We start from the raw sequence: 54,715 nt of genomic DNA on the forward strand, positions 1-54,715 counted from the left end.
CGCGTATGGAGAGGGAGGTGGAATGAGTATTCGCGATTGGCCGGTGGCAGAGCGGCCCCGGGAAAAGCTTTTGGAAGGGGGCGCGGCGAGCCTGTCGGATGCCGAACTGCTCGCGATATTCCTGCGTACCGGGGTATCCGGTCGCAGCGCGGTGGACCTGGCGCGCCACCTGTTGGCGCAATTTGGTGGTTTGCGCCCGTTGCTGGAGGCCAGCCAGGCGCTGTTCAGCCAGCAATTGGGGTTGGGGCCGGCGAAGTTCGCCCAGTTGCAGGCGGTGCTGGAAATGGCCCGTCGCCACATGGCCGAGCGCCTGCGCAAAGACTCGGTGCTGGAAAGCCCGGTGGCCGTGCGTGATTACCTCAAGGCGTTGTTGCGCCATGAGCCTCATGAGACCTTCGGGTGTCTGTTTCTCGATTCAAAGCACCGGGTGCTGGGTTTCGAGGCGTTGTCCCAGGGCACCATCGATGCGGCGATGGTCTACCCCCGGCAAGTGGTCAAGCGCGCCCTGGCGTACAACGCGGCAGCACTGATCCTGTGCCACAACCATCCTTCGGGCAGCCTTGAACCGAGTGCGGCTGATCGAAAATTGACCAAGCTGCTGCAAAAAGCCTTGGAAGTGGTGGATGTGCGGGTGCTGGATCACATCATCGTGGGGGATGGCGACCCGTTGTCGATGGCGGAGTATGGGTGGATGTAAGCCCGCCCCATCGGGGCGGGCCGGGTGCTCAGGGCTTGACGCTGACCTTCGAAAAATCCTGGCGCCCGAATGGGCTCACTTGGTAGCCCTCGACACTCTTGCGGGCCAGGGCAAACGCGGTGGGGTGTGCGAGCGGCAACCACAGCGCCTGTTGTTGGATCTGCGCCTGGGCCTGCTGGTAGAGCTTGCTGCGCACGCCTTGCTCGCTGGTGGTCTTGCCGGCACTGATCAGCTTGTCCAGTGCGGGGTCGCAGTAGCGCGCGAAGTTGGTGCCGGATTTCACCGCTGCGCAGGAGAACTGCGGGGTCAGGAAGTTATCCGGGTCGCCGTTGTCGCCGGCCCAGCCCATGAACAGCAGGTCGTGCTCGCCGGCCTTGGCGCGGCGGATCAGCTCGCCCCATTCGATCACGCGGATCTCGGCCTGGATGCCGACCTTGGCCAGGTCAGCCTGTAACAGCTGTGCGCCAAGGTTCGGGTTAGGGTTCAGCAGGCTGCCGGTGGGACGGGTCCAGATAGTGGTCTTGAAACCGTCCTTGAGCCCGGCGCGGTCCAGCAGTGCCTTGGCCTTGGCGAGGTCCTGTGGATAACCCGGCAGGTCCTTGGCGTAGCTCCATGTGTTAGGCGGGTAGGGGCCGTTGGCGGCTTCGGCGGTGCCTTCAAATACGGCCTTGAGGTAGCTGTTCTTGTCGAACGCCAGATTGATCGCCTGGCGCACTTCCGGCTTGTCCAAGGGTGGGTGCTGGCTGTTGATAGCCACGAAGGCGGTCATGAAGGCCGCCGTTTTCTCCACTTTCAGCGCCGGGTCTTTTTCGGCTTCGCCCACATCCAGTGGCTTGGGTGACAGGGCAATCTGGCACTCGTCGCGATGCAATTTCTGCAGGCGCACGTTGGCGTCGGGAGTGATGGCGAAGATCAAGTTATCCACAGACGGTTTGCCGGCAAAGTAATCCGGGTTGGCCTTGTAGCGCACCACGGCATCTTTCTGGAACCGGCTGAAGATGAACGGCCCAGTGCCGATCGGCTGGCTGTTGAGCTTCTCCGGCGTGCCCGCCTTGAGCAATTTGTCGGCGTATTCCGCCGGGTAGATCGAGGCAAAACCCATGCTGAGGGCGGCGATGAAGGTGGAGTCGGCGTGATCCAGGGTGAAGCGCACGGTCAGCGGGTCGAGGGCGTCGATTTTCTTGACCAGCGTTGGCAGTTGCAACGATTGCGCATGGGGGAAGCCACTCTGGGCGATCTTGTGCCAGGGGTTGGCCGGGTCAAGCATGCGCTCGAAGCTGAAGCGCACGTCTTCGGCGGTCAGGGTGCGGCTGGGGGTGAAGTATTCGGTGCGGTGGAATTTCACATTCGGGTGCAGCTTGAAGGTATAGGTCAGGCCATCTGGCGAGACTTCCCAGCTGTCCGCCAGGCTGGGCACCAATTTGCCGCTGGCCGCGTCGTAGTCCACCAGGCGGTTCATCAGCACATCGGCCGAGGCGTTGGTGGTGGTCAGCGAGTTGTATTGCACCACATCGAACCCTTCGGGGCTGGCCTCGGTGCAGACGCTCAAGTTACTGGCGGCAGAGGCCAGCGGCGCGATAAAGAGAGGGGCGAGCAATAGCGGTAGGGCAGCGAGGCGCATGTTCGGTTTCCTTTGCAGATCGAAGGCCCATCTGCGAGTGCAGTCTGGAAAAGTCCTACCGTAGTGGTCTGATTGGTAAATGACTAGCCCATTTTTGCCTGTGCTTTTGCCCCAAATGCTGTTTTGATGGCACCTCAGCGCGTTTTGCCGAGCACTTCATCGTGCGCGCGGGCGCTGTAAATCATTCTGTGCGACGAGCGGTCGGCTGTGACAGCGGCCCCTCCTGGCAACGGTTCAGGCGTCTGCCGCCAAGATTTACGCCAGTAAAAACACTCGGGCTGTTGTTGCACCTGGGGCTTTCTGGTATAAAGCAGCGCTCTTTTCTAGGGGCCCGGTTCCTTCGCTTGTAGGTGTAGCCGGTAAGACCCTAAAGAAACGCGGCGCCTGGCGCCAAATGACTGAGAGATTAAGCGGCCAACCCATGCCGGGTTGGGCATGTGGTTTTAGAGGGCTGAGGCATGTCGAGAGTCTGTCAAGTTACCGGTAAGGGTCCGGTGACTGGGAATAACATTTCCCACGCAAATAACAAAACCCGTCGTCGTTTCCTGCCGAACCTGCAGCATCACCGCTTCTGGGTTGAAGAAGAGAAACGTTTCGTCCGTCTGCGCGTATCTGCTAAAGGCATGCGCATCATCGACAAGCGTGGCATCACTGTCGTGCTGGCTGAATTGCGCCGCGCTGGCACAATCTAAGGAGCTATATCATGCGTGAATTGATTCGAATGATCTCTAGCGCCGGTACTGGTCACTTCTACACTACCGACAAGAACAAGCGTACTACCCCGGACAAGCTCGAAAAGAAAATGTTCGACCCGCGCGTTCGCAAGCACGTGATCTACAAAGAAGGCAAAATCAAGTAATTGATTTTCCTCCTTGTGAAAAAAAGCCCGTATCTCACGATCCGGGCTTTTTTTTGCCTGCGATTTGCCGGTCAGGCTTTCTGTTCGAACACCACGTAGATCTTGCGGCACGGCTCCAGCACTTCCCAGGTGCCGCTGAACCCTGCGGGAATCACGAAGCGGTCACCGGCGCGCAAGGTCTTGGCGTTGCCATCGGCATCACGCAGTACTGAAACGCCTTGCACAATCTCGCAGTATTCATGCTCGGTGTAGTTGACTTTCCACTGCCCGACTTCACCTTCCCACACGCCCGCGCTCATCTGGCCGCAGGGACTGTTGTAGTGGTTGTAGATCGTTTGCTCGGGATCACCCTTGAGGATTTTTTCGGCGGCAGGGCGGTAGCGCTCGGCGGCGGTCTTGGCTTGGCTGAAGTCGACGATGTCCTGGATGCTCATGTGCGTGTCCCGTCTGGCCTGCGGTTGGAGAGCCCAAAGTCTATGTTTATTAAAATGAACATCGCAAGGGTGTTTACTGGCGTTATGTCAAATATATTGAAACATCCCCGGCCGCTGGTTTAGGGTGGCAGTTGCCTTGCGCCGAACCATTGGCTGGCGGGCAAGAATTCTTTGAGGCTGCCGTGGGACATCCCCTGGCCCTTGTATTCAATAAGAGGAGGACACTCGCATGACCACCCTGACCCGTGCCGACTGGGAACAACGCGCCAAGGATCTGAAGATCGAAGGCCGCGCCTACATCAATGGCGAGTACACCGCCGCCGTTTCCGGTGACACCTTCGAATGCATCAGCCCGGTCGACGGCCGCCTGCTGGCTACCGTTGCCAGTTGTGACGCCGCCGACGCCCAGCGCGCCGTCGAAAACGCCCGCGCCACCTTCAATTCCGGTGTGTGGTCGCGCCTGGCGCCGGCCAAACGCAAATCCGCCATGCTGCGTTTCGCAGCCTTGCTCAAGGCCAATGCCGAAGAGCTGGCGCTGCTCGAAACCCTGGATATGGGCAAGCCAATCAGCGACTCCCTGAACATCGACGTACCCGGCGCGGCGAATGCCCTGAGCTGGAGCGGCGAGGCCATCGACAAGATCTACGACGAAGTTGCCGCCACTCCGCACGACCAACTGGGTCTGGTGACTCGTGAGCCGGTTGGTGTGGTCGGCGCGATCGTGCCGTGGAACTTCCCGCTGATGATGGCCTGCTGGAAGCTTGGCCCGGCGCTGTCCACCGGTAACTCGGTGATCCTCAAGCCGTCCGAAAAGTCCCCGCTGACTGCCATCCGCATCGCGGCCCTGGCCGTTGAAGCCGGTATTCCAAAAGGTGTGTTCAACGTGCTGCCAGGTTATGGCCACACGGTCGGCAACGCGCTGGCGCTGCACATGGACGTCGACACCTTGGTGTTCACCGGTTCGACCAAGATCGCCAAGCAACTGTTGATCCGCTCCGGCGAATCGAACATGAAGCGCGTATGGCTGGAAGCCGGTGGCAAGAGCCCGAACATTGTGTTTGCCGATGCGCCCGACCTGCAAGCCGCCGCCGAATCCGCCGCCGGTGCCATCGCCTTCAACCAGGGCGAAGTCTGCACCGCCGGTTCGCGCCTGCTGGTCGAGCGCTCCATCAAGGACACATTCCTGCCGCTGGTGATCGAAGCCCTCAAGGGCTGGAAGCCTGGCAACCCACTGGACCCAGCCACCAACGTCGGCGCACTGGTGGACACCCAGCAGATGAACACCGTGCTGTCCTACATCGAAGCCGGCCATGCCGATGGCGCCAAGTTGGTCGCCGGTGGCAAGCGCACGCTGGAAGAAACCGGCGGCACTTATGTGGAACCGACGATTTTCGACGGCGTGACCAACGCCATGAAGATCGCTAAGGAAGAGATCTTCGGCCCGGTCCTGTCGGTGATCACCTTCGACAGCGCCGAAGAAGCGGTTGCCATCGCCAATGACACCATCTACGGCCTGGCCGCAGCCGTATGGACAGCCGATATCTCCAAGGCGCACCTCACCGCCAAAGCCCTGCGCGCCGGTAGTGTGTGGGTCAACCAGTACGATGGCGGCGACATGACCGCGCCGTTTGGTGGCTTCAAGCAATCGGGCAACGGTCGCGACAAGTCGCTGCATGCGTTCGACAAGTACACCGAGCTGAAGGCGACCTGGATCAAGCTCTAAGCAATACCGCTGATCCCTGTAGGAGCGAGCTTGCTCGCGAAGAACTAGAAGGCGCCGCGTTTATCCAGGATAGGCGCGTCATCGTTAACGTTTTTCGCGAGCAAGCTCGCTCCTACAGTTCGTTTTGCACTCCCTGAAAATTATCCACAGGAGCGTGGACATGCGTTGGGCGACTTATTTCGCCGTCCTGGCCTCGGTACTCAGCGTCGGCCTGGCCCTGGGCGTCAGCATGCCGCTGGTGTCCCTGCGCCTCGAAAGCTGGGGCTACGGCAGTTTCGCCATCGGCGTGATGGCAGCCATGCCGGCCTTTGGCGTACTGCTCGGCGCGAAGGTCTCCAGTCGCATGGCCTCATGGCTGGGCACCGCCAACCTCATGCGCCTGTGCCTGTGGGCGGGCGCGGTGTCCATCGGCTTGCTGGCGATCCTGCCCAGTTACCCGGTCTGGTTGGTGCTGCGCCTGATGATCGGAGTGATTCTGACCATCGTGTTTATCCTCGGCGAAAGCTGGATCAACCAGTTGGTTGTGGAGCAGTGGCGCGGCCGGCTGGTGGCGCTGTATGGCTGCAGTTATGCCTTGAGCCAACTGTCAGGCCCGTTGCTGCTGGGCTTGATCGGCACCGATCATGACTACGGTTTCTGGGTGGGCGTGGGCTTGTTGGTGGTGGCGCCATTGCTGTTGCTGGGGCGATCCGGCGCGCCCACCGCCGAGTCCTTCAGTGTGACTTTCGCCGACCTGTGGCGCTTCTGCCTGAGCCTGCCGGCGATTGCCTGGGCAGTGGCGTTATTCGCCGCCTTCGAGGCGATGATTCTGACGTTGTTGCCGGTGTATTGCCTGCAACAAGGCTTCACCGCCGAAATCGCCCTGGCCATGGTCAGCACAGTGGTGGTCGGCGATGCGCTGCTGCAGTTGCCCATCGGGGCATTGGCCGACTACCTGCCGCGACGCACGCTGTTCCTGAGCTGTGCGGTGTTGTTGCTGGTGTCGAGCCTGGCAATTCCACTGCTGATGCACACGCTGTTGATCTGGCCGATCTGGGTGTTGTTCGGCGCGAGTGCCGGAGGGTTGTTCACCCTGTCGTTGATCCTGATCGGCGAGCGTTACCGCGACGATGCGCTGGTGCGCGCCAATGCCCATGTGGCGCAGTTGTGGGGGATCGGTTGCCTGATCGGTCCGCTGGTGGCCGGCGCTGGGAGCCAGTGGATCAGCGGGCATGCGTTGCCGTTGCTGATGGCGGCTGGTGCGCTTGGGCTTGTGCTGTTGTTGCTGCGCCAGGGAGCATTCGGCGCAGCACAGCCGGTGTAGGAGCGAGCTTGCTCGCGAAGAACTCAAGGACGCCGCGGTAAACCAGACGGCAGGCGTTATCGTTAACGTTTTTCGCGAGCGAGCTCGCTCCTACAACATGCGCTCCAGGCCGACGCTGGTAGCGAACCAGGCATTGAATCGTCGCCACCAACTGCCCGGCTCACGGGTCAGGGTGTGCAGTTGGCCGTTGTCTTCGGTCACCCACACGACTTGGCCGTCCTGCAGTTTCGCTTCATAGCTCAAGGGCGGCGCCATGCCTTGCAGCGCCAGGTTGCGCACGTGCTCTGCCAGCTCGGGGCTGTCGACCAGCACACCCACTTCGGTGTTCCACAGCACCGAGCGCGGGTCGAAGTTGAATGAACCAATAAACGACTTCTCCCGATCAAAGATCATCGCCTTGCTGTGCAAGCTCGAATCTGAACCCCGGAAGGTGCCGCGACGAAACAGGTGTGGGCCGCTGCCACCACTGGGGTCGCCCGGTTGGCGGCGCAGCTCGTAGAGTTTCACGCCGTGCTCCAGCAGCGCTTTGCGATAGGGCGCATAACCGCCGTGCACGGCAGGCACGTCGGTGGCTTCCAGGGAATTGGTCAGCAGGCTCACCGACACACCGGCATCGGCGCGTCCGGTCAGGTACACCAGCCCCGGTTGCCCTGGCACGAAGTACGCCGAGATCATCATCAACTCGTGATTGACGCCTTCCAGCTCCGGCGCCAGTTGGGTGGTGAGCAGCAGTCGAGGATCCGGGTCGGCCTTGGCCAGCACCTTGCTCGGCGCGTCCCACAGCGCCTGGTTCCAGGCCCAGATCAGCTCACGGCGCCAGGTGTCCATGCGCGGCTGGGTCTGATAGGTGCGCAAGCGGTTGTACAGCGCGTGGTTCTGCTGGCGTGATTCGGCAAGGGACGCTTCCAGGCGCACGCGGGCGGCGGCCAGGTCGCCTTTGGAGGGCGTGTTGGAGACAAAGTCATCAATCGGCTTGCTCAGTGCGCTGTTCCAATACTGGTCGAAACTGTGGCCCAGCTGCTCGGCCACCGGGCCCACGCTGAGCATGTCGATGTCGGTGAAGTTCAGGTTGGGCTCGGCGTCGAAATACTCATCCCCCAGGTTGCGCCCGCCGACGATGGCCACGCTGTTGTCCGCCAGCCACAACTTGTTGTGCATGCGCCGATGTTGCAGCGACAGGTTGAACAGCCGGCCCATGGCCCGCGTAACGCCTGTGCTGCGCCCCAGGTGCAAGGGGTTGAACAGACGGATCTCGATCCTGGGATGGGCGGCAAGGGTGGCGATGATCTGGTCGAGGCCGTCGCTGGTGGTGTCGTCCAGCAGGATGCGCACGCGCACGCCGCGGTCGGCGGCCTTGAGCAGTTCGTCCACCAGCATGCGCGTGCTGATGCCGTCGTGCACGATGTAGTACTGCAGGTCGAGGCTGGTCTGGGCGTTGCGGATCAGCTCGGCGCGGGCCATGAACGCCTCGCTGCTGTTGGGCAGCAGGCGAAAGCCGGAGCGGCCTTGATACGGCGCGGCCTGCGCCTGGATCGAGCGGCCGAACGACGATTGCGCGGCGGGCAGGGCGTCGCTGGGGATGCGCGGAGTACTCACCGTCGTGCAGCCGCCCAGGGCCAGGGCTCCCAACAGGAAAAACGGTAATAGCCGTTGAATCATCAAGGGAGTTGCTTCCAGATCAGGGCGGTTGTCGGCATATGACGGCAAATTCCCGCGAAAGGTCAGTCGGCGGCCTCGGCCAGCATCTTGATGGCGGCAGCACCCACCTTGCGCACGGCTTCTTCAATCTGTGGCGTGGGCTTGGCACCGTAGTTCATGCGCAGGCAGTTCCGATACTTGCCCGACGCCGAAAAGATGCTGCCGACGGCCACCTGCACGCCTTGCTCAATCAGAATTCGGTTGAGTTTCAGCGTATCGAAGCCTTCCGGCAGTTCGACCCAGAGCATGAAACTGCCTTGGGGGCGACTGGCCCGGGTGCCTGCTGGGAAATAACGGCTGACCCAGTCGATCATCAAGTCACGATTGCGCTGGTATTGGGTGCGCATCCGCCGCAAATGCGGTTCGAAGTGGCCACCTTTTAGGAATTCGGCAATGGCGATCTGCGGTTGTGTCGCGGTGCAGCCGGTGCTGATGTATTTCATGTGCAGCACCCGCTCCAGATAGCGACCCGGCGCGACCCAACCGATGCGCAAGCCCGGCGCCAGGGTTTTCGAGAATGAGCTGCACAACAAGACACGGCCATCCTCATCGAAGGACTTGATGGTGCGCGGGCGTGGGTAGCTGTAGGCCAGCTCGCCATACACATCGTCCTCGATGATCGCCACGTCAAAGCGCTGGGCCAGGGTCAGCAGTGCCTTTTTACGTGCCTCGGGCATGATGTAGCCGAGGGGATTGTTGCAGTTGGGGGTCAGCTGGATGACCTTGATCGGCCACTGTTCCAGCGCCAATTCCAGGGCTTCGAGGCTGATGCCGGTGATGGGGTCGGTGGGGATTTCCAGGGCCTTCATGCCCAGGCCCTTGAGCGTCTGCATGGCGCCGTGGAAGCTCGGCGAGTCCACCGCAACGATGTCGCCAGGCTCGCAGATCGCATGGATGCTGGCGGACAGCGCCTCATGGCAGCCGGTGGTGATCACGATGTCCTCGGCCGTCAGTTGGCAGCCGGAATCCAGTGACAGTCGCGCGACCTGCTCGCGCAATTCCATACAGCCGAGAATATTGTCGTAATAAAGCCCCGGCAGATCCTGGCGGCGGCTCACGCGGGCCAGGCTGCGCAGTAGCGGCTTCAGAGTCGGCGACAAAACATCCGGCATGCCTCGCCCCATCTGTATGACATCTTTGCGCGGGACTGCGCGAACCAGCTCCAGTACCTGGTCCCACTGGGATATCTCCACGGGCCGCTGTGCCGGACGACCAACTTCGGGCAGGGCCGGCAACTCGCGGCCGACTGGCACGAAGTAGCCGGATTTCGGCTTCGGCATTGCCAGGCCGTTGTCTTCCAGCAAACGATAGGCCTGTTGCACGGTGCTCAGGCTGACCCCGTGTTCCACGCTTAAAGCCCGTACAGAAGGCAGCCGGTCTCCAGGGCGATAGAAGCCCTGTTCGATGCGGGTACCCAGCAATTCGGCGAGGTTCATGTACAGGGTCATGGCGGTCGCTCCCGAGAAACCATTACAGATAGCTCGAAAATACAGGATTCAGCCGCCGATAGGCAGTATCTGTATGGATTTAATAAAGTCGGGTTGAATCTGTAATGGTTTTCGCCCTGCGCCCATCCTTGTCACTCAAGGCAACAAGGCAAATGAGGGGCAGCAAAATGAACGGCATGAGCGATGTGCGGCTGGCGCTACACGGTCAGGAACTGCAGGCAGGGCAAGAGCGGGCGACGGCGCCGCGCGATATCAGCCGCTGGGGTCTGTTCTGGCACCGTCGTCACACGCGCAAGGCATTGCTGCATCTGACTCGCGAACAACTGCGCGATGTCGGGTTGACCGCCGAACAGGCGCGCCAGGAAGGTCTGAAACCCTTCTGGCGCGACTGAATCACACCAGCTCTTTGAGGCGATGCCACAGCATCCCCAACGCCAACAGCGGCGAGCGCAGGTGCTTGCCGCCGGGGAAGGTGATGTGCGGCACCTGGGCGAACAGGTCGAAGCGCCCCTGTTGCTGGCCACTGATGGCTTCGGCCAGCAACTTGCCCGCCAGGTGGGTGGCGTTGAGGCCATGGCCGGCGTAGGCCTGGGCGTAATACACGTTGGGTTGGTCGGCCAGGCGGCCAATCTGCGGCAAGCGGTTGGCGCCGATGCCGATCATGCCGCCCCATTGATAATCGATTTTAACGTCAGCCAATTGCGGGAAAACCTGGAGCATTTTCGGACGCATGTAGGCGCCGATGTCCTTCGGATCGCGCCCGGAGTAGTGACAGGCGCCACCGAACAGCAGGCGACGGTCGGCGGACAGCCGGAAGTAATCCACGGTGACGCGCTGGTCGCACACCGCCATGTTCTGCGGCAGCAGGTGGGCGGCCTGCACTTCGCTCAACGGCTCGGTGGCGATGATGTAGCTGCCAGCGGGCAACACTTTGCCGCTCAGGTGTGGGTTGAGGCCATTGAGGTAAGCATTGCACGCCAGCACCAGGGTCTTGGCGCGCACGTTGCCCTGGGCGGTGTGCACGTTGACTTCGGGGCCGTAGTCGATACGGGTGACTTCAGACTGCTCGAACAGCTTGACGCCCAGTTGTTGCGCGGAGGCGGCTTCGCCAAGGGCCAGGTTCAGCGGGTGCAGGTGACCGGAACCCATGTCGATCATGCCGCCCACGTAGCGGTCCGAACCGATTACGCTGCTCATCTCGTTGGCTTGCAACAGGCGTACTTCGTGGCGATAACCCAGGCCACGCAGCTCTTCGGCGTCTTCGGCCAGGCCTTGCAGGTCGCGAGGCTTGTTGGCGAGGTCGCAGTAACCCCAGGTCAGGTCGCAGGGAATCTGGAAGCGTTCGACGCGCTCACGCACGATCTCCACGGCTTCCAGGCCCATCAGCTTCATCTGGCGCACGCCATCGGTGCCGATCACATTGGTGAACTGGTCCAGTCCGTGGCCGACGCCACGGATCAGCTGACCGCCGTTACGTCCGCTGGCGCCCCAGGCGATCTTGCGTGCCTCCAGCAGCACCACGCTGAACCCCCGCTCGGCCAGCTCCAACGCCGTGTTCAGCCCGGAAAAACCGCCGCCCACCACGCACACATCGGCTGTCACTTCGCCTGTCAGCACCGGGTAATCGGGTTGCGGCACGCTGCTGGCGGCGTAATAGGAAGTGGTGTGCCGGGCGCTGGCAGTCATGGGGAGCCTCCCTGTTTGGAAAATTTGACGCAGGATACAGCGGTCGGATGAAGCTGTCTGCGCAGGGCGTTTTGCGGCAGAATCCACGCCTATTCGCCGTTCGGTATGTGTTTCGATGAGTTGCAACAGTCAGAAAATCAGCGCGCTGCGTCGGCAGATTCCTTCGTTCGAGTGCGTCCCGGGTTGCCACGATTGCTGTGGGCCGGTGACCACATCGCCCGAGGAAATGTCGCGCCTGCCGCGCAAGACCGCCGCCGAGCAAGATGCGGCCATGGATGAACTGAACTGTGTGCACCTGGGCCCCAACGGCTGCACGGTCTACGACGAGCGACCGTTGATCTGCCGGCTGTTCGGCACCACCAAGACCTTGCCGTGCCCGAATGGGCGGCGACCGGTGGAGCTGATTCATCCGCGGGTGGAGAAACAGATCCATGAGTACATGGCGAGCACGCGGCAGGTTTTGGTTTAGCCCGCCCTTCAGTCCGGAATCGGCAGGTTAAGGCTCTCCTTCACCTCTTCCATCACGATATAGCTCTTGGACTCCCTTACATGAGGCAGCTTGAGCAGGATATCCCCCAGCAGTTTGCGGTACGACGCCATCTCGGAAATCCGTGCCTTTACCAGGTAATCGAAGTCGCCTGAGACCAAGTGACATTCCAGTACATGGGGCAGTTTCAGCACCGCGCGGCGGAACTCCTCAAAGGTGTCGCCAGACTTGTAATCCAGGCTGATCTCGACAAATACCAGCAAACTACCCTTCAAATGCTGCGGGTTGAGCCGCGCGTTGTAACCCATGATGATCCCTTCACGCTCCAGCCGGCGCACACGCTCGGTGCAGGGCGTAGTCGACAACCCAACCTTTTCCCCCAGCTCCGTGAACGAAATACGCCCATCGGTTTGCAGGATGCGCAGGATGTTGCGGTCGATCTTGTCCAGCTCTCGCTTGGTCTGGGTGTTGGTACGCATAGGGGATACGCCTCTGTGAAAAGGGTTTTTGCCGAGAATTGTCGCCAAATATAGGCAGTTATATAGTGAAATGCACTGGCAATTGTTTTTTAAACTGCGCCCATCATTGCTCGAATAACACACGTCAGCGGCCATGCCCGCGATGAGGATATAAAAATGCGCGTTCTGGTCTTGGGTAGCGGCGTCATTGGTGTGACCAGTGCCTACTATTTGGCGCGGGCCGGCTTTGAAGTGGTGGTCGTCGACCGTCAGCCCGCCGCTGCCATGGAAACCAGTTTCGCCAACGCCGGCCAGGTGTCTCCAGGCTATGCCTCGCCATGGGCTGCGCCGGGCGTGCCGCTCAAGGCCATCAAGTGGCTGCTGCAACGCCACGCACCACTGGCCATCAAGGCCACCGCCGATATCGATCAATACCTGTGGATGGCGCAGATGCTGCGCAACTGCACCGCCAACCGTTATGCGGTGAACAAGGAGCGCATGGTGCGCCTGTCCGAGTACAGCCGCGACTGCCTCGACGAACTGCGCGCTGAAACCGGCATTGCCTACGAAGGCCGTAGCCTCGGCACGACCCAACTGTTCCGCACCCAGGCGCAACTGGATGGCGCGGCCAAGGACATCGCCGTGCTGAAGGAGTCCGGCGTGCCGTTTGAAGTGCTCGACCGCGCCGGTATTGCCCGCGTTGAGCCGGCCCTGGCCAGCGTCACCGATATCCTCGCCGGCGCCTTGCGCCTGCCGAACGACCAGACCGGTGACTGCCAGATGTTCACCACCCGCCTGGTCGACATGTGCAAGCAACTCGGTGTGGAGTTCCGCTTCGAACAAGACATCCAGCGCCTCGACTACGCCGGTGACCGCATCAACGGCGTGTGGATCGACGGCAAGCTGGAAACCGCCGACCGCTACGTACTGGCCCTCGGCAGCTACTCACCGAAATTGCTCAAGCCGCTGGGGATCAAGGCGCCGGTGTACCCGCTCAAGGGTTACTCGTTGACCGTGCCAATCACCAACCCGGCGATGGCGCCGACTTCGACCATTCTCGACGAGACCTACAAGGTCGCGATCACCCGTTTCGACAACCGCATCCGCGTCGGTGGCATGGCTGAAATAGCCGGTTTTGACCTGTCGCTGAATCCACGTCGGCGCGAAACCCTGGAGATGATCGTCAACGACCTTTATTCTCAGGGCGGCGATTTGACCGAAGCCAGTTTCTGGACCGGCCTGCGCCCGACCACGCCCGACGGCACGCCGATTGTCGGTGCCACCCCGTTCAAGAACCTGTTCCTGAATACCGGTCATGGCACCCTCGGTTGGACCATGGCCTGTGGTTCCGGTCGTTTGCTGGCCGACCTGATGGCGAAGAAAACTCCGCAGATCAGCGCCGAAGGCCTCGATATTTCCCGTTATGGCAACCACCAGGAGTCTGCAAAACATGTCAATCCAGCGCCAGCTCACCAATGAGCGCATGAGCCAGATCGTTGTCCACAGCGGTACCGTGTATCTGGCCGGGCAAGTCGGCGACGACATGAACGCCGGGATTGAACAGCAGACCCGTGAAACCCTGGCCAATATCGAGCGTTTGCTCGACCTGGCGGGCACTGACAAGAGCAAGCTGCTGTCGGTGACGATCTACCTGAAAGACATCGACGCGGATTTCGCCGGCATGAATTCAGTGTGGGACAAGTGGCTGCCCAAAGGTGTCGCGCCTGCCCGCGCCACCGTTGAAGCCAAGCTGTGCGAACCGGGAATCCTGGTGGAGCTGTCCGTCGTGGCGGCCCTGCCTTAAACAACGATCCCTCTCCCGGTGCCGATGTTGTTAGTCGGTGCCGGTTTTTCTTCACTCTGCCGCCTAGAAGCCTGCCGCCATGCGTCCTGCCCGTGCCCTGATCGACCTCCAAGCCCTGCGCCACAACTACCAATTGGCCCGTGAAGTCACGGGGGCCAAGGCCCTTGCCGTGATCAAGGCCGATGCCTACGGGCATGGCGCCGTGCGCGTGGCCCAGGCGCTGGAAGGCGAAGCCGATGGGTTTGCCGTGGCGTGCATCGAGGAAGCCCTGGAGCTGCGTGCCGCCGGGATTCGTGCGCCGGTGCTGTTGCTGGAAGGTTTTTTTGAGGCCGACGAGCTGCCGTTGATCATCGAGCATGACTTCTGGTGTGTGGTGCATTCGCTGTGGCAGTTGGATGCGATCGAACAGGCCACGCTGAGCAAACCGCTGACTATCTGGCTCAAACTCGATTCCGGCATGCACCGCGTTGGCCTGCATCCGAAGGATTATCACGAGGCGTACCAACGCCTGCTGGCCAGTGGCAAAGTCGCCAAAATAGTGTTGATGAGCCACTTCGCGCGCGCCGATGAACTCGACTGTGTGCGCAGCGATGAGCAGGTAGCGGTGTTCGAGGTGGCGCGCCAGGGCTTGTCGGCTGAAGTCAGCCTGCGGAACTCACCTTCGGTGATGGGCTGGCCAAATGTGTCCAGCGACTGGGTGCGCCCCGGCATCATGCTTTACGGTGCCACCCCGTTTGGCGAAGACCAGGCCGTGGCGGCCCGTTTGCAGCCGGTAATGACCCTGGAATCCAAGGTGATCTGCGTGCGTGAACTGCCAGCGGGTGAGCCGGTGGGTTACGGCGCCAAATTCATCACGCCCAAGCCGATGCGCATCGGCGTGGTTGCTATGGGTTATGCCGATGGCTACCCGCGCCACGCGCCGACCGGCACGCCGGTGCTGGTGGCGGGGCAGCGCAGCCAATTATTGGGGCGTGTGTCCATGGACATGCTGTGCATCGACCTGACGGACGTACCCCAGGCCGGGCTCGGTTCCACCGTGGAACTGTGGGGTAAAAACATCCTTGCCAGTGATGTCGCGGTGGCCGCCGAGACCATTCCCTACCAACTGTTCTGCAACCTGCGCCGCGTGCCAAGGCTCTATTCCGGTGCTTGATCGCCCGGTACGAACACAACCGCCCGGGATTTAGGCCCAAGTGTTGTAAATACTGAACGCTGTCGCCATGATAACGCTCAATTACAACAAAGCCTGAATCCTAGGAGGCTCCTGCATTGGACGTCGGCGAACGACTGCAATCCATCCGTAAACTGAAGGGTCTTTCCCAGCGCGAGCTCGCCAAGCGCGCGGGTGTCACCAACAGCACCATTTCGATGATCGAAAAAAACAGCGTCAGCCCCTCGATCAGCTCCTTGCGCAAGGTGCTGGGCGGCATCCCCATGTCCATGGTCGAGTTCTTTTCCGAGGAGATCCTCCAGGAAATACCGACGCAGATCGTCTATAAAGCCAATGAGCTGATCGACATCTCTGACGGCGCCGTCACCATGAAACTGGTAGGCCGGGCGCACCCCAGCCGGGCGATTGCATTTCTCAACGAAATCTACCCACCGGGCGCCGACACGGGCGAAGAAATGCTCACCCACGAAGGCGAAGAAACCGGGATTCTGGTGGAAGGTCGCCTGGAGTTGGTGGTCGGTCTTGAAACTTTTGTGCTCGAAGCCGGCGATAGCTACTACTTTGAAAGCACCAAGCCTCATCGTTTTCGCAATCCGTTCGACGTGCCGGCGCGACTAATCAGCGCAGCCACACCCGCGAACTTTTAAGAAAAGAGGCGTCCTGCCAGCGTTGCAGAGACTCCCGTAGCTGTATCCGTGAAGCCGAATCTCCCTTTATTTAATAGGGTTGTTTCGGCCGGGCGGGCTAACCGTTATACTTTCGCCGCCTGCGAAACCGTGGCCGCAGGCGTGAATAGCCACCATTGAGGGTGAACGCGTGAACCTAATTATGAAAATGCTGGCTGCACCAGCAACCGTACTGGCCCTATGGGCTGTCAGCGCTCAAGCTGCGACCAATGATGACATTGCCAAGCGCCTGGAGCCTGTCGGCCAGGTGTGTGTCCAGGGCCAGGAGTGCAAGGGCATGGAAGTGGCGGTTGCCGCAGGCGGTGGCGCTGCGAAGACGCCGGATGAGATCATCGCCAAGCACTGCAACGCTTGCCACGGCACCGGCCTGTTGGGCGCGCCGAAAATTGGCGACACCGCCGCCTGGAAAGAACGCGCCGATCATCAAGGCGGCCTGGATGGCATCCTGGCCAAGGCGATTACGGGCATCAATGCCATGCCACCCAAAGGCACCTGCTCCGACTGCTCGGATGACGACCTCAAAGGTGCGATCGAGAAGATGTCCGGGTTGAAATAAACCGATCTTCGTCAAAAAGCCGCTTACGAGCGGCTTTTTTGTATCTGTGATTTATGTTTCAGCGCTGTTCTTTGCAGCAAAGACCCGGCAAGCTCGGTCCAACCCCTAATCATGGAATGTTCAGGAGGGTCGGATGGTGCAGTTGTGTTCAATCGAGCAAGCAGTTGACGATGTGCTGGAGCGGTTGCCGGCGCATATCCACATGGGCATGCCGTTGGGCTTGGGCAAGCCGAACCTGTTTGCCAACGCGCTGTACCGGCGCGTCGCCAAGTTGCCGGAGCGGGCACTGACGATCTACACCGCGCTGAGCCTGGGCCGGCCGACGATGGGCAATGGTTTGCAGAAGCGCTTTCTCGAACCCTTTATCGAGCGGGTGTTTGGCGATTATCCCGAGCTGGATTTCCTGGCCGACCTGCACAAAGACAGCCTTCCAAAAAATATCCATGTGCAGCAGTTCTTCATGCAGCCCGGCAGCTTGCTGCACAGCGAGTCGGCGCAGCAGGACTACGTGAGCAGCAACTACAGCCACGCGGCCCGCGACATCAACGCCGCCGGCCTGAACCTGGTCGCGCAGCTGGTTGCCAGCAGCAGCGAACACCCGGATCGCCTGAGCCTGAGCTGCAACCCGGATATCACCCTCGACCTGTTGCCGATGATCGCCAAGCGCCGCGATGCCGGTGAAACCGTGCTGATCGTCGGGCAGGTCCACAGCGACTTGCCCTACATGCCCGGCGATGCCGAGCTGGGCATGGACGCCTTCGATTACCTGATCGATGAAAAAGACAGCACCACGCTGTTTTCCACACCGAACATGCCGGTGGGTTTTCAGGACCACTTTATCGGCCTGCATGCCAGCACCCTGGTGCGCGATGGCGGCACTTTGCAGATCGGTATCGGCTCCATGGGGGATGCGTTGACCGCCGCGCTGTTGGCGCGCCAGGCGGATAACGAAGCCTACCGGTTGTTGCTGACGGACCTGGACGTTTACCAATGGGCGCCGTTGATCAGCCATGAAGGCGGCGTCGATCCGTTCGCCCGTGGCCTCTATGGGTGCAGCGAAATGTTCGTCAACGGCCTGTTGGTGCTGGCGGATGCGGGGATTATCCGCCGCAAGGTCTACCCCGACGTGGCGACCCAGGAACAGGCTAACGCCGGCACGCTTGATGACGCTGCGCAGCCCGACGGCATATCGATCCATGGTGGTTTCTTCCTCGGCCCGAGAAGTTTCTATCAGCGCCTGCAGGAAATGACCCACGCCAAACGCCTCGAATTCAACATGACCCGCATCAGCTATATCAACGAACTGCACGGCCAGGAAGAACTCAAGCGCCTGCAACGCCAGGATGCGCGGTTTATCAACAGCTCGATCATGGTGACGTTGCTCGGTGCGGGCGTGGCCGATCAGTTGGAGGACGGTCGCGTGCTCAGCGGCGTGGGCGGACAGTACAACTTTGTTGCCCAAGGGCATGCGCTGGAAGGTGCGCGTTCGATCCTGATCCTGCGCAGCTGGCGGGAGTCGGCGGGGGAGGTGAGTTCCAATATCGTCTGGGATTATGGCCACTGCACGATTCCTCGGCATCTGCGGGATATCGTCATTACCGAGTACGGCATTGCTGACTTGCGCGGGCAGACAGATGCCAAGGTGATCGAGGCGTTGCTCAATATCTCCGACTCACGCTTCCAGGACAATTTGATCGAACAGGCACAGAAGGCCGGCAAGTTGCCGAAGGATTTCCGCTTGGATCCGCGTTTTGCCGATAACACGCCGGAACGGCTCAAAAGTATTCAGGCGCGGCATCGCCGGCTGTTCCCGGAGTACCCGCTGGGCAGCGACTTTACAGATGAAGAGCGCGATCTGTTGCGTGCGTTGAACTGGCTCAAGAGCAAATTCAAGCTGACGGAGATTCTGGAACTGGGCAAGGCGGCGTTGGATGCGCCGGAGCCGGAGGCGTTTCCCAAGCATCTGGAGCGGATGCGGTTGGATAAGCCGGAGGGGCTGAAAGAGGATCTGTATCAGCGGCTTTTGCTCGCAGGACTTCAAGCCTCTGCATTGTAGGAGCGAGCTTGCTCGCGAAGGACGTCAACGATGACGCGGGCATTCTGGATGAACGCGTCGTCTGGGCGTTTTTCGCGAGCAAGCTCGCTCCTACGAGTGCGGCGTTGATTATTCGATGAAGGTGACTACGCCGCCTTCCAACGACTTCACCCGCGCCAGCGACTCAACCCGGTAACCCTGTGCATCCAGCTCCGCACGGCCACCCTGGAACGACTTCTCGATCACAATCCCCAAGCCTGCCACGGTCGCGCCCGCCTGCTTGATGATCGAGATCAGCGCCTGGGACGCCTTGCCGTTGGCCAGGAAATCGTCGATCACCAGCACGCGGTCGCTGCTGGTCAGGTGGCGCGGGGAGATCGCCACGGTGCTTTCGACCTTCTTGGTGAAGGAATACACCGTCGCCGACAGCAGGTTTTCCGTGAGGGTCAGGGATTGCTGCTTGCGTGCAAAGATCACCGGTACGCCCAGGTTCAGGCCAGTCATGATCGCCGGGGCGATGCCGGAGGCTTCGATGGTGACGATCTTGGTGATGCCCGAATCCTTGAACAGTGCGGCGAATTCGTCGCCGATCAATTTCATCAGTGCCGGGTCGATCTGGTGGTTCAGAAAGGCGTCGACCTTGAGTACCTGATCGGAAAGCACGATGCCTTCTTCGCGAATTTTCTTGTGCAGTGCTTCCACGGAAAGCTTCCTCTAATGGCGCGGTGCGCGCCGAAAGTAGATTAAAAAGTAGTCGATTCTAGCGCTTTAACATCGCGCGTATATCCGCCAAGGCGGTATTGCCGCGAACGGCCTTCACCTCAGTCGGGGTGTCGTCATTGCCTTCCCAGGCCAGATCGTCCGGCGGCAGTTCATCCAGGAACCGGCTGGGGGCACAATCGATGATTTCGCCGTATTGCTTGCGCTTGGCGGCAAAGGTGAAGGCCAACGTCTGACGCGCGCGGGTAATGCCCACGTAGGCCAGGCGGCGTTCTTCTTCGATGGTGTCGGCTTCGATACTGGAGCGGTGCGGGAGGATTTCCTCTTCCATGCCCATGATGAACACGTAGGGGAATTCCAGGCCCTTGGACGCATGCAAGGTCATCATCTGCACGCCTTCGGCGCCGTCTTCCTCTTCCTGCTGGCGCTCGAGCATGTCGCGCAGCACCAACTTGCCGATGGCGTCTTCGACGGTCATTTCGCCGTCTTCGTCTTTTTCCAGGGTGTTCTTCAGCGCTTCGATCAGGAACCAGACGTTGCTCATGCGGTAATCCGCCGCCTTGTCGCTTGAACTGTTGGTGCGCAGCCAGTTCTCGTAGTCGATGTCCATGACCATGCTGCGCAGGGCGCTGATCGGGTCTTCGCCAGCGCATTGCTCGCGCACCTTGTCCATGAAACGCTTGAAGCGTGACAGGCGATCGGTGAAGCGCGAGTCCAGGTGTTCGCCCAGGCCGATTTCATCGGTGGCGGCGTACATCGAGATCTTGCGTTCGGTGGCGTAGTTACCGAGCTTTTCCAGGGTGGTGGAACCGATTTCGCGTCGCGGCACGTTGATCACGCGCAGAAAGGCGTTGTCGTCGTCCGGATTCACGATCAGGCGGAAGTAGGCCATCAGGTCTTTCACTTCCTGGCGTCCGAAAAAGCTGTTGCCACCCGACAGGCGATACGGCACTTGGTGGTGCTGCAATTTCAGCTCGATCAGCTTGGCCTGATAGTTGCCGCGATAGAGGATCGCGAAATCGCTGTAGGGCCGGTCGGTGCGCAAGTGCAGGCTGAGGATTTCGACGGCCACGCGTTCGGCTTCGGCGTCTTCGTTGCGGCAGCGGATCACGCGGATCTCGTCGCCGTGGCCCATTTCACTCCACAGCTGTTTTTCAAACTCGTGGGGGTTGTTCGAGATCAACACGTTGGCGCAGCGCAGGATGCGGCTGGTGGAGCGGTAGTTCTGCTCCAGCATCACCACTTTCAGGGACGGGTAGTCGTCCTTGAGCAACATCAGGTTTTCCGGGCGGGCGCCGCGCCAGGCGTAGATCGACTGGTCATCGTCGCCGACCACGGTGAACTGGTTGCGCTTGCCGATCAGCATTTTTACCAGCAGGTATTGGCTGGCGTTGGTGTCCTGGTATTCGTCCACCAGCAGGTAGCGCACCTTGTTCTGCCATTTTTCGAGGATGTCGGCGTGTTCTTCGAACAGCTTCACCGGCAGCAGGATCAGGTCGTCGAAGTCCACCGCGTTGAACGCCTTGAGCGTGCGCTGGTAGTGGGTGTAGACGATGGCGGCGGTCTGTTCCTTGGGATTGCGTGCGTTTTCCAGGGCTTGGGCGGGCAGGATCAGGTCGTTTTTCCAGGCGCCGATCATGTTCTTGATCTCGTCCACGCCGTCGTCGCCTGCGTACTCTTTTTGCATGATGTCGGTCATCAGCGACTTCACGTCGGTCTCGTCAAAGATCGAGAAGCCCGGCTTGTAGCCCAGCCGCACATGCTCCTTGCGGATGATGTTCAGACCCAGGTTGTGGAAGGTGCACACGGTGAGGCCGCGGCCTTCGCCACCCTTGAGCAGGGTGCCGACGCGCTCCTTCATTTCCCGCGCCGCCTTGTTGGTAAAGGTCATGGCGACGATGTACTGGGCGCGGATGCCGCACTGCTGGATCAAATGCGCGATCTTGCGGGTGATCACGCTGGTCTTGCCGGAGCCTGCACCGGCGAGCACCAATAGAGGGCCGCCGACGTAGTTCACGGCTTCTTGCTGCCGGGGATTGAGTCGGGACATACAGAATTTCAGGAGTCGTTGTTCAAAAGGGCGGGCATTTTAACAGGCTCGCAGGATTCTGCTCTGTCAGAACGACAGTGTGACGTACCACTCGATCTAAATTTGCCGGTTTTGATACTTTGCCGCAGGATGTCGGGGTTATTTGCGACTAATGTTTACAGTTCGCGTGTTTGATAACCCCTATCATTGGTGATTATCTGGCCGCACGTCATAATGCCCGCCGCCACGAAATTTTGCAGAGTCTAGGGAGCTAGCTTGTCTACGCCTGTCGAACCCTTGCGTTTGCTGCTGCTGGCCGATGAGCCCGCGTGGGCAGCGTTGTTGCGCGAGTGCCTGGCGCCGATGGGCGATGGGGCTGTGCTGATCAGCGCGCCAAATTGGGAGTCCGTGAGCCGTCTGTTCGATGACGACCACAGCGCCGTGCTGTTGACCACGCCCAGCCTGCAACCCGGTCCTGGCCGCTGCAGCCTGCCGTGTGTATTGCTGCTGGAGCAGGAACCGTTGGTTTCGCCGCTTGGCGTCAGCGATTGGCTGGTACGGGATGTATTGGATGCTGACACAGTGCGCCGCTGCCTGCGCCACGTCCGCGAGCGCGGTGTATTGGAAAACACCCTGCAACGCCTGGCCGAACAGGACCCGCTCACCGGGATCGCCAACCGCCAGGGTTTCCAGACCCTGCTGACCGCGCGCCTGGCCGAGAATGAAGGCCGTGGCCTGGCCCTCGGCCATTTGGACCTCGACAATTTTCGTCACGCCAACGATGCCCTCGGCCACCAGGCCGGCGACCGGCTGATCCTGCAAGTGGTTTCGCGGCTCAAGAGCCAGCTTGAGGTTGGAGACCAACTGGCGCGCCTGGGCAGTGACGAATTCGCGCTATTGATCGACACCCGTCGCGCACCTCAGCGTGCCGAGTGGATGGCCGAGCGCATCACCGAAGTCATGGCCGAACCCTACTGGGTGGATGGCGAAAGCCTGCTGATCGGCTGCAGCCTGGGCGTGGCCCATGCCCGCGCACGTGCTGGCGCCGACCCGCTGATGTGGCATGCGCATATCGCCATGCAACAGGCGAAGAGCACCCAGGGCTGCACCTTTCATATTTTCAACGAACGCATCAACCGCAACGCACGCAGCCTGGCCGACCTGGAAAGTGAGCTGCGCCGTGCCCTGCGTCGTGACGAACTGGAGCTGCATTACCAGCCGCGCCTGGACCTGGACGACGGGCACATCGTCGGCCTTGAAGCCCTGGTGCGCTGGCGGCATGGCGAGCGGGGGCTGTTGCCGCCGAGTGAGTTCGTGCCCCTGGCCGAGCAAAGCGGGCTGATCGTGCCGTTGGGCTACTGGGTGATCTCCCGCGCCCTGCGCGACATGCAGGACCTGCGCGAACGCGGCCTGCCGCCGCTGCACATGGCGGTCAACCTGTCGTTCCGCCAGTTCCAGGACAGCCAGTTGCTCTCCACCCTCAGTCGGCTGATTGCCGAGCGGGGCGTGGAGGCGCAGTGGCTGGAGTTTGAACTCACCGAAACCGCCGTGATGCGCCGCAGCGACCTGGTCAAGCAGACCATGGACGCCCTCGGCCGCCTGGGTGTGCGGTTTTCCCTGGATGACTTTGGCACCGGCTTCTCATCGTTCGTGCACCTCAACAGCCTGCCGATTGCTTTGTTGAAGATCGACAAGAGCTTTGTCGGCGGCATGGAAGAGCGCGAAGAGAACCGCAAGCTGGTGCACGCCATGATCAACCTGGCGCACAACCTCAATCTCGAAGTGGTCGCTGAAGGCGTGGAAACGCCGGAGCAGCTTGCGCTGTTGAGGCTGTTTGGCTGCGACCAGGCTCAGGGATACCTGATCAGCAAGCCGCTGCCGTTGCCGGAGTTGGTGGAATACCTGACCTTCGGCAATGGCCAGCAAGCCCGCGTGGGCGAGGGGCTTTAATCTGGCTGTGCAGCCTGGAACCCACCACGGGTTTCGGGCTCGGCGCCTTCCTGCCGAATCATCCGCTTCATCTTCGCTTCAAACGCCCAGGTCAGGCTGACTGCCGCGCACGCCAGGCCCAGCGCCAAGCCCCACCATACGCCGGTCGGCCCCCAGCCCAGGGTGAAGGCCATCAGCCAGGCCGACGGTGCCCCAATCAGCCAATAGCAGCCCGCCCCGATCAGGAAGGTGGTCTTGGCGTCCTTGAGTCCGCGAATGCAGCCCATGGCGATGGTTTGCACGCCGTCGAACAACTCGAACCACGCCGCCACGGCCAGCAGGCTGACGGCCAGGACGATCACGTCGTGGAACGCCGGGTCGTTATGGTCGATGAGCAGCCCGATCAACGGGTCGGAATAAAGCCACAGCACGGCGGCAAATCCCAACATCACCGCTGCGCCAAATCCTATGCCGACACGCCCGGCCAGGCGTGCCTGCAGCAACTGCCCGGCGCCGTAATGCTGGCCGATGCGCATGGTCACCGCGTAGGACATCCCCGCCGGCACCATGAACGCCACCGACACAATCTGCAACGCGATCTGGTGCGCCGCCAACTGCGTGCTGCCCATGGTGCCCATGCACAGCGCCGCGAACGCAAACAGCCCGACTTCCACCGCATAGGTGCCGCCAATCGGCAGGCCCAGGCGCCACAACTCGCGCAGGTACTGGGTATTGAGGCGCATCAGGCCGGGGGCCAGTGGGTAGGCGGCATAGGCGCGGTTGCTGCGGATGTACCACATCAGCGCCAGTGCCATGCCGTTGGCGACGATGGCGGTGACCAATCCGATGCCCATCAGGCCGAGCTTGGGCAGGCCGAACATGCCCTCGATCAGTGCGTGGTTGAGCAGATAGTTCAGTACTGTGCCGCTGAGGCTGATGACCATCACCGGAGTGGCTTTGCCGATAGCGCTGGTAAAGCCGCGCAAGGCCATGAAGCTCAAGTAACCGGGTAGCGCGAACGGCAGGATCGTCAGGAATTGCCCGGCCGACTGCACGTTGGTTTCCGTCTGGCCGAACATCAGCAGCAGCGGCTTGAGGTTCCACAGCAGTAAGCCAGCCGCCAAGGCCATCAGCCAGGCGAGCCACAGCCCGGCCTGGGTCAGGCGGGTGGCGCCTTCGATATCACCGGCGCCGTGACGGATGGCGACAAGCGTGCCTACGGCGGCAATCACGCCGATACAGAAGATCGACACGAACGAATAGCTTGCCGCGCCCAGGCCGCCACCGGCCAGGGCTTCGGGACTCAGGCGCGCCATCATCAGGGTGTCGGTCAGCACCATCAGCATGTGCGCCAACTGTGAGGCAATCAACGGCCCTGACAGCCGCAGAATGGCCCAGAGTTCGGTACGTGCTGGATGTTGCATGATCATCACACTCGAGAAGTCGGAGAGTTGGGGAAGGGTTGATTCTCGGCGCTCTCAGCTGATTGCACAAAGGGATAAATGCGATCATTCACATGATAAAAACTCATGCCTGTTCGATTCTGGTAGGGTTTGCGCATTGCGCTGCCGGAGCTTTCCCAATGTCCCGTCGTCTTCCTCCTCTTTACGCTTTGCGGGCCTTTGAGGCCGCTTCCCGGCACAACTCCTTCACCCGTGCGGCGGAGGAGTTGTCGATTACGCAAAGTGCGGTGAGCCGACATATCCGCACGTTGGAAGAGCACTTCGCCTGCCGCCTGTTCCAGCGCAGTGGCCGCACTTTGCAGCTCACCGAAGCGGCGCGCCTGCTATTGCCCGGCGTACGCGAGGGTTTCGCCGCGCTGGAGCGGGCCTGCCATACCTTGAATGCAGAAGACGACATCCTGCGCATGAAGGCGCCGTCGACCCTGACCATGCGTTGGCTGTTGGCGCGGCTCAGCCGCTTCCGGGCGTTGCAGCCAGGCAACGAAGTGCAATTGACCAGCGCCTGGATGAGCGTGGACGAGGTGGACTTCAACCAGGAGCCGTTCGACTGTGCGGTACTGCTGAGCTACGGGCATTTTCCGGCGGATTGGGAGGCCAGTTATCTATTCCCGGAATTGCTGATCCCGGTAGGTGCGCCAAATCTGCTGGAGGATGGGCCCTGGGATGCGGCGCGCCTGGCCACCGCCGAACTGCTGCACCCCACGCCCGACCGTCGCGACTGGCGCAATTGGCTGGAGCGCATGGGCTTGTCATCCCAGGTATCGCTCAAGGGCGGACAGGTGTTCGACACCCTCGAACTGGGCATGATCGCCGCCGCGCGAGGTTACGGCGTCTCCATGGGCGACTTGCTGATGGTGGCCGAAGATGTGGCCCAAGGGCGGCTGAGCCTGCCCTGGCCGACGGCGGTCGCCAGTCGCGAAAATTATTACCTGGTGTGGCCGAAAACCCGCCCCGGCGGCGAGCGATTACGGCGTTTGGCGGAGTTTCTGCAGGCAGAGGTCAAGGCCATGGAATTGCCCCAGGTCGAACGTCTCGACTGAGCGGCGACAGACCGTTCGTGCAATCGTTTGCGCGATACCCCTGTGATTCGCTCAAGTATTGCCTCGGCCCGCCGAAGTAGGTGTGTTGGAACCATCGTGCACCAACGCTTCCCACTAGATAATTTGCCGAGCAGCGCTATGAGATCAGGATGATCCTGGCCTCGGCCAGGAGCTGTCATGTCTCAACCTCGTGCTCGGATTGCCTCCCAGTTAGGCCTCGCGTTAGCCGTGATTCTGGCTGTCGTCATCAGCGGCAGTACGGTGTTTGCCTTGCGTTCTCTCGACTCCGCCAACCTCGCGACCCGTGAGGAACACCTGGCCAGTGAGGCGCGCTTGCTCGCCGACCAACTCAATACCTTCCACAGCACCTTGCGCGAAAGTACCCAGCGTTTGAGCGGGCTGTTTGAAAAGCGCTTCGGCGCGGGCTTGAGTGTGCATGCAGACCAGCCGGTGACTGTGGCTGGGGTACAGACCCCTAGCCTGTACCTGGGCAGTGAAGTGCTGAACAACAACTTCGATGAAGTGGATGAGTTCAAGCAAATGTCCGGCGGCGTGGCCACGGTGTTTGTGCGCAGCGGCGAAGACTTCATCCGTATCAGCACCTCCTTGACCAAGCAGGACGGCAACCGTGCCATCGGTACGGTGCTGGATCGTCAGGGGCCAGCCTATCAGCGCGTGCTCAGCGGTCAGACCTACATCGGCCGTGCGGTGTTGTTTGACCGCTCCTACATGACCCAGTACAGCCCGGTGCGTGACAGCAGCGGACAGGTCATCGCCGTGTTGTTCATCGGGTTTGACTACACCGATGCGCAGAATGCCCAGTTCGAGAACCTCAAGCGCTTCCGTATCGGCCAGACCGGCTCCCTGGCGTTGCTGGACGAGCAGAAGCGCTGGCTGGTGCCGCCGGCGGGTGTGCAGGCGCTGGACCAGGCGATCCCAGTGATGCTGGACCTGGCCAAAACGCCAGGTGCGGGCCGCTTCTGGGCGGACAAGAACGAAGACTTCTACAGCGTCTCGGTGCCCTTCGAAGGCGGGCCATGGGCAGTCGTTGCGAGCATGCCCAAGGCTGAGATTCGCTCGGTGACGTGGGACGTCGGCATCCGCCTGGTGATCGGTAGCGTCCTGGCCATGTTGCTGGCGGTCGGCGCAACGGTTTGGCTGCTGCGTAGCAAATTAGCGCCGTTGGGCGACCTGGTGCGCCAGGCCGAAGCCTTGGGTGCGGGTGATTTGAGCGCACGCCTGAATGTGTCCAGCCATGACGAAATCGGCCAACTGGCGCGCAGCTTCAACCAGATGGGTGAAGCGCTGTCGACCATGGTCTCGCATATCCGCAAGGCGGCCGAAGAGGTCAACAGCCGCGCCCAGGCGTTGTCCGGGTTGTCCGGTGGCGCGTATGAAGGCATGGAGCAGCAGTCCGGCGAGATCACCAGCATGGCCGGCGCCGTGGAAGAGTTCAGCGCCACCTCGCTGAACATCGCCGACAATATGGGCAGCACCGAACGGCTGGCCCAGGAAAACGCCCAGCAAACCCGTATCGGGCGCAACTCGATGCAAGAGGCTTCGTCGTCCCTGGAACACATCGCCACTGCTCTGAACAGCACGGCCACGGTGATCAACACGCTCGGCCAGCGCTCCCAGGAAATCGGCGGGATCGTCGGTGTGATCACCTCGATTGCTGAGCAAACCAACCTGCTGGCACTCAACGCCGCCATCGAAGCCGCACGTGCGGGTGAGCAAGGCCGAGGCTTTGCCGTGGTCGCCGATGAGGTACGCAACCTGGCGTCGCGTACCCGAGAGGCCACTGACGAGATCTCCGGGATGATCCAGAGTATCCAGCAGGAAACCGGCAACGCCATCAGCACCATGGAGCGCGGCAATGTGTTGATGCAGGAAGGCCTGTCGCGTAACGCCGACGTGGCGTCGGCCCTGGCGCGCATCGACGAGCAAAGCCGCTCGGCCGGTCAGCAGTTCGCGGCGATTACCACTGCCACCCAGGAGCAGAGCAGCACCGCAACCTTGCTCAGCAGCAACCTGCAGAGCATCGCGCTGGCCAACAGCGAGCAGCGCGAAGTGGTGTCGAACCTGGCGATCACCGCCAAGGAACTGGAGACCCTGGCGGCAGGCTTGCGGCATGAGGTGGATCGGTTTCGTTAAGACCTAGCGGTCGCCCAGCCCTGGGTCCACGCGCTTGCCGATGTCCTTGAGGCGCGCCAGTTGGTCGACCATGCCTGGGGCTTCGTCCATGCTGGTGACGAAGGTCCACAGGTAAGTCATGACCGCGTACACGTGGCCGGCCTTGACGGCGGGGGACAAGGCCAACTGGCTGATGGCGACCACAAAGAGCAAGGCGGCCAGCGTACCGAGAAACAGGTACGCAGCCGCCTCGCGGTCTGACAGCCAGATCCGCAGGCGCGACAGCACCTGGTAGTGGCGTCGCAAGGTCGGTGCACCGACTTTCTCCACCAGACCGATTTCCTTTTCCAAGCGATTGTTCAGGCGCTCATGCAGCGCTTGGTTACGTTGGGCAAAGCGCGGCAACAGCGTGATGCACAGCAGCAGTGCGCCCAGGCACGCGAGGCCGACCCAGGGCTCGATCACGATCAGCATCACCGCCGCGCCAATAATCGATACCAGCGCCGTGGCGATGATCGGCACGTGCTTCTCAAAGAAGTCGACAAATTCCCGTGCGAGCACCACCCGTGCCGCTGACTTGGAGGTGCTGTGGTTCTGCAGGCGCTGGTTCAGAATCACCGGCACCGCCAGGTCGGCGTAGATCCGGGTGAAGGTTCGGGTGTCCAGCGCCCGGCGTGCCGCGCCGACAACCCAGAACGCCAGGACCACGGCGGCATAGAACAGAGCGTTGCTGGCATCGCCACGAATGATTGCATCCACCGCAAACCCGGCAAACAACGGGTATGCCAGCAGCAGGGCATTTTCCAGTGCGACCAATGACAGCGTGCCTAACAGCTTGCCGGGATAGGCTTTGGCGATCGCCTTGAGGGTCTGGCCGGCGGATTGCTGGCCGATTTTCTTGCTTTCTTCGATCAGGATTTGAGGGGTGACGGATGTCATGGGTGCACCAAAGGGATGATAGACGCTATTATTGAGCGACTGCTCAAGTATCCTTGAGCGATCGCTCAAAAAGCAAGCGCCGCTTATCTGCTGGCGCCGAAAGGAATTGCCTATGTCGCGTATCGACCGCAAAGACCAGATCATCGCCGCCGCCCTGGAGCTGTTTCGCAGCAGGGGGTTTGCCGATGTGTCCACCCGCGACTTGGCCGAACATGCCGGGCTGTCCCGTAGCCACGTCTATCACTACTTCAGCGACTGGAAAGAGCTGCGCCGCGAAGCCTTTGTGCGGTTTGCCAACGAACAGTTGGACGAAGTGCGGGCGCCTCTGGCAGAAGCACCACCTCTGGAAGCCTTCGTGGGTTTTCTGCGTGACTGCCTTCCGAGCACTGCCGATGCAGGCTGGGCGCTGTGGCTGGATGCCTGGGACGAAGCGATGCAAGACCCGCAAATGGCCCAGGCTTACCTGGTAATCAATGCTCAATGGCAAGGTATGCTCGCCGAAGTGATCGAGCGAGGTGTCGCTGCCAATGTCCTGCGTTGTGACTCGCCACAACGTGCTGCCCGCCAGATCTTTGCCGTGGCGATGGGCTACGCCGACGACTTGATGCTCAAACCCTCCACGGAATCGGCCGAAGCGGCCTTGGATGAAGTGATGGAAGTGGCGCGATTGCTGCTGGACTTCCCCGAATCACCCTAGCCAACGGCCGCGGGCCGATACTGCAACGCTTCCGCCAGATGCGCCCGGGTGATGCTATCGGCGTGCTCAAGGTCGGCTAGGGTGCGTGCCACTTTGAGCAGCCGATGGGCTGCGCGCAGGGAAAGCGTCAGCCGTTCACAGGCGTTTTCCAGCCAGCATTCGTCGACCTTCGCCAGCGTGCAGTGCTTGCGTAGCCCCGGCAGATCAAGGAAAGCATTCGCACAGCCTTGGCGTTGCTGTTGGCGATCGCGGGCCTGGGCGACCCGTGCCGATGCCTCGGCCGTGTTATCGCCCGACTGCCGGGCAGGATTCAACGCGGTGGTTTCTCGCGCCACAGTGAGGTGCAAGTCGATACGGTCCAACAAGGGCCCAGAGAGCTTGTTGCGGTAACGCTGGATCTGCTCCGGTGTACAGCGACAACGCCCGCTGGGTTCACCCAGGTACCCGCACGGGCAGGGGTTCATGGCGGCCACCAGTTGGAAGCGCGCCGGGAAACTTACGCGGTCGCGGGCGCGGGAGATTACGATATGCCCTGATTCCAGTGGTTCGCGCAGTACCTCCAACACTTTGCGGTCGAACTCTGGCAATTCATCCAGGAACAACACGCCGTGGTGGGCGAGGGTAATTTCTCCCGGTTGCGGCTTTGACCCGCCCCCTACTAACGCCGGGCCCGACGCTGAATGGTGCGGCTGGCGAAACGGCCTGTGGGGCCAGTGGCTCAAGGGCGCCAGGCTGACAACCGACTGAATCGCAGCCACTTCCAAGGCTTCCTGCTCACTCAACGGTGGCAATAAACCCGGCAGCCGACTGGCGAGCAAGGTCTTGCCGGTGCCGGGCGGGCCGCTGAACAGCAGGTTATGCGCCCCCGCCGCGGCAATCAGCAGTGCGCGCTTGGCAGCGAGCTGGCCCTGTACTTCGCTCAAGTCCGGGTAAGGCTTGTTCAGATACAGCAAACCATCGGATTTGTAGGGCTCGATAGGCTGATGTCCATTCAGGTGAGCCACCACCTGCAGCAAATGATCCACCGCGATCACTTTCAACCCCGACGCCAGGCAAGCTTCCTCGGCATTCGCGCGCGGCACTATCACGGTGCGCCCGGCCTTGCGTGCCGCCAAGGCCGCCGGCAACACGCCTTTCACTGCCCGCACTTCGCCGGACAGTGCCAGTTCTCCCAGGCATTCCACGTCGTCGAGCATCAACGCCGGCACCTGCACGCTGGCCGCCAGGATTCCCAGGGCAATCGCCAGGTCAAAACGCCCGCCGTCCTTGGGCAGGTCGGCGGGCGCCAGGTTCAGCGTGATGCGGCGGGCAGGGTATTGCAGCGCAGAATTGAGAATGGCGCTGCGCACCCGGTCCTTGCTTTCCTTGACCGCCGTTTCCGGCAAACCCACCAGTGTCAGCGACGGCAGACCATTAGCCATGTGCACTTCGACGGTGACGGCGGGGGCTTCCACGCCAATCTGGGCGCGGCTGTGGACGATGGCGAGGGACATGCTCGTTCCTTGAAAAGAGGGCCGCTTCCTGCGGTTTTTCAAGGGTAGACGAGGTGGGGAAAAGCGAAGCAGGGGAGGTTTTACAGAACGTATCCACAGCTATGGAGAACCAACTGTAGGAGCGAGCTTGCTCGCGAAGATCGTCAACGATAACGCAGCGAATCTGGTTTGATGCGGCGCTCTCGGGTTCTTCGCGAGCAAGGGAGTTTTTATTCGGCGGGTGGGTTTAAACGCGCTTCCAGCTCAGCGACTTTTGCTTCCAAGCTTTCCAACCGCGCACGCGTGCGGGCGAGCACCACCATCTGGCTATCAAACTCTTCCCGGCTCACCAGGTCGAGTTTGCTGAACCCGCTTTGCAGCAATGCCTTGAATTGGCTTTCGATTTCATTGCGGGGCAACGGCGTGTCACCGCTGAACAGGCGAGAGGCGTGGCCGCTCAGGGCGTCGAGGAGGTCTTTGGGCGCGAGCATGGGAAATATTCCGGAAAACTGTTGGCCAGCAGTGTATCACGCAGCGTCTATAGTCTTTTTCACGACGGCGGGCGCACGCTTTTCGCGCAGAGGGTCGGGCGGCGGCGCACTGTTTTTGTGCGCATTGCCACCCTCCAAATGCCCGGCAGGTGGGCATAAGTGGGCAAAGGACTGATTTCAGTGGTTTTTACGGAGCTGGCAAGGTTTCTGCTTAGACGATCATGACCCATGCACTGATGCAGTCGCTGTGACGAATGCAGTGCGCCGACGGATCAGGGGTACAGGTTTCGTCACCAGTGGTTCGCGGGCGTCGCAAAGGCAAATGCCGAGGCGACGACGCGTTACAAAGCCAGGCACTGCGCTTAGACTTGAGACGGGTTTGTTTTCCTGGGGCAAGTCCACCAATTCGGGAGAGAGTTTTCATGAAGCTAGTCACTGCCATCATCAAGCCGTTCAAGTTGGACGATGTGCGCGAGTCGTTGTCCGAGATCGGCGTGCAGGGCATTACCGTTACTGAGGTCAAAGGCTTCGGTCGGCAGAAGGGTCATACAGAGCTGTATCGCGGCGCGGAATACGTGGTCGATTTCCTGCCGAAGGTGAAGATTGATGTCGCCATTGACGACAAGGATCTTGATCGGGTTATCGAGGCGATAACCAAGGCCGCCAACACCGGCAAGATCGGTGACGGCAAGATCTTCGTGGTCAATCTGGAACAGGCTATTCGCATCCGTACCGGCGAAACCGATACCGACGCAATCTAAGCCGCCAAACCCCAACGCCCCAGGAGAAAACAATATGACTCTGCGTAAATTCGCAGGGCTCGGAGCCCTGTTGTCCATCGTAATGCCAAGCCTGGCCATGGCGGCAGACGAAGTGGCTGCTCCAGTCCTCAATTCCGGCGACACCGCCTGGATGCTGACCGCCACCGCTTTGGTGCTGTTCATGACCATCCCTGGCCTGGCGCTGTTCTACGGCGGCATGGTCCGCTCAAAGAATATTCTGTCGGTGATGATGCAGTGTTTCGCGATCACCGGCCTGATCAGCATCCTCTGGGTCGTCTACGGCTACAGCATCGCGTTCGATACCACCGGTATGGAACAGGGTGTGGTCAACTTCAATTCCTTCTTCGGCGGCATGGGCAAGGCGTTCCTGGCGGGCGTGACTCCGGCCAGCATCACCGGCCCTGCGGCATTGTTTCCGGAAGCCGTGTTCATCACCTTCCAGATGACGTTCGCCATCATCACCCCGGCGCTGATCGTCGGTGCCTTCGCTGAGCGTATGAAGTTCTCTGCGATGCTGATCTTCATGGCGATCTGGTTCACCCTGGTCTACGCGCCGATCGCGCACATGGTGTGGAGCGGCAACGGTGGCCTGATGTGGGACTGGGGCGTGCTGGACTTCGCCGGCGGCACCGTGGTGCATATCAACGCCGGTGTGGCTGGCCTGGTGGCGTGCATCGTGCTCGGCAAGCGCAAAGGCTTCCCGACCACCCCGATGGCTCCGCATAACCTGGGTTACACCCTGATCGGCGCGGCGATGCTGTGGATCGGCTGGTTTGGCTTCAACGCAGGCTCCGCGGCTGCGGCCAACGGCACTGCCGGCATGGCGATGCTGGTCACCCAGATCGCTACCGCTGCTGCGGCGCTGGGCTGGATGTTCGCCGAGTGGATCACCCACGGTAAGCCAAGCGCACTGGGCATTGCCTCGGGCGTAGTCGCTGGCCTGGTTGCTATCACCCCAGCCGCAGGCACCGTGGGCCCGATGGGCGCCCTGGTGATCGGCCTGGTTGCCGGTGTGATCTGCTTCTTCTGCGCCACCAGCCTCAAGCGCAAGCTGGGCTATGACGACTCCCTGGACGCCTTCGGCGTGCACGGTATCGGCGGTATCGTCGGTGCGATCCTCACCGGTGTGTTCGCAGCCCCTGCGCTGGGCGGCTTCGGCACGGTGACTGACATCGCTGCGCAAGTCTGGATCCAGTGCAAAGGCGTTGGCTTTACTGTTATCTACACGGCGATCGTGACCTACATCATCCTCAAGGTGCTGGACATGGTCATGGGCCTGCGGGTGACCGAAGAGGAAGAGGCGGTCGGCCTCGACCTGGCGCAACACAACGAACGCGGCTACAACTTGTAATAGCGTGAAAAAAAGATGCCCGGCTTGCCGGGCATTTTTTTGCCTGGCGTTTGTCAGTCATACCAATGTGTAACGGTTTTTACGCCGGGTTTGTGATGGGATGCACACGGCACTTTTCTGCGTGCGAATGTCTTACAGGCATGTAGGCGTATTCGACACTTTGTTTTTTCCCAGAGCGCGCTAGAATGCGCGCCGATGGGCGCAGAACTGTATTTATCTGGGCGAGCACCGTGATCATGGCGGTGCTCGTAAAGTCCTCGTCGCCTTGCACGGTGATGGGGCATAAGCCACTGGTTACCCAGTGGATGTTGATTTTCTTCCGGCTGCCTCGACAGAGGGTGAAGCTGGGCTATAACTAATCTGCTTTTCGCAAGTCATGAGGTAGAACATGAGCGACGATGATCTGGAAAACGACGAACTCGAAGTGGGTGACGAAGACGACACCGAAGAAGGTCTGGAAGCGGCGGCGGAAGACGTTGCTGACGACGACGGTGGCGATGACGCACCTGCCCCGGCTGCCAAAGGCAAAGCCAAGGCTGCTGTGTCGGTAGATGAATTGCCAAGCGTTGAAGCCAAGAACAAAGAGCGTGATGCCCTGGCCCGTGCGATGGAAGAGTTCCTCGCTAAAGGCGGCAAAGTGCAGGAAGTCGAGGCCAACGTGGTGGCAGACCCACCGAAGAAGCCGGATAACAAGTACGGCAGCCGACCTATCTGAGGTCAGGACCCGCTTGTAAGAAAAAGCCCGCCGTCGCTGCGGGCTTTTTCATGGGTTTCTGTAGGAGCGAGTTTGCTCGCGAAAAACGTCGACGATAACGCGGGCATTCTGAATGAACGCAGTGCCTGGGCGTTCTTCGCGAGCAAGCTCGCTCCTACAGGTTTATGTGTTCCAGCTTGCGAGCAGCGGCGGCAGTTCTGTCAGGCTGCGAATCTCCGCATCCGGGCGCTTGTCGGCTTCCCACACCTTACCCGTCGGGTTGAACCACACCGCCCGAAGCCCCGCCTGTTGTGCCCCGGCAATGTCATCCCCCGGATGATCGCCAATATGCACCGCCGCGCTGGCGTCCACGCCACCGCGTTGCAAGGCTTCCTGAAACAATCGCGCATCCGGCTTGGCGATGCCGATGTCTTCAGCGCGCAGGGCAAAGTGGAAGTAGTCTGCCAGGCCCACGCGCTGCACGTCGGCGTTGCCGTTGGTGATCACCCCCAGCAGGAAGTGCTGGCGCAGCGCCCGGAGCATGGGCTCCGCTTCGGGGAAGGGGGTGAGTTGGTGCCGCGCGTGAATGAACGCTTCGAAGCACACATCCGCCATTTCCGTAGCTTCAGGCTGTGGATAGCCGGCTTCTTCAAATGCATGCATCAACACCCGGTGGCGCAGGATGCTGATCCGGTGTTTCAGCTCGGGATAACGCTCCAGCACCTGCAGGCGAAGACTGGCGAAGTGCTCCAGCGGCAAGTCACCAACCTTGGCGGCGTTGATCGCCAGCCATTCACGCATCGACGCTTCGGCGCTGATGATGACGGGTACGTTGTCCCAGAGTGTGTCGTCCAGGTCGAAGGTGATCAGCTTGATACTCATGAGTCGCCGCCCTTGATTCGTTTAGCCCGTGGATGGGCGCTGTCGTACACCGTTGCCAGGTGCTGGAAATCCAGATGGGTGTAGATCTGTGTGGTCTTGATGTCTGAGTGGCCGAGCAGCTCCTGAACCGCGCGCAGGTCCTGGGACGATTCCAGCATATGGCTGGCAAAGGAGTGTCGCAGCATGTGTGGGTGCAGGTTCTGCCCCAGCTCGCGTTCACCGGCGGCCTTGACGCGCACCTGAATCGCCCGTGGCCCCAGGCGTCGGCCTTGCTGGCTGACAAACACTGCGTCGTCCGCCGGGTTGGTCAAAAGGCGCAGCGGCAGCCACAGTTGCAAGGCTTCTCGTGCTTTGCGGCCTACCGGCAGGACGCGGGTTTTGCTGCCCTTGCCGAGCACTTGCACCAGGCCGTCCGCCAGGTCCAATTGGTCGAGATTCAGGCCGGTCAGCTCCGACAGGCGCAGGCCCGATGAATAGAACAGCTCAAGGATGGCCTGGTCGCGATGGGCCAGGAAGTCATCCTCGACGGCGCCATCTAGCAATTGCAGGGCGCGGTCGGTATCCAGGGTCTTGGGCAGGCGCCGTTCGCCCTTGGGCGGTGACAGGCCGTTGGCCGGGTCGTGGTCGCACAGGCCTTCGCGGTTCAAATAGTGATAGAGCCCGCGCACCGCCGAGAGCAGGCGCGACAGGCTGCGCGAGGATTGACCCGCCTGGTGCAGGCGTGCGATCAGGCTGCGCAGGCTCTGGATATCCAGAGCCTTCCAACTGTTGATCTGTTGTTTCGCGCAGTAGGCCAGGACCTTGTTCAAGTCCCGCCGGTAGGCTTCCAGGGTATGGGGCGACACCTGGCGCTCGTTGCGCAGGTGAGCGCAATAAGCGTCCAGTTGCCGTTCCATGGCTAGCGCACCGCGCGCAGGGCGGTAGTGAAGCGCGGCAGGACGCGGCCCAGTACTTCGGCGATGTAGGTCAAGAACAGCGTGCCGACTGAACTCTTGTAGTGCTGAGGGTCACGGCTGGCGATGGCCAACACGCCGTGCAGGCCTTGATGGCTGAGCGCGACCACCGCCGTGGAGCCGATCTGCAGGCGCTGTTCGGCACCAAACAGGAAGTCCAGCTCATGCTCGCGCAAGGTGCCGCTGATGGTCTTGCCTTCGGATAGCAGGCCGCCGATAGCGGTTTGTGCGTCGCTGCCGCTGACCCAGCGACCCACCGGCATCGGGTTGTCGCTGAACAGGATCAGGCTCACGAACGGCACCTGGAAGTCCTGGCGCAGGCTGTCTTCCACGGCGATCACCGTTTCTTCCAGGCTGGTGGCGTCCAGCAGGGTCAGGATCAGGCGACGGGTTTTCTCGAACAGGCGGTCGTTATCGCGGGCGACGTCCATCAGGTGCGAGAGCTTGTGGCGCATCTCGATGTTGCGCTCGCGCAGGATCTTCATCTGCCGCTCCACCAACGACACGGTATCGCCGCGCTGGTGGGGGATGCGCAGGGCCGGCAGCAGTTCTTCGTGCTCGACGAAGAAGTCCGGATTAGCCTCAAGGTACGCCGCGACGGCAGCGGCCTCCAGACTTTCGCTCGGGGATGCTTGTGCGGGTACTTGAGGCTTATCGGTCATTGGATTGGCTCACTCATAGACGGACCTGTCCTTCGTATACGCGCGAGGCCGGCCCGGTCATCATCACCGGGTGGCCAGGGCCTGCCCACTCGATGGACAAGCGTCCGCCGGGCAGGTCGATCAACAGCGGCGAATCCATCCACCCCTGGCTGATCGCGGCCACGGCAGCGGCGCAAGCACCGGTGCCGCAGGCCTGGGTTTCGCCAGCGCCGCGTTCCCACACGCGCAATTGCGCGCGGGTACGGTCGATCACCTGCAGGAAGCCCACGTTGACCCGCGCCGGAAAGCGCGGGTGGTGTTCGATTTTCGGCCCCAATTCATGCACGGGGGCGTTGTTGATGTCGTTGACCCGCAGCACGGCATGGGGGTTGCCCATGGACACGGCAGCGATGTCGACGGCCTTGCCATCAACGTCCAGGGCGTAGCTGACAGCTTGCTCGTTAGCCTGGAACGGAATGTCCGCCGGCACCAGGCGTGGCGCGCCCATGTTGACGCTGATCTGGCCGTCGCTGCGGATATCCAGCTCGATCACGCCGCTCTTGGTCTCGACGCGGATCTGCCGCTTGGCGGTCAGGCGTTTGTCCAGCACAAAGCGCGCAAAGCAGCGCGCACCGTTGCCGCACTGTTCCACTTCGGAACCGTCGGAGTTGAAGATCCGGTAACGGAAATCCACTTCCGGGTTGTTTGGCGCTTCGACGATCAGCAACTGGTCGAAACCAATACCGGTGTGACGGTCGCCCCACTGTTTCGCGTGTTTGGGCAGGATATGCGCGTGCTGGCTGACCAGGTCGAGGACCATGAAATCATTGCCCAGCCCGTGCATCTTGGTAAAACGCAGCAGCATGGCTTACTCCGGCAGCAGGCTTTCGCCAGCATACAACTCGGCTACCGTCTCGCGGCGACGCACTTCAAACGCTTGATCACCGTCCACCAACACCTCGGCGGTACGGCCGCGGGTGTTGTAGTTGGAACTCATGACAAACCCGTAGGCACCGGCCGAATGCACGGCCAGCAGATCGCCTTCTTCCAGGGCCAACTGACGGTCCTTGGCCAGGAAGTCGCCGGTCTCGCAGATCGGACCTACGATGTCGTAGGCGCGGGCTTCGCTGGCGCGCGGTGTCACGGCGGTGACATTCATCCAGGCCTGGTACAGCGCCGGGCGGATCAGGTCGTTCATCGCCGCATCGACGATGGCGAAATCCTTGTGCTCCGTGTGCTTGAGGTACTCGACCTGGGTCAGCAGCACGCCGGCATTGGCGACGATATAGCGGCCAGGCTCGAACATCAGCGTCAGGTCACGGCCTTCGATGCGCTCGCGCACCGCCTGGATATAGTCGGCAATCAGCGGCGGCTCTTCGTCGCGATAACGCACGCCCACGCCACCACCGAGGTCGATGTGGTGCAGGTAGATGCCGCATTCACCGAGACGGTCGATCAACGCCAGCAGGCGGTCGAGCGCATCCAGGAACGGCGGCAATGTGGTCAGTTGCGAGCCGATATGGCAGTCGACACCCAGCACTTCCAGGTTCGGCAGTTGCGCGGCGCGGATGTATACGTCCTCGGCGTCGGCAATGGCGATGCCGAACTTGTTCTCTTTGAGACCGGTGGAAATATACGGGTGGGTGCCGGCATCGACGTCGGGGTTGACGCGCAGGGAGATCGGCGCGCGAACGCCCATCTCGGCGGCCACGACCTGCAGGCGCTCCAGCTCGTCGGTGGATTCGATGTTGAAGCAATGCACGCCAACTTCCAGGGCACGGCGCATGTCTTCGCGAGTCTTGCCGACGCCGGAGAACACGATCTTGTCAGCCTTGCCGCCAGCGGCCAGTACGCGTTCCAGCTCGCCACGGGACACGATGTCGAAACCAGCGCCGAGGCGCGCCAGGACATTCAGTACGCCGAGGTTGGAGTTGGCCTTGACCGCGTAGCACACCAGGTGCGGCACGCCGTCGAGGGCGTCGGTGAAGGAGCGGTATTGGGCTTCGATATGCGCACGGGAATACACATAAGTCGGGGTGCCAAAGCGCTGGGCAATCGCGGACAACGCCACGCCTTCCGCGAACAGCTCGCCGTCCCGGTAGTTAAAAGCGTCCATGGGATTCCCTTATTCGTAGGTGTCGTGCTTATGCGCTTTGGAAGGCTTTTGCGACGATTGCGCCTGTTCATTCGGGTCTTTACTGTCATCGGGCAGGTACAGCGGGCCTTTTTGACCACAGGCACTAACGAGGCAAGCGACCGCGACGAGCGCAGCAAGGGAAGAGATCAGGCGCTTCATGGCGAAATCCTTGAATATGCATTAATTGCGCCCGAGTATACCGACCACCCGCCAGCTTGCCTATGCGCTGGAATACCCGTCCGGCGGGGGTTTGCCGACACAGCCGGGAAGCGTACTACGCTGCGTGAGGATTTTTCACACCGTCAATCGTGTTGAAATCGGTATCCTTTGCAATCGGCGGGGCTCGCCCGTATCGTGCGGCGCTTGAGCAAAACCAGACACTTTTGAGGTTGCCACAATGAGTTTGACCGAAGCCCGTTTTCACGACCTGGTGGATTCGACCCAGCAGGCGCTGGAAGATATTTTCGACGACAGCGGCCTGGACGTGGACCTGGAAAACTCGGCCGGCGTGCTGACCGTCAAGTTCGAAAGCGGCCAGCAACTGATCTTCAGCCGCCAGGAGCCGTTGCGTCAGCTGTGGCTGGCGGCGCGCTCCGGTGGTGTGCACTTCGACTACGACGAAGAAAGCGGCAAATGGCAGTGCGACAAAAGTGAGGAGCTGTTGGGTGAAATGCTCGCGCGCCTGGTCGAGGAATATACCGGCGAAGCGCTGGACTTTGATGAGTTGGGGCAGGACGAGAACTGACTGTGACCCAGCCTGCACCTGTCCGTCCGCCGAAGCCGCTGTTCAGTAATGTCAGCCCGGCGGTGCCGTCACCTTGTATCAGTTTGTGTCGCCTGGATGAGCAAAAAGTCTGCCTCGGTTGCTTCCGCCACGTGGAAGACATCCGTGAATGGCGCTCTGCCGACGATGCCCGCCGCCGGGTGATCTGCGCCGAGGCCGAGCAGCGCAGGGCGCGCGCCTGAGGTCGTCTTGTTTATTTGTGACGCTGTGGTAGTGTCCGGATACGCCTCAACTCATCGAGGCCCGTGAGAACCCCGCCTTTTCCTGGCGGGGTTTTGCTTTTTTGTGCAGAAAAAAGGAGTCTGCCTGAATCATGACCACCGCACCGTCCATCATCCTCACCCGTCTTGACGTGCAGCGTCTGGAGCAACTGATCGACCGCTTGGGCGACGAATCTCCCGGCGTCGAAGCGTTGCAAGCCGAACTCGACCGCGCCGAAGACGTGGTTGGCCACGATGAAGTGCCTGCGGGTGTCGTGACCATGAACTCCAGCGTGCATTGCCGTGAGCAAAGCAGCGGCAAGGACTACCACCTGACGCTGGTCTACCCGAAAGATGCCAATGCGGACGAAGGCAAGATCTCGATCCTGGCGCCGGTGGGCAGCGCCTTGCTGGGCCTGCAGGTTGGCCAGCATATTGACTGGCCTGCGCCGGGCGGAAAGACGCTCAAGCTGGAACTGCTCAGTGTTGAAGGCCAGCCCAAAGACGGTGGCGCATTCTCCATGTAACAGGAGCCGCTCTAAATCTGGCTCAGCGCCACATTGAGCGACAGCTCCAGCTCGGCCTTGTAGCGCAGATACAGGTTACTCGGGCTTTGCACATCGCCGAGCAGGCCGGACAGGTCCAGGTCGGTGATGTAGCAGCGGTAGCGTTCGGTTTCCCGGCGTTGCCCGACGATTTCCTGGGCGACCACTGCAAACAGTTGGTCGCCAAATTCCAGTTCGGAAAACTCCCGCTGATTGCAGTACAAGGTAATGCCAACCTGGCCCGGCGCGGCCTTGCCGATAATCGCCTGCACGTCGTAAAACGGTTTGTTCGCCGGGTTCAGCGGTGCGGGCCGAGGTTCGATGCCGCGCGCGCGACCGCTGCCTGACGGCAATAGCTGGTAATACAAGACCTGCACCGCGCCCAGCGGCTCTTGCGGGTCCAGCGGCGACAGCGCGTCCCGGCGATAAATGATCGACTGCAAGAAACGCTGCAACGGCGCCAACAGACTCTGTTCATCGTGAAACGGCAGGCGCTGCTGCCAGAGCGCGTTGAACTCATCCAATACATACAGTTCGGCGAAGCCTTCGTTGACCCGGAAAAATACCTGCACGCAATCGGCCATGCCCATCGGCAGCAGCAACGCCAGGTCGTGGTCTTCCAGGGCCATGGCGTCCAGGTGCAACGGGCTGTAGCTGGCCAATTCTTCGCTGAGATAGGCGATCAGCGCCTCTTGGGTCGGCAGGGATACGTGGTTGGCCTGGCCCGGCATCAACTCCATGACGTGATAGTGCTGCTGCACCTGGAGCAAATAGCGGTGATTGCCCTGGCCGAGCAGCAGGTTCTGCGCGGTGTCGAAGATTTCTTCCACGCGCTGGGCAATGAATTGCGCACGGTTGTGACAGAAACAGCGCACCCGCAGGCGTGGCAGGTGGTCCGACGGCAACTGGTTGAGGTAATCGCGCAGGCAGTCGAGCAGCGCGTGGGGGCCGTCGTAGCGGCTGACCATCACCTCGTTCCAGCTATTGAGCGTGACTTGGTCCAGGGTCAGCACCAGGTTGTCGCGTACACCGGCGTAACTCAGGGAGTCGGTGCGCTCGGTGGTCATCAGGATATTCAGGTCGCGGTGATGCTTGAGTGGGTCGACACCGACGTTGATCAGCAGCAACACTTCCTCGGGCACTGCCGAGCGCAGCAGGCGCTCTTCGTCCACGCTGGCCAGGGGCAGGGCGATGGTCTGTTGCAGGCTGCCCAGCAGGTTGAACAGCTCGAATTCGGTCATGTCGCTGGTGCCGGGGTGCAGCGCCAGGCGCGTGCTGCTGTCGATCACGCCGTTTCGATGGCACCAGGTCAGCATTTCCAGCAGGTCGCGGCTGCGCTTGATCGGCGCAAAGTGTTCCCATTCCAGCGCCGTAAGATTGCCGTTGTACAGGCCCCAGTGGTGCTGGCCCGGCTCCTTGCGGTTGGGCGATTGCACCAGGGTCAGGGTGTCTTCGGCCAAGTCCGGGGCAATGCCGGGGTTGATGAACTCCACTTTGCCGGCCTTGCGTTCAAAGGCGGCGTACAGGCGCCGACCCAGCACATTGAGGTCGCGCTTGTTGATCAGGCTGACGGTCTGTTCGGTGCGGGCGAATTGGGTCAGGAAGCGGTAACTGTAATTGAGTTCGTTCACCAAGGCGCGGCGCTCGGAAGCGACCTGGCGCACTTTCCATTGACTGCGGCTGTCGAGCAACGCCAATTGGCGCTGGTCCCAGCCCCATTCATGGGCCAGGCGCTCCAGCAGTAGGCGCTGCCAGCTGGTGGTACGCTGGCCGGCGCTGAGCTTGCGGTTGACCTTCAGGTACAGCGCGCGCCGTACCAGTTCCAGGCGCTCGGGCTCGTTGCGGGCCTTGAGGTATTCCTCGATGCGGCGGTACACCACGATGTACGGGTCCAGCTCATCCAGATCCATCTGGTTGGCGAACACCGCTCGCTTGAAGCGCAGGCTCAGGCAATGCACGTTCGGGTGTTCGCTGGCGTAGACCTCGGTCAGCAACAGCTTGAGCACGGATTTGTAGGGCGACTCGATGCCCTTGAACAGTTGCCACAGCCCGGCACCAATGAATTCGCCTGGGGGAATGCGCGCCAAGTGACCCAGGTCGAGGGTTTCGTCGGCACGGATAAAACGCTTGGAAATCAGCGTGTGGGTGAACTCGGCATAACGGGTTTCTTCATACACCGGCACCAGCCACCAGATCGGCGTGCGTCCGGCCAGCCAGATGGCAGTGCGGTAGAACTCATCCAGCAACAGGTAATGCTGGGTGGTGCCGCAGTCGTCGGAGCTCAGTTGCGTGTCGCGTTCACCGAGCACAAAGCGTGTCGGCTCGATCAGGAAGAAGTGGGCCTCGGCGCCCATGGTCAGGGCCCAGGCTTCCAGCAACTGGCATTTCTTGCGCAGTTCGGCCAGCTCAGTCTCGCTCAGGTCGGCGGCGTGACACACCCACACATCCATATCGCTCTGGTCGGCCTGGGCCAGGGTGCCCAGGCTGCCCATCAGGAACAGGCCATGGATCGGTCGCGGCGGGTTGCCGTGGCGTGTCTTGTAGGAGAACGATCGAGTCAGGCGCTGGGCTTCGGTGAGGGCTTGGGCGTCCGGTTCGTAATTCGACAGACCCGCCGGCGTACTGCCTGACACATAGCCCGGCAGCAGCGGATGGTTGACGTGGAAAAACAGCGGCAACAGGTTCAGCACGCTTTGCTGGCGCGGCGTCAGCCCCTCGATGGCCCGGGCCATACGGCCTTCATTGAGGGCCATGAACCGCGCGCGCAACTGGGCCAGCACCTTGCGGTCGATGCCTTCGTCCAGGTCGGGGCGGATTTCATGGGTGCGGGTCATGTCGAACTCGGTGGCTCGCAGGGCCCGACGTGGGCGGCCGTGTAGGAGTTTACAGCCAGTAGCGTAGGAGGTTTAGAGGGAAATGGTTTTTGACGTCAGAATTTTTGCACGGGCACAGCAACGCCCTCGGAATCCGCAAAGGGCGGACTCCATGGGCGGTATCCGGTATCAGGCGGCTTCTTTGGTGGTGGCAGTGGTCAAGATAGTCAGCAGGGTCTGGGCCTGCTCTGCGGCGTCCCGGCCAAGGCTGGTCAGGTAGCCCCCGTCCGGCTGGTCGATAAGTCCTTTCGCGTGGAGGCGTTTGGCAGCGGCGATGGCAGTAGGCGCAGCGGTCTGGTGGACTTTCAGACCTTCTTTGGTGCTGTCCAGGGGGAAGAGTACAAGGATTTCCAGTTCGGCAACCAACTCAGGGGTATACGACATAAGGACTCCAGACTTTCTAAGAATTTATTAGAGGCTAGCAGGCCATAAGGTGAACGCACTTTGCCGAACTGTCCAGTGTGTTGCCGCGTGTTGGATTTATTGCTTTTCGGGCGGCAATTCCGGCAGGGCGCGCAGTGCAGTTTCATACCATTCGGTATTGAAGGCGCGGTCCTCTTCCAGCAGCGCGTCGATCTCGACCGCGAGCACGTGGGCCATCAGTTGCAGGATCTCTTCACGCTCGTAGCCCACCAAGGTCAGCTTGTTGAACGTGGCCTTGGCGGCCGGTGGGTTTTCGCTCTCGATCTGGTTCTCGATCGCTTCAATCAGCGTGGTTTCGGCGAATTCTTCTTCGTCGTTGTCGATATCGGTCGGCTCGCTCATGGCAGGCTCCTCAAGGAAAGGGCGCCAGTCTACCCCCATTCAGGTGGGTGATGCTGCTGGTCAGGGCGGGCGCCGGGATCTATAACAGTTGCAGCCAACCCCATTCCCGGCCTGGAGGCACAGACATGCTCAAGCTTTATGGATTTTCGGTCAGCAACTACTACAACATGGTCAAGCTGGCGCTGCTGGAGAAAGGGCTGCCTTTCGAAGAGGTGCCTTTTTACGCTGGTCAAACCCCCGAAGCCCTGGCCGTGAGCCCGCGGGGCAAGGTGCCGGTGCTGGGCGTGAAACAGGGTTTTATCAACGAAACCAGCGTGATCCTCGAATACATCGAACACACCCAGGAAGGGCCCGCGCTGTTGCCGGCCGAGCCGTTCCAGCGTGCGCAGGTGCTGGCGCTGTGCCGGGAAATCGAGTTGTACATCGAGTTGCCTGCTCGCGCGTGTTTTGCAGAAGCGTTTTTTGGCATGCCGGTGCCGGAGGCGATCAAGGAGAAGTCCAAGGCCGAGTTGCTGTTGGGTTTTGGTTCGTTGGGCAGGCACGGCAAGTTCGCGCCTTATGTCGCTGGGGAGAGCTTCACGATTGCCGATTTGTATTTCATGTACAGCGTGAACCTCGCCTGCGCGGTGGGCGAGAAGTTGTTTGGGCTGGATTGGCTGGCTGAGATGCCAAAGGCCAAGGCGTTGTTGGACAGGCTGCATGCAATGCCCAACGCTCAGAAAGTGGCGGCGGACAGAGAGGCGGCGATGCCGGCGTTTATGGCGATGATCGCGGCCAAGAAATAGATTTTTGGCGTCTGGCAGGACGCTATCGCGGGCAAGCCCGGCTCCCACATTGGAATGCGATTTCCTGTGGGAGCTGGCTTGCCTGCGATGCTTTTAGCGGCTGGCGAGCAATTCCTGGCCGCGCAACACAGCTGCCTTCACCTGCGTCGGCGCAGTCCCGCCCACGTGGTTACGGGCATTCACCGAGCCTTCCAGGGTCAGCACGGCAAACACGTCCTGCTCGATCTGGTCGCTGAACTGACGCAGTTCTTCCAGGCTCATTTCCGCCAGGTCCTTGCCGGTGTCCACGCCGTACTTCACAGCGTGGCCGACGATTTCGTGGCAGTCACGGAACGGCAGGCCGCGGCGCACCAGATAGTCCGCCAGGTCGGTTGCGGTAGAGAACCCACGCAGCGCCGCTTCACGCATGATTGCGTGCTTGGGTTTGATCGCCGGGATCATGTCGGCAAACGCGCGCAAGGAGTCGCGCAGGGTGTCGGCGGCGTCGAACAACGGCTCTTTGTCTTCCTGGTTGTCCTTGTTGTAGGCCAGAGGCTGGCCTTTCATCAGGGTCAGCAGGCCCATCAAGGCGCCGAACACGCGGCCGCTCTTGCCACGCACCAACTCGGGCACGTCGGGGTTTTTCTTTTGCGGCATGATCGAGCTGCCGGTGCAGAAACGGTCCGGCAGGTCGATGAACTGGAATTGCGCGCTGGTCCACAGCACCAGCTCCTCGGAGAAACGCGACAGGTGCATCATCGCGATGCTCGCGGCGGCGCAGAATTCGATGGCGAAGTCACGGTCCGACACGCCATCCAGGGAGTTGCCGCCGACGGCGTCGAAGCCCAGCAATTGCGCGGTGTACTCGCGGTCGATCGGGTAGGTGGTGCCGGCCAGCGCGGCGCTGCCCAATGGCATGCGGTTGGCGCGCTTGCGGCAATCCACCAGGCGCTCGTAGTCGCGGCTGAGCATTTCGAACCAGGCCAGCAGGTGGTGGCCGAAGGTCACAGGCTGCGCGGTCTGCAGGTGAGTGAAGCCCGGCATGATGGTGTCCGACTCGCGCTCGGCCTGTTCCAGAAGACCTTTTTGCAGGCGGGTGATCTCGGACAGGATCAGGTCGATTTCGTCACGCAGCCACAGGCGGATATCGGTGGCCACCTGGTCATTACGGCTACGGCCGGTGTGCAGCTTCTTGCCGGTCACACCGATGCGGTCGGTAAGGCGCGCCTCGATGTTCATGTGCACGTCTTCCAGGTCGACGCGCCAGTCGAACGTGCCGGCTTCGATCTCGCCACGGATGGTGGTCAGGCCGTCGATGATGCTGTCGCGCTCGGCGTCGGTCAGCACGCCGACCTTGGCCAGCATCGTCGCGTGGGCGATGGAGCCCATGATGTCGTGGCGGTACAGGCGCTGGTCGAAGGTGACGGAGGCGGTGAAGCGGGCGACGAAGGCGTCGACGGGTTCACTGAAGCGGCCGCCCCAGGACTGGTTGGTCTTGTCGGTGCTCATGGATTCGCTCGTGATCTGCTTAATAAAGAGGCATGGAAGTGTGCCGGCGATAATAACAGGGTTGCCAGTAGGCGCGGTGCTGCGGGTCGTCGGCATTTTTATTTGCGCAAAGGATGGCTAAGTGCCTTGCCGCCGACCGCGTCCAGGACGAGACTGGGGACAGGTACTTATTGAAACGATATTTGACGATTGAGCAATGTCGTCTCAGTGAGCGTCTACAGTTGGACTGATAGTGTGTGAATGCACCAAAGTCGGGTGCTGCGGTCAGAGCCCAGACTATCCATTTAAAAAGGGGGGTATTCGGATTGTGTATCAGCAAACCCTACGACGATGCCCGAAGGCAGCAGGTCTTGGGCGCTATTGAACAGGTCCGGGTAAATATGGGTGCCACTCTCAGGGCACTTTTTGCCGCTCGCGCTAGTCTTAGCGTGGATCGCTGTGACGCAAGTCACCGCACCTGTCTACGCTATCCTTGTGCGAGACTCACGCAGGAATCCAGCGCAATATGAATGTCCTGATCGTTGATGACGAACCCCAAGCCCGCGAGCGACTGAGCCGTTTGGTCAGTGATCTCGAGGGTTACGCAGTACTCGAACCGAGCGCCACCACGGGCGAAGAGGCGTTGACGCTGATCGACAGCCTCAAGCCGGATGTGGTGTTGCTCGACATCCGTATGCCGGGCCTTGATGGCCTGCAAGTTGCCGCCCGACTGAGCGAGCGAGAGTCGCCACCCGCCGTGGTGTTTTGCGCGGCCGGCGAAGAGTTTTCCGCGCAGACGCTGGAAGCCAGTGGAGTCAGCTTCCTCGTCAAACCGGTGGCTGGCGAAGCATTGCTCAAGGCTTTGAAAAAGGCCGAACGCCCAACCCGTGTGCAACTCGCCGCCCTGACCCAGCCTGCTGCCCAGAGTGGAAACGGGCCACGTAGCCATATCAGCGCACGCACCCGCAAAGGCATCGAACTGATCCCCTTGGGCGAGGTGGTCTATTTTATCGCCGATCACAAGTACGTAACCCTGCGCCACCAGGGCGGCGAAGTGCTGCTCGATGAGCCGCTCAAGGCGCTTGAAGATGAATTCGGCGACCGCTTCGTGCGAATCCACCGCAATGCACTGGTGGCCCGCGAGCGCATCGAACGTCTGCAGCGCACGCCGCTGGGGCACTTTCAGCTGTTCCTGAAAGGCCTTAATGGCGACGCGCTGATCGTCAGCCGACGGCATGTGGCCGGTGTGCGCAAGATGATGCAGCAGCTTTAGCCCGAGGGCTGTGGTGAGGCCTGCAACCCATATCCCGGTGCGACGCGGCCAGGGAGGCCCCGCACTTGCTGATTCAAATCAAAGCGTATTTGCCTGAGCTGTTATTATCTGCCGTATCTATTCAGTACGGATTGATCCATGTCCTCTCGCGAAATCCGCATCGCCACCCGTAAAAGCGCCCTGGCCTTGTGGCAGGCCGAATACGTCAAAGCACGCCTTGAGCAGGCCCACCCAGGCCTCGTGGTGTCCCTGGTGCCCATGGTCAGTCGCGGCGACAAGCTGCTCGACTCGCCGCTGTCGAAGATCGGCGGCAAGGGCCTGTTCGTCAAGGAACTGGAAACCGCGCTGTTGGAGAATGAAGCCGACATCGCGGTGCATTCGATGAAAGACGTGCCCATGGACTTCCCTGAAGGCCTGGGCCTGTTTTGCATCTGTGAGCGCGAAGACCCGCGTGACGCCTTCGTTTCCAACACCTACGCATCCCTGGATGAATTGCCCCTGGGCAGCATCGTCGGCACCTCTAGTCTGCGTCGCCAGGCACAATTGCTGACCCGTCGCCCGGACCTGCAGATCCGCTTCCTGCGCGGCAACGTCAACACCCGCCTGGCCAAGCTGGATGCGGGCGAATATGACGCGATCATTCTCGCAGCGGCCGGCCTGATTCGCCTGGGTTTTGAAGACCGCATCACCTCGGCCATCAGCGTCGAGGACAGCCTGCCTGCCGGCGGGCAAGGTGCGGTTGGCATTGAATGCCGCACCGCCGACAGTGAAATCCACGCCCTGCTCAAACCTCTTGATCACCACGACACTGAAGTCCGCGTCACGGCCGAGCGTGCCCTGAACAAGCACCTCAACGGCGGTTGCCAGGTGCCTATCGCCTGCTACGCCGTGCTCGAAGGTGAAAACCTGTGGCTGCGTGGCCTGGTGGGCGACCCGGAAGGCGGCACGCTGCTGACCGCCGAGGTGCGAGGCCCCCAGCGTGACGCCACGGCCTTGGGTATTCAGGTAGCCGAAGAGCTGCTGGAGAAGGGCGCTGGTGCCATCTTGGAGAAGGTCTATGGCGAGGCCGGCCCGCAGTGACCGAATGGCGCGTGCTGCTGACGCGGCCTGCCGAGGAGTCGATGGCCCTGGCGGCCTCGTTGTCCGAAGCGGGTATTTTCAGCAGCAGCCTGCCTTTGCTGGATATCGAGCCGCTCCCCGTAACACCTGAGCAGCAAGCCGTCTTCCATGACCTGGGGCGCTACTGCGCAGTGATTGTCGTCAGCAAGCCTGCGGCGCGCCTTGCCGTGGCGCAGCTGGATCGCGCATGGCCGCAGTTGACGTGGTTCAGTGTCGGCGCTGCCACGGCGCAGGTATTGGCCGAACAGGGCCTGAATGTTAAGTATCCGCCGACTGGCGACGACAGCGAGGCCTTGCTTCAATTGCCCGCGTTGCGCGAGGCTATCGCCCGTCCGGATGCCCAGGTGTTGATCCTGCGCGGTGAGGGTGGTCGCGAGCTGCTGGCGGAGCGTTTGCGCGAACAAGGTGCTAGTGTCGACTATCTGGAGTTGTATCGCCGTTTTCTGCCGGCCTACGAGGCCGGTGCGCTGATGCAGCGCATCCAGTTGGAACGCTTGAACGGCCTGGTGGTCAGCAGTGGGCAGGGTTTTTTACACCTGCAAGCCCTGGCCGGAGCCGATTGGCCCCAGGTGGCACAGTTGCCGTTGTTCGTGCCAAGCCCGCGAGTCCAAGAGATGGCGCGGGCCGCTGGCGCAGAAAAAGTTGTGGATTGTCGTGGCGCGAGTGCCGCGGCTTTGTTAGTGGCGATACGGAGCTATCCCGTTCCCACTCTCTGAAACGCAAAGGACGGATACGTGAGCGAAACAGCCTTGCCTAAAGATGAAACCCAACCCGCAGTTGATGCGCCGGTTGAGTCACCGGTCTCCGCGCCGCGCCGTGGCAATGGCCTGGCCATCGTCGCCTTGCTGCTCGGCGCTGCCGGCGTTGCCGCCGGCGGTTGGGGGATCTGGCAGGTCCGCGCGCTGCAAGCCAGCAGCCAGCAGCAACTGGGCCAGGTGCAGACCCTCGATGACCAATCCCAGTCCCTCAAGCAAAGCCAGCAACAACTGGCCGCCCGGCTGGCGCAGTTGCCGGGTGCGGATGAGCTGGAGGAGCGTCGTCGCCTGGTGGCCCAGTTGCAGGGTGATCAGCAGCGCCTGAGCCAACGTCTGGAAACTGTGCTGGGGTCCAGCCGCAAGGACTGGCGCCTGGCTGAGGCGGAACACTTGATTCGCCTGGCGAGCCTGCGCCTTTCTGCCCTTCAAGATATCAACAGCGCCCAGGCGTTGGTCCAGGGTGCCGACGAGATTCTACGCGAGCAAAGCGATCCGGGCTCCTATGCCGCCCGCGAGCAATTGGCCAAGAGCCTCGCCGCGCTGCGCAGCACCGAGCAGCCGGACCGCACCGGGCTGTACCTGCAATTGGCGGCCTTGCGTGATCAGGTCGTGCAACTGGCGGCTATCGCACCTGAATATCAGTTGACCGAACCTGCTTCCCAGGGGCGTCCGACCACCGATACGGAAAGCCGCTGGAGCCAATGGTGGGAGCAGATTTCCCGCTACTTCCGCATCGACTTCAACCCGGATGACAACATCCGTCCATTACTGGCCGGCCAAGGTTTGAACCAAGTGCGCCTGGCCCTGAGCCTGGCGCTGGAGCAGGCGCAATGGGCAGCGCTCAATGGTGAGTCGGCGGTCTATAGCCGCTCATTGGGCGAGGCGCGCAGCGTGTTACAGGACAACTTCAACCAGGACAACCCGCAGAGCAAGGCGATGCTGGCGCGTATTGCCGAGCTTGAGCCCAAGGCGGTCTCGGTTGTCACGCCGGACCTGGCTGCCAGCTTGGCTGCCGTGCAGGCGTATCTTGAGCGTCGTCATCTGTCTGCCGACGAAGCCAAGGCGGCGGCCACGCCGGCGAAGCAGGAGTAGAGCCGATGAAACGTTTCTATGTGATCCTGGTGCTGGCGATTGCTATCGCGCTGGCACTGGCAGTGGGCATTTCGAAACACACGGGCTACGTGCTGATTACCTACCCTCATGTGCTGCATTACGAGTCGAGCTTGTGGGCGACCCTGGTAGCGGTGTTTGCCATCGGCCTGGCGATCTACCTGATCCGTGTGCTGCTGAGCCTGGTCACCACCTCCGGTGGCGTGGTCAACCCGTGGTCGCGGCGTAACCGCAGTCGTCGCGTGCAGATTGCCATCGAGCAGGGCCAGATGGACCTCGCCGAAGGCCGCTGGGCCAGTGCCGAGCGTCACTTGCACCGTGCTGCCGAAGCGGAGCGTCAGCCACTGCTGTATTACCTCGGCGCGGCCCGTGCGGCGAATGAACAGGGACGGTACGAAGAGTCCGATGGTTTGTTGGAGCGCGCCCTTGAGCGTCAGCCCCAGGCCGAGTTGGCGGTTGCCTTGAGCCATGCGCAACTGCAACAGGATCGCGGCGATACTGACGGCGCACTGACCACTTTGCAGGCCATGCACGAACGCCATCCCCATAACGCCCAGGTCCTGCGTCAACTGCAGCGTCTGCATCAGCAGCGGGGCGATTGGTCGTCTGTGATCCGCCTGCTGCCGGAACTGCGCAAGGATAAAGTGCTGCCCGCCAGTGAGCTCGCCGAGCTTGAGCGTCGCGCTTGGGGCGAGAACCTGAGCCTCGCGGCCCAGCGTGAAGAGCAGGGCGAGGCCGGCTTGCAGTCCCTTGAGCGCGCCTGGCAACAACTCACTTCCGCCCAGCGCCAGGAGCCGCAACTGGTATTGGCTTACGCCGAGCAACTGCGCCAGTTGGGCGCCGATGCCAAAGCCGAGGAAGCGCTGCGCGGCGCGATCAAGCGCGGTTACGACAGCCATCTGATTCGGCTCTACGGCTTGCTGCGTGGCAGCGACCCCGCCAAGCAATTGAAGTTTGCCGAAGGTTGGCTCAAGGACCATCCAGGTGATGCCAGCCTGTTACTGACGCTGGGCCGCCTGTGCCTGCAAAATAGCCTGTGGGGCAAAGCGCGGGACTATCTGGAAAGCAGCCTGCAGGTGCAGCGCAATCCCGAGGCCTGTGCCGAGTTGGCGCGGTTGTTGGCGCAACTGGGTGACACCGAGCGTAGTAACCAGCTGTTCCAGGAGGGGCTGGGGTTGCTGGATAACCGTTTGCTGGCATCACCGCTGCCTGTCCCGGCCCGGGTTTGATGCAGGGGGGTTGGCCCAGAAGCCCTGCAGCCAACCCTTGATGACGCTGGACTGGCGTGCAGGTAGCGCGTTTGTGAGCAAAGTCCGACGCCCTGCGGGGCAATCTCTTCCATGTTCAGGCGCAAAGTCCTTACCCTCTCGCGGAATTGTCTGCTCCTGCACGTATTGAAAGGGGTCAGGCCTTTACTCTACCGTAGCGACCTATCTTTCGCGGTGCGGATAAAGCATGTCTTTGGCCCCTTCACGCTCCTTGTTTTTCCTCGCGTTCCTGGCCGGTGCGCTGACATTGGGCGCGTCCTTTTATCTCGAGTTCGGTGTCTCCTTGCGCCCTTGCTTTCTGTGCCAGATGCAAAGAGGATTCCTGGCTGCCTTTACATTGACCAATCTGGTCGCCGTGATCCATAACCCCAAGCGCTCTGTGACCTACCTGTATGGGTTGGCAAGCATGGCCTTTGCATTACTCGGCGCCATTACCGCTGTGCGCCAGGTGCTGCTACAAAACGCCGCACCGGAGCAGGCGGCTAATTGCTGGCCTAGCCTGCACTATATGATCGAAAACCTGTCGTTTTGGCAGGCCCTGCAATTGACTGTCAAAGGTACCGTCGACTGCGTGGAGATCAACTGGACGCTGTTTGACTTGAGCCTGCCGGAATGGAGCCTGTTGTTCTTCGTCGGGATGTTGATCCTCGGTGCCATGCAGTTTTCACGACTGCTTTTAAGCCATCGCCTGCGACCGGCGAGACGCTGAAGGTCAGTTGCGGTTCGTAGGACGGGATTAAACACTTGTATGAACTTTCTCTCCTGCGTACCTTGAAGCCACAGTCATGCGGGCATAATCTGGCCCGCACGTATGATTGAAACCGTTTGTCAGATGCGGCCTTGTCCGGCTGCTGCTTTATCCTTGAAGTGTTGCGCGGGCACCAGGCGGCAGCGCCCCTATAGGGAAGAGAGATCATCATGCTGGAAAGTTGTCAGAATGCTCAGGAACGCTGGGGTGGGGTGCACAAGCTGATCGACAGCTGGCTGAAGGCACGTCATGAACTGGTTCGGGCCTTTGATGCGCTCGGCGCCAAGCCCGAGGCACTGGCGCAGAACCGTGAACCGTTGCAGGATTTCTGTGGTGTGCTGGTGGATTACGTGTCAGCCGGCCATTTCGGTGTCTACGAACAACTGACCAAGGAGGCAGAGGCCTTCGACGATCAGCGCGGCCTGGATTTGGCTGAGACCCTTTACCCGCGCATCGATGTCATCACCGAGAAACTGCTTGAGTTCACCGACCTGTGTGATGCCGGTAACTGCGTGGCGGATAAATTCAAAGAGTTGGGCGCGTTGCTTCACGAGCGATTCGAGCTGGAAGACTGCTTGATTGAAGTGCTGCACAACGCTCACAAGGAAGAGTCTGCTACCCAGGCTTGACCCTCGATAGCGATATACGAAAAACGGTGCGCATGACGCACCGTTTTTTATGGGTTCAAGGACGGGTGCCGAGCAACTCGATCTCGAACACCAGGGGCGTGTAAGGTGGGATCAATTCGCCAGCGCCGTCCGCGCCATAGGCCTGGGCTGATGGAATCACCAGGCGCCATTTCGCTCCCACGGGCATCTGCTGCAAGGCGCTGCTCCAGCCGCTGATCACACTGTTCAGACGAAACCATTGCGGTTGTGTGCTCTGGTCGAACACCGTGCCATCGGGTAACCGCCCCACGTATTTCACTTGAACCTGGTCGCTGGCTTTGGGTTTTTCACCCGTGCCAGAGGTGTGTTCGGTGAGCAGGATTCCATTCGCCAATTCACGCACGCCTTTTACCGCTTTTTCTTTGCTCAGGAATTGTTGTTCGGCCGCGAGCGCTTTTTCGCTTTGAGGGGCCTGCACGTCGGCTTCGGTTTGTGCTTCATGCTGGGCAAGAATTTGTTCGATGCGCGCGTTGTCCAGCGCCAGGGGTTTGCCTTGATAGGCTTGCTTGAGGCCATCGATCAACGCCTGGATCTGCAGGTCGGGGACTTCCTGGCGCAGGCGCTCACCGAGGCTGGCGCCGAGGCTGTAGGCGAGGTCGTGCTGATTCTGCTCAGTGTTTTTTGCCGGCGATTGATCGCTCGCATTGGCCACCGAAACCGCCAAACCCAGCACAAGAAAAAGGTAACGCGACATGGGCATTCTCCCGCCGAAAGTGCGACGGATTATGCCAGTGTGAAAGGGTAAAAAGTGCCGCGCATTTTCGTTATATCGATAAGAATTTTCACACGGTGCAACGCAAGGCAAACGATACTGTCAACATGCCCTAGCGGCGGTAAGAGCAGAGGGCTAGTATGAGCCGCACCCACGTCAGCCAGGAGGTAAACCATGTCGGCCAAACAGAAGCCTGTTAATACCCCGTTGCATTTACTCCAACAACTCTCGGGCAGCTTGCTCGAACATCTGGAAAGCGCTTGTTCCCAAGCTCTGGCCGATGCAGAAAAACTGCTCGCCAAGCTGGAAAAACAACGCGGTAAAGCGCAAGAGAAGCTGCACAAATCCCGTACCAAACTGCAAGACGCCGCCACTGCCGGCAAGGCCAAGGCACAAGCCAAAGCCAAAGACGCTGTCAAAGAACTTGAGGACCTGCTCGACGCCCTCAAGGATCGCCAAGCTGAAACACGCGCCTACATTTCCCAGCTGAAAAAAGATGCCCAGGAAAGCCTGAAACTGGCCCAGGGCGTTGGTCGTGTGAAGGAAGCTGTGGCTAAAGCGCTGGGCGCTCGTACACCTGCAAAAGCGGTTGCCAAGCCAGTTGCCAAAACTGCTGCTGCAAAA

General features: G+C 61.1%; 55 protein-coding genes and 1 pseudogene. 33 read left to right on the forward strand and 23 right to left on the reverse strand.

The features are described 5' to 3' along the window. Positions 1–22 precede the first annotated feature (22 nt). Positions 23–697 (forward strand): RadC family protein, encoded by a 675-nt coding sequence (gene radC, locus HX793_RS03675; protein WP_095013996.1) that lies wholly within the window; start codon positions 23–25, stop codon positions 695–697. Positions 698–725: 28 nt separating this feature from the next. Here the strand turns inward: radC and HX793_RS03680 are convergent, their stop codons facing one another. Then, positions 726–2,318: an ABC transporter substrate-binding protein gene (locus HX793_RS03680; RefSeq protein WP_177058468.1), complete on the reverse strand. Its 1,593-nt coding sequence runs from the start codon at positions 2,316–2,318 to the stop codon at positions 726–728. 458 nt (positions 2,319–2,776) lie between these two features. Here HX793_RS03680 and rpmB point away from each other — a divergent pair, with 458 nt between their 5' ends. After that, the gene (rpmB, locus tag HX793_RS03685; RefSeq protein ID WP_010207494.1) at positions 2,777–3,010 is read left to right on the forward strand and encodes a 50S ribosomal protein L28; all 234 of its coding nucleotides are present in this window, start codon (positions 2,777–2,779) and stop codon (positions 3,008–3,010) included. 11 nt (positions 3,011–3,021) lie between these two features. After that, entirely contained in the window at positions 3,022–3,177 is a 156-nt protein-coding gene (rpmG, locus tag HX793_RS03690; RefSeq protein WP_003176906.1) for a 50S ribosomal protein L33, read from the forward strand. Between the two features lie 71 nt (positions 3,178–3,248). Here rpmG and HX793_RS03695 read toward each other — a convergent pair whose 3' ends face one another. Beyond that, on the reverse strand, positions 3,249–3,611 hold the full coding sequence (locus HX793_RS03695) for a cupin domain-containing protein (RefSeq protein WP_016975921.1): 363 nt from the start codon (positions 3,609–3,611) through the stop codon (positions 3,249–3,251). A gap of 229 nt (positions 3,612–3,840) precedes the next feature. On the opposite strand from HX793_RS03695, the gene HX793_RS03700 reads away from it, so the two are divergent. Then, complete coding sequence (locus HX793_RS03700; protein WP_016975920.1) at positions 3,841–5,334, forward strand: aldehyde dehydrogenase; 1,494 nt, start codon at positions 3,841–3,843, stop codon at positions 5,332–5,334. Between the two features lie 160 nt (positions 5,335–5,494). Beyond that, entirely contained in the window at positions 5,495–6,637 is a 1,143-nt protein-coding gene (locus HX793_RS03705) for an MFS transporter (RefSeq protein ID WP_177097202.1), read from the forward strand. A 90-nt stretch (positions 6,638–6,727) separates the two neighbouring features. Here HX793_RS03705 and HX793_RS03710 read toward each other — a convergent pair whose 3' ends face one another. After that, the gene (locus HX793_RS03710) at positions 6,728–8,296 is read right to left on the reverse strand and encodes a phospholipase D-like domain-containing protein (protein WP_177097238.1); all 1,569 of its coding nucleotides are present in this window, start codon (positions 8,294–8,296) and stop codon (positions 6,728–6,730) included. 62 nt (positions 8,297–8,358) lie between these two features. Then, positions 8,359–9,783 carry an aminotransferase-like domain-containing protein gene (locus tag HX793_RS03715; protein WP_177097200.1) on the reverse strand — a complete coding sequence of 475 codons (1,425 nt, stop codon included), beginning with the start codon at positions 9,781–9,783 and terminating at the stop codon, positions 8,359–8,361. Between the two features lie 167 nt (positions 9,784–9,950). On the opposite strand from HX793_RS03715, the gene HX793_RS03720 reads away from it, so the two are divergent. Beyond that, positions 9,951–10,175, forward strand: coding sequence for a DUF1127 domain-containing protein (locus HX793_RS03720; protein ID WP_016975915.1), 225 nt, complete (start codon positions 9,951–9,953; stop codon positions 10,173–10,175). A 1-nt stretch (position 10,176) separates the two neighbouring features. Here the strand turns inward: HX793_RS03720 and HX793_RS03725 are convergent, their stop codons facing one another. Beyond that, entirely contained in the window at positions 10,177–11,469 is a 1,293-nt protein-coding gene (locus HX793_RS03725) for an NAD(P)/FAD-dependent oxidoreductase (protein WP_177052595.1), read from the reverse strand. A 115-nt stretch (positions 11,470–11,584) separates the two neighbouring features. On the opposite strand from HX793_RS03725, the gene HX793_RS03730 reads away from it, so the two are divergent. Beyond that, entirely contained in the window at positions 11,585–11,938 is a 354-nt protein-coding gene (locus tag HX793_RS03730; protein ID WP_016975913.1) for a YkgJ family cysteine cluster protein, read from the forward strand. A gap of 8 nt (positions 11,939–11,946) precedes the next feature. Here the strand turns inward: HX793_RS03730 and HX793_RS03735 are convergent, their stop codons facing one another. Next, the gene (locus tag HX793_RS03735; RefSeq protein WP_003176896.1) at positions 11,947–12,435 is read right to left on the reverse strand and encodes an Lrp/AsnC ligand binding domain-containing protein; all 489 of its coding nucleotides are present in this window, start codon (positions 12,433–12,435) and stop codon (positions 11,947–11,949) included. A gap of 156 nt (positions 12,436–12,591) precedes the next feature. Between HX793_RS03735 and dadA the strand changes: the two genes are divergently transcribed. The 6 genes from dadA to HX793_RS03765 all read left to right on the forward strand — a co-directional run bounded on the left by dadA (position 12,592) and on the right by HX793_RS03765 (position 18,687). Next, positions 12,592–13,893, forward strand: a complete 1,302-nt coding sequence (dadA, locus tag HX793_RS03740; protein ID WP_177052596.1) for a D-amino acid dehydrogenase — start codon at positions 12,592–12,594, stop codon at positions 13,891–13,893. Continuing rightward, positions 13,865–14,218 carry a RidA family protein gene (locus tag HX793_RS03745; protein ID WP_177052597.1) on the forward strand — a complete coding sequence of 118 codons (354 nt, stop codon included), beginning with the start codon at positions 13,865–13,867 and terminating at the stop codon, positions 14,216–14,218. Before dadA ends, HX793_RS03745 begins: the two co-directional genes overlap by 29 nt. 79 nt (positions 14,219–14,297) lie before the next feature. Then, positions 14,298–15,371 (forward strand): alanine racemase, encoded by a 1,074-nt coding sequence (alr, locus tag HX793_RS03750; protein WP_177052598.1) that lies wholly within the window; start codon positions 14,298–14,300, stop codon positions 15,369–15,371. Positions 15,372–15,487: 116 nt separating this feature from the next. After that, positions 15,488–16,036: a cupin domain-containing protein gene (locus HX793_RS03755; RefSeq protein WP_003176893.1), complete on the forward strand. Its 549-nt coding sequence runs from the start codon at positions 15,488–15,490 to the stop codon at positions 16,034–16,036. A gap of 181 nt (positions 16,037–16,217) precedes the next feature. Continuing rightward, positions 16,218–16,631, forward strand: a complete 414-nt coding sequence (locus HX793_RS03760; RefSeq protein ID WP_016975909.1) for a c-type cytochrome — start codon at positions 16,218–16,220, stop codon at positions 16,629–16,631. Between the two features lie 133 nt (positions 16,632–16,764). Beyond that, the gene (locus tag HX793_RS03765; RefSeq protein WP_177097197.1) at positions 16,765–18,687 is read left to right on the forward strand and encodes an acetyl-CoA hydrolase/transferase C-terminal domain-containing protein; all 1,923 of its coding nucleotides are present in this window, start codon (positions 16,765–16,767) and stop codon (positions 18,685–18,687) included. A 108-nt stretch (positions 18,688–18,795) separates the two neighbouring features. Here the strand turns inward: HX793_RS03765 and HX793_RS03770 are convergent, their stop codons facing one another. Together HX793_RS03770 and rep are read right to left on the reverse strand one after the other, a co-directional pair. Next, positions 18,796–19,368, reverse strand: a complete 573-nt coding sequence (locus tag HX793_RS03770; protein ID WP_025856334.1) for a xanthine phosphoribosyltransferase — start codon at positions 19,366–19,368, stop codon at positions 18,796–18,798. A 58-nt stretch (positions 19,369–19,426) separates the two neighbouring features. Beyond that, positions 19,427–21,436, reverse strand: a complete 2,010-nt coding sequence (rep, locus tag HX793_RS03775; protein ID WP_016975907.1) for a DNA helicase Rep — start codon at positions 21,434–21,436, stop codon at positions 19,427–19,429. A 255-nt stretch (positions 21,437–21,691) separates the two neighbouring features. Here rep and HX793_RS03780 point away from each other — a divergent pair, with 255 nt between their 5' ends. Further along, the gene (locus HX793_RS03780; protein WP_095013984.1) at positions 21,692–23,365 is read left to right on the forward strand and encodes a putative bifunctional diguanylate cyclase/phosphodiesterase; all 1,674 of its coding nucleotides are present in this window, start codon (positions 21,692–21,694) and stop codon (positions 23,363–23,365) included. Here HX793_RS03780 and HX793_RS03785 read toward each other — a convergent pair. Then, complete coding sequence (locus HX793_RS03785) at positions 23,362–24,774, reverse strand: NorM family multidrug efflux MATE transporter (RefSeq protein ID WP_177097196.1); 1,413 nt, start codon at positions 24,772–24,774, stop codon at positions 23,362–23,364. The two genes, HX793_RS03780 and HX793_RS03785, sit on opposite strands and share 4 nt — an antisense overlap. Before the next feature lie 152 nt (positions 24,775–24,926). Here HX793_RS03785 and HX793_RS03790 point away from each other — a divergent pair, with 152 nt between their 5' ends. Together HX793_RS03790 and HX793_RS03795 are read left to right on the forward strand one after the other, a co-directional pair. Next, complete coding sequence (locus HX793_RS03790) at positions 24,927–25,847, forward strand: LysR substrate-binding domain-containing protein (protein ID WP_016975905.1); 921 nt, start codon at positions 24,927–24,929, stop codon at positions 25,845–25,847. Between the two features lie 177 nt (positions 25,848–26,024). After that, complete coding sequence (locus HX793_RS03795) at positions 26,025–28,001, forward strand: methyl-accepting chemotaxis protein (protein ID WP_177097194.1); 1,977 nt, start codon at positions 26,025–26,027, stop codon at positions 27,999–28,001. A 3-nt stretch (positions 28,002–28,004) separates the two neighbouring features. On the opposite strand, the gene HX793_RS03800 is transcribed toward HX793_RS03795, so the two are convergent. After that, positions 28,005–28,919, reverse strand: coding sequence for an ABC transporter six-transmembrane domain-containing protein (locus tag HX793_RS03800; RefSeq protein ID WP_177052603.1), 915 nt, complete (start codon positions 28,917–28,919; stop codon positions 28,005–28,007). A gap of 112 nt (positions 28,920–29,031) precedes the next feature. Between HX793_RS03800 and HX793_RS03805 the strand changes: the two genes are divergently transcribed. After that, complete coding sequence (locus tag HX793_RS03805) at positions 29,032–29,616, forward strand: TetR/AcrR family transcriptional regulator (protein ID WP_025999714.1); 585 nt, start codon at positions 29,032–29,034, stop codon at positions 29,614–29,616. Here HX793_RS03805 and HX793_RS03810 read toward each other — a convergent pair. Together HX793_RS03810 and HX793_RS03815 are read right to left on the reverse strand one after the other, a co-directional pair. Beyond that, positions 29,613–31,109, reverse strand: a complete 1,497-nt coding sequence (locus HX793_RS03810) for a YifB family Mg chelatase-like AAA ATPase (RefSeq protein ID WP_177058483.1) — start codon at positions 31,107–31,109, stop codon at positions 29,613–29,615. The two genes, HX793_RS03805 and HX793_RS03810, sit on opposite strands and share 4 nt — an antisense overlap. Before the next feature lie 209 nt (positions 31,110–31,318). Continuing rightward, positions 31,319–31,579 carry an accessory factor UbiK family protein gene (locus HX793_RS03815; RefSeq protein ID WP_010567183.1) on the reverse strand — a complete coding sequence of 87 codons (261 nt, stop codon included), beginning with the start codon at positions 31,577–31,579 and terminating at the stop codon, positions 31,319–31,321. A gap of 422 nt (positions 31,580–32,001) precedes the next feature. Between HX793_RS03815 and glnK the strand changes: the two genes are divergently transcribed. From glnK to sutA, 4 genes and pseudogenes are all read left to right on the forward strand, one after another. Next, positions 32,002–32,340 (forward strand): P-II family nitrogen regulator, encoded by a 339-nt coding sequence (gene glnK / locus HX793_RS03820; protein ID WP_002555808.1) that lies wholly within the window; start codon positions 32,002–32,004, stop codon positions 32,338–32,340. Positions 32,341–32,374: 34 nt separating this feature from the next. Further along, on the forward strand, positions 32,375–33,712 hold the full coding sequence (locus tag HX793_RS03825; RefSeq protein WP_016975881.1) for an ammonium transporter: 1,338 nt from the start codon (positions 32,375–32,377) through the stop codon (positions 33,710–33,712). A 211-nt stretch (positions 33,713–33,923) separates the two neighbouring features. Further along, a pseudogene (locus HX793_RS03830) lies at positions 33,924–33,998 on the forward strand (secondary thiamine-phosphate synthase enzyme YjbQ); the annotation flags it as partial. A 102-nt stretch (positions 33,999–34,100) separates the two neighbouring features. Further along, complete coding sequence (gene sutA / locus HX793_RS03835) at positions 34,101–34,427, forward strand: dormancy-specific transcriptional regulator SutA (RefSeq protein ID WP_016975879.1); 327 nt, start codon at positions 34,101–34,103, stop codon at positions 34,425–34,427. Positions 34,428–34,589: 162 nt separating this feature from the next. Here the strand turns inward: sutA and HX793_RS03840 are convergent, their stop codons facing one another. Genes HX793_RS03840 through lptM form a run of 6 tightly spaced genes read right to left on the reverse strand, consistent with a single transcriptional unit; the run spans position 34,590 to position 39,178 of the window. After that, positions 34,590–35,288, reverse strand: coding sequence for an HAD family hydrolase (locus HX793_RS03840; RefSeq protein WP_095013979.1), 699 nt, complete (start codon positions 35,286–35,288; stop codon positions 34,590–34,592). After that, a complete protein-coding gene (xerC, locus tag HX793_RS03845) occupies positions 35,285–36,184 on the reverse strand; it encodes a tyrosine recombinase XerC (RefSeq protein ID WP_016975877.1) in 900 nt (299 codons plus the stop codon). Before xerC ends, HX793_RS03840 begins: the two co-directional genes overlap by 4 nt. A gap of 2 nt (positions 36,185–36,186) precedes the next feature. Next, positions 36,187–36,903, reverse strand: a complete 717-nt coding sequence (locus tag HX793_RS03850) for a DUF484 family protein (RefSeq protein WP_177097192.1) — start codon at positions 36,901–36,903, stop codon at positions 36,187–36,189. A gap of 13 nt (positions 36,904–36,916) precedes the next feature. Further along, positions 36,917–37,747 (reverse strand): diaminopimelate epimerase, encoded by an 831-nt coding sequence (gene dapF, locus HX793_RS03855; RefSeq protein WP_016975875.1) that lies wholly within the window; start codon positions 37,745–37,747, stop codon positions 36,917–36,919. 3 nt (positions 37,748–37,750) lie between these two features. Next, positions 37,751–38,998: a diaminopimelate decarboxylase gene (gene lysA / locus HX793_RS03860; RefSeq protein WP_016975874.1), complete on the reverse strand. Its 1,248-nt coding sequence runs from the start codon at positions 38,996–38,998 to the stop codon at positions 37,751–37,753. Between the two features lie 9 nt (positions 38,999–39,007). After that, positions 39,008–39,178 carry an LPS translocon maturation chaperone LptM gene (gene lptM, locus HX793_RS03865; protein WP_010207449.1) on the reverse strand — a complete coding sequence of 57 codons (171 nt, stop codon included), beginning with the start codon at positions 39,176–39,178 and terminating at the stop codon, positions 39,008–39,010. 238 nt (positions 39,179–39,416) lie between these two features. Between lptM and cyaY the strand changes: the two genes are divergently transcribed. The 3 genes from cyaY (at position 39,417) to rnk (ending at position 40,530) form a co-directional block, all read left to right on the forward strand. Beyond that, positions 39,417–39,764 (forward strand): iron donor protein CyaY, encoded by a 348-nt coding sequence (cyaY, locus tag HX793_RS03870; RefSeq protein WP_016975873.1) that lies wholly within the window; start codon positions 39,417–39,419, stop codon positions 39,762–39,764. A 2-nt stretch (positions 39,765–39,766) separates the two neighbouring features. Continuing rightward, positions 39,767–39,985 carry a DUF1289 domain-containing protein gene (locus tag HX793_RS03875; RefSeq protein ID WP_016975872.1) on the forward strand — a complete coding sequence of 73 codons (219 nt, stop codon included), beginning with the start codon at positions 39,767–39,769 and terminating at the stop codon, positions 39,983–39,985. 131 nt (positions 39,986–40,116) lie between these two features. Further along, the gene (rnk, locus tag HX793_RS03880; protein ID WP_016975871.1) at positions 40,117–40,530 is read left to right on the forward strand and encodes a nucleoside diphosphate kinase regulator; all 414 of its coding nucleotides are present in this window, start codon (positions 40,117–40,119) and stop codon (positions 40,528–40,530) included. 11 nt (positions 40,531–40,541) lie between these two features. Here rnk and HX793_RS03885 read toward each other — a convergent pair whose 3' ends face one another. From HX793_RS03885 to HX793_RS03895, 3 genes are all read right to left on the reverse strand, one after another. Continuing rightward, positions 40,542–43,382, reverse strand: a complete 2,841-nt coding sequence (locus HX793_RS03885) for a class I adenylate cyclase (protein WP_177052610.1) — start codon at positions 43,380–43,382, stop codon at positions 40,542–40,544. A gap of 168 nt (positions 43,383–43,550) precedes the next feature. Then, complete coding sequence (locus HX793_RS03890; RefSeq protein ID WP_010207442.1) at positions 43,551–43,805, reverse strand: TIGR02647 family protein; 255 nt, start codon at positions 43,803–43,805, stop codon at positions 43,551–43,553. A gap of 96 nt (positions 43,806–43,901) precedes the next feature. Beyond that, positions 43,902–44,186 carry a hypothetical protein gene (locus HX793_RS03895; protein ID WP_010207441.1) on the reverse strand — a complete coding sequence of 95 codons (285 nt, stop codon included), beginning with the start codon at positions 44,184–44,186 and terminating at the stop codon, positions 43,902–43,904. Between the two features lie 125 nt (positions 44,187–44,311). On the opposite strand from HX793_RS03895, the gene HX793_RS03900 reads away from it, so the two are divergent. Beyond that, complete coding sequence (locus HX793_RS03900) at positions 44,312–44,971, forward strand: glutathione S-transferase family protein (protein WP_033897504.1); 660 nt, start codon at positions 44,312–44,314, stop codon at positions 44,969–44,971. Between the two features lie 93 nt (positions 44,972–45,064). Here HX793_RS03900 and argH read toward each other — a convergent pair whose 3' ends face one another. Further along, the gene (gene argH / locus HX793_RS03905) at positions 45,065–46,459 is read right to left on the reverse strand and encodes an argininosuccinate lyase (RefSeq protein WP_177052612.1); all 1,395 of its coding nucleotides are present in this window, start codon (positions 46,457–46,459) and stop codon (positions 45,065–45,067) included. A 505-nt stretch (positions 46,460–46,964) separates the two neighbouring features. Here argH and HX793_RS03910 point away from each other — a divergent pair. From HX793_RS03910 to HX793_RS03940, 7 genes are all read left to right on the forward strand, one after another. Further along, positions 46,965–47,711, forward strand: coding sequence for a LytR/AlgR family response regulator transcription factor (locus HX793_RS03910; protein WP_016975866.1), 747 nt, complete (start codon positions 46,965–46,967; stop codon positions 47,709–47,711). A gap of 138 nt (positions 47,712–47,849) precedes the next feature. After that, a complete protein-coding gene (gene hemC / locus HX793_RS03915; protein WP_016975865.1) occupies positions 47,850–48,791 on the forward strand; it encodes a hydroxymethylbilane synthase in 942 nt (313 codons plus the stop codon). Next, on the forward strand, positions 48,788–49,546 hold the full coding sequence (locus tag HX793_RS03920) for a uroporphyrinogen-III synthase (protein WP_016975864.1): 759 nt from the start codon (positions 48,788–48,790) through the stop codon (positions 49,544–49,546). Before hemC ends, HX793_RS03920 begins: the two co-directional genes overlap by 4 nt. Before the next feature lie 18 nt (positions 49,547–49,564). Then, on the forward strand, positions 49,565–50,677 hold the full coding sequence (locus tag HX793_RS03925; RefSeq protein ID WP_177052614.1) for a uroporphyrinogen-III C-methyltransferase: 1,113 nt from the start codon (positions 49,565–49,567) through the stop codon (positions 50,675–50,677). 5 nt (positions 50,678–50,682) lie between these two features. Continuing rightward, positions 50,683–51,924, forward strand: coding sequence for a heme biosynthesis protein HemY (locus tag HX793_RS03930; protein ID WP_095013969.1), 1,242 nt, complete (start codon positions 50,683–50,685; stop codon positions 51,922–51,924). 226 nt (positions 51,925–52,150) lie between these two features. Beyond that, complete coding sequence (locus tag HX793_RS03935; protein ID WP_016975861.1) at positions 52,151–52,672, forward strand: disulfide bond formation protein B; 522 nt, start codon at positions 52,151–52,153, stop codon at positions 52,670–52,672. 209 nt (positions 52,673–52,881) lie between these two features. After that, entirely contained in the window at positions 52,882–53,340 is a 459-nt protein-coding gene (locus HX793_RS03940; protein ID WP_016975860.1) for an Rsd/AlgQ family anti-sigma factor, read from the forward strand. Positions 53,341–53,395: 55 nt separating this feature from the next. On the opposite strand, the gene HX793_RS03945 is transcribed toward HX793_RS03940, so the two are convergent. After that, complete coding sequence (locus HX793_RS03945; RefSeq protein WP_016975859.1) at positions 53,396–54,073, reverse strand: FKBP-type peptidyl-prolyl cis-trans isomerase; 678 nt, start codon at positions 54,071–54,073, stop codon at positions 53,396–53,398. A gap of 192 nt (positions 54,074–54,265) precedes the next feature. Between HX793_RS03945 and HX793_RS31180 the strand changes: the two genes are divergently transcribed. Then, the coding region (locus tag HX793_RS31180) for an AlgP family protein (protein ID WP_218179927.1) at positions 54,266–54,715 on the forward strand (450 nt) is incomplete at its 3' end.

The sequence above is a fragment of the Pseudomonas reactans genome (genome assembly GCF_013387025.1).
GTDB classification, from domain to species: domain Bacteria; phylum Pseudomonadota; class Gammaproteobacteria; order Pseudomonadales; family Pseudomonadaceae; genus Aquipseudomonas; species Aquipseudomonas reactans.

Bases quoted from the DNA above. Each gene is read 5' to 3' on its own strand.
- HX793_RS03710 (WP_177097238.1), bottom strand. From the start codon at position 8,296: ATGATTCAACGGCTATTACCGTTTTTCCTGTTGGGAGCCCTGGCCCTG.
- HX793_RS03825 (WP_016975881.1), top strand. From the start codon at position 32,375: ATGACTCTGCGTAAATTCGCAGGGCTCGGAGCCCTGTTGTCCATCGTA.
- HX793_RS03805 (WP_025999714.1), top strand. From the start codon at position 29,032: ATGTCGCGTATCGACCGCAAAGACCAGATCATCGCCGCCGCCCTGGAG.
- HX793_RS03895 (WP_010207441.1), bottom strand. From the start codon at position 44,186: ATGAGCGAGCCGACCGATATCGACAACGACGAAGAAGAATTCGCCGAA.
- rpmB (WP_010207494.1), top strand. From the start codon at position 2,777: ATGTCGAGAGTCTGTCAAGTTACCGGTAAGGGTCCGGTGACTGGGAAT.
- argH (WP_177052612.1), bottom strand. From the start codon at position 46,459: ATGAGCACCGACAAGACCAACCAGTCCTGGGGCGGCCGCTTCAGTGAA.
- HX793_RS03940 (WP_016975860.1), top strand. From the start codon at position 52,882: ATGCTGGAAAGTTGTCAGAATGCTCAGGAACGCTGGGGTGGGGTGCAC.
- HX793_RS03705 (WP_177097202.1), top strand. From the start codon at position 5,495: ATGCGTTGGGCGACTTATTTCGCCGTCCTGGCCTCGGTACTCAGCGTC.
- HX793_RS03765 (WP_177097197.1), top strand. From the start codon at position 16,765: ATGGTGCAGTTGTGTTCAATCGAGCAAGCAGTTGACGATGTGCTGGAG.
- lysA (WP_016975874.1), bottom strand. From the start codon at position 38,998: ATGGACGCTTTTAACTACCGGGACGGCGAGCTGTTCGCGGAAGGCGTG.
- HX793_RS03850 (WP_177097192.1), bottom strand. From the start codon at position 36,903: ATGACCGATAAGCCTCAAGTACCCGCACAAGCATCCCCGAGCGAAAGT.
- hemC (WP_016975865.1), top strand. From the start codon at position 47,850: ATGTCCTCTCGCGAAATCCGCATCGCCACCCGTAAAAGCGCCCTGGCC.
- HX793_RS03720 (WP_016975915.1), top strand. From the start codon at position 9,951: ATGAACGGCATGAGCGATGTGCGGCTGGCGCTACACGGTCAGGAACTG.
- xerC (WP_016975877.1), bottom strand. From the start codon at position 36,184: ATGGAACGGCAACTGGACGCTTATTGCGCTCACCTGCGCAACGAGCGC.
- dapF (WP_016975875.1), bottom strand. From the start codon at position 37,747: ATGCTGCTGCGTTTTACCAAGATGCACGGGCTGGGCAATGATTTCATG.
- HX793_RS03900 (WP_033897504.1), top strand. From the start codon at position 44,312: ATGCTCAAGCTTTATGGATTTTCGGTCAGCAACTACTACAACATGGTC.
- HX793_RS03680 (WP_177058468.1), bottom strand. From the start codon at position 2,318: ATGCGCCTCGCTGCCCTACCGCTATTGCTCGCCCCTCTCTTTATCGCG.
- rpmG (WP_003176906.1), top strand. From the start codon at position 3,022: ATGCGTGAATTGATTCGAATGATCTCTAGCGCCGGTACTGGTCACTTC.
- HX793_RS03890 (WP_010207442.1), bottom strand. From the start codon at position 43,805: ATGTCGTATACCCCTGAGTTGGTTGCCGAACTGGAAATCCTTGTACTC.
- HX793_RS03695 (WP_016975921.1), bottom strand. From the start codon at position 3,611: ATGAGCATCCAGGACATCGTCGACTTCAGCCAAGCCAAGACCGCCGCC.
- HX793_RS03795 (WP_177097194.1), top strand. From the start codon at position 26,025: ATGTCTCAACCTCGTGCTCGGATTGCCTCCCAGTTAGGCCTCGCGTTA.
- dadA (WP_177052596.1), top strand. From the start codon at position 12,592: ATGCGCGTTCTGGTCTTGGGTAGCGGCGTCATTGGTGTGACCAGTGCC.
- HX793_RS03785 (WP_177097196.1), bottom strand. From the start codon at position 24,774: ATGATCATGCAACATCCAGCACGTACCGAACTCTGGGCCATTCTGCGG.
- HX793_RS03800 (WP_177052603.1), bottom strand. From the start codon at position 28,919: ATGACATCCGTCACCCCTCAAATCCTGATCGAAGAAAGCAAGAAAATC.
- cyaY (WP_016975873.1), top strand. From the start codon at position 39,417: ATGAGTTTGACCGAAGCCCGTTTTCACGACCTGGTGGATTCGACCCAG.
- rnk (WP_016975871.1), top strand. From the start codon at position 40,117: ATGACCACCGCACCGTCCATCATCCTCACCCGTCTTGACGTGCAGCGT.
- HX793_RS03935 (WP_016975861.1), top strand. From the start codon at position 52,151: ATGTCTTTGGCCCCTTCACGCTCCTTGTTTTTCCTCGCGTTCCTGGCC.
- HX793_RS03790 (WP_016975905.1), top strand. From the start codon at position 24,927: ATGTCCCGTCGTCTTCCTCCTCTTTACGCTTTGCGGGCCTTTGAGGCC.
- HX793_RS03730 (WP_016975913.1), top strand. From the start codon at position 11,585: ATGAGTTGCAACAGTCAGAAAATCAGCGCGCTGCGTCGGCAGATTCCT.
- HX793_RS03725 (WP_177052595.1), bottom strand. From the start codon at position 11,469: ATGACTGCCAGCGCCCGGCACACCACTTCCTATTACGCCGCCAGCAGC.
- HX793_RS03715 (WP_177097200.1), bottom strand. From the start codon at position 9,783: ATGACCCTGTACATGAACCTCGCCGAATTGCTGGGTACCCGCATCGAA.
- HX793_RS03745 (WP_177052597.1), top strand. From the start codon at position 13,865: ATGTCAATCCAGCGCCAGCTCACCAATGAGCGCATGAGCCAGATCGTT.
- radC (WP_095013996.1), top strand. From the start codon at position 23: ATGAGTATTCGCGATTGGCCGGTGGCAGAGCGGCCCCGGGAAAAGCTT.
- HX793_RS03840 (WP_095013979.1), bottom strand. From the start codon at position 35,288: ATGAGTATCAAGCTGATCACCTTCGACCTGGACGACACACTCTGGGAC.
- HX793_RS03735 (WP_003176896.1), bottom strand. From the start codon at position 12,435: ATGCGTACCAACACCCAGACCAAGCGAGAGCTGGACAAGATCGACCGC.
- HX793_RS03945 (WP_016975859.1), bottom strand. From the start codon at position 54,073: ATGTCGCGTTACCTTTTTCTTGTGCTGGGTTTGGCGGTTTCGGTGGCC.
- HX793_RS03700 (WP_016975920.1), top strand. From the start codon at position 3,841: ATGACCACCCTGACCCGTGCCGACTGGGAACAACGCGCCAAGGATCTG.
- HX793_RS03760 (WP_016975909.1), top strand. From the start codon at position 16,218: ATGAAAATGCTGGCTGCACCAGCAACCGTACTGGCCCTATGGGCTGTC.
- alr (WP_177052598.1), top strand. From the start codon at position 14,298: ATGCGTCCTGCCCGTGCCCTGATCGACCTCCAAGCCCTGCGCCACAAC.
- HX793_RS03910 (WP_016975866.1), top strand. From the start codon at position 46,965: ATGAATGTCCTGATCGTTGATGACGAACCCCAAGCCCGCGAGCGACTG.
- HX793_RS03885 (WP_177052610.1), bottom strand. From the start codon at position 43,382: ATGACCCGCACCCATGAAATCCGCCCCGACCTGGACGAAGGCATCGAC.
- HX793_RS03815 (WP_010567183.1), bottom strand. From the start codon at position 31,579: ATGCTCGCGCCCAAAGACCTCCTCGACGCCCTGAGCGGCCACGCCTCT.
- rep (WP_016975907.1), bottom strand. From the start codon at position 21,436: ATGTCCCGACTCAATCCCCGGCAGCAAGAAGCCGTGAACTACGTCGGC.
- glnK (WP_002555808.1), top strand. From the start codon at position 32,002: ATGAAGCTAGTCACTGCCATCATCAAGCCGTTCAAGTTGGACGATGTG.
- HX793_RS03810 (WP_177058483.1), bottom strand. From the start codon at position 31,109: ATGTCCCTCGCCATCGTCCACAGCCGCGCCCAGATTGGCGTGGAAGCC.
- HX793_RS03930 (WP_095013969.1), top strand. From the start codon at position 50,683: ATGAAACGTTTCTATGTGATCCTGGTGCTGGCGATTGCTATCGCGCTG.
- sutA (WP_016975879.1), top strand. From the start codon at position 34,101: ATGAGCGACGATGATCTGGAAAACGACGAACTCGAAGTGGGTGACGAA.
- lptM (WP_010207449.1), bottom strand. From the start codon at position 39,178: ATGAAGCGCCTGATCTCTTCCCTTGCTGCGCTCGTCGCGGTCGCTTGC.